This window comes from Actinomyces naeslundii, assembly GCF_001956585.1.
GTDB classification, from domain to species: domain Bacteria; phylum Actinomycetota; class Actinomycetes; order Actinomycetales; family Actinomycetaceae; genus Actinomyces; species Actinomyces naeslundii.
In genome coordinates, this window is the sequence record NZ_MSRR01000005.1 from 1 (window position 1) to 46,373 (window position 46,373).

Annotated in this window: 36 protein-coding genes; 22 read left to right on the forward strand and 14 right to left on the reverse strand. The window is 68.0% G+C overall.

The annotated features are described in order from the left end of the window. The first annotated feature begins 262 nt into the window (after positions 1-262). The 7 genes from BKH33_RS02840 to BKH33_RS02870 all read left to right on the forward strand — a co-directional run bounded on the left by BKH33_RS02840 (position 263) and on the right by BKH33_RS02870 (position 9,744). On the forward strand, positions 263-2,338 hold the full coding sequence (locus tag BKH33_RS02840) for a rhamnan synthesis F family protein (protein ID WP_076142516.1): 2,076 nt from the start codon (positions 263-265) through the stop codon (positions 2,336-2,338). A gap of 68 nt (positions 2,339-2,406) precedes the next feature. Beyond that, a complete protein-coding gene (locus BKH33_RS02845) occupies positions 2,407-3,249 on the forward strand; it encodes an NAD-dependent epimerase/dehydratase family protein (RefSeq protein ID WP_003781652.1) in 843 nt (280 codons plus the stop codon). Positions 3,250-3,330: 81 nt separating this feature from the next. Then, positions 3,331-5,214: a rhamnan synthesis F family protein gene (locus BKH33_RS02850; RefSeq protein ID WP_003781657.1), complete on the forward strand. Its 1,884-nt coding sequence runs from the start codon at positions 3,331-3,333 to the stop codon at positions 5,212-5,214. Between the two features lie 18 nt (positions 5,215-5,232). Next, complete coding sequence (locus tag BKH33_RS02855) at positions 5,233-6,327, forward strand: acyltransferase family protein (protein ID WP_003781640.1); 1,095 nt, start codon at positions 5,233-5,235, stop codon at positions 6,325-6,327. A gap of 188 nt (positions 6,328-6,515) precedes the next feature. Beyond that, the gene (locus BKH33_RS02860; protein WP_003781659.1) at positions 6,516-7,610 is read left to right on the forward strand and encodes an NAD-dependent epimerase/dehydratase family protein; all 1,095 of its coding nucleotides are present in this window, start codon (positions 6,516-6,518) and stop codon (positions 7,608-7,610) included. Between the two features lie 4 nt (positions 7,611-7,614). Continuing rightward, positions 7,615-8,481: an ABC transporter permease gene (locus tag BKH33_RS02865; RefSeq protein ID WP_003781637.1), complete on the forward strand. Its 867-nt coding sequence runs from the start codon at positions 7,615-7,617 to the stop codon at positions 8,479-8,481. A gap of 9 nt (positions 8,482-8,490) precedes the next feature. Then, positions 8,491-9,744: an ABC transporter ATP-binding protein gene (locus BKH33_RS02870; protein ID WP_003781663.1), complete on the forward strand. Its 1,254-nt coding sequence runs from the start codon at positions 8,491-8,493 to the stop codon at positions 9,742-9,744. A 21-nt stretch (positions 9,745-9,765) separates the two neighbouring features. On the opposite strand, the gene BKH33_RS02875 is transcribed toward BKH33_RS02870, so the two are convergent. The 3 genes from BKH33_RS02875 to BKH33_RS02885 all read right to left on the reverse strand — a co-directional run bounded on the left by BKH33_RS02875 (position 9,766) and on the right by BKH33_RS02885 (position 13,125). After that, on the reverse strand, positions 9,766-10,815 hold the full coding sequence (locus BKH33_RS02875; protein WP_076072765.1) for a glycosyltransferase family 2 protein: 1,050 nt from the start codon (positions 10,813-10,815) through the stop codon (positions 9,766-9,768). A 139-nt stretch (positions 10,816-10,954) separates the two neighbouring features. Beyond that, complete coding sequence (locus BKH33_RS02880) at positions 10,955-12,016, reverse strand: glycosyltransferase family 2 protein (protein WP_003779774.1); 1,062 nt, start codon at positions 12,014-12,016, stop codon at positions 10,955-10,957. Next, entirely contained in the window at positions 12,013-13,125 is a 1,113-nt protein-coding gene (locus tag BKH33_RS02885; protein ID WP_043538538.1) for a glycosyltransferase family 4 protein, read from the reverse strand. Before BKH33_RS02885 ends, BKH33_RS02880 begins: the two co-directional genes overlap by 4 nt. A 167-nt stretch (positions 13,126-13,292) precedes the next feature. On the opposite strand from BKH33_RS02885, the gene BKH33_RS02890 reads away from it, so the two are divergent. From BKH33_RS02890 to BKH33_RS02900, 3 genes are all read left to right on the forward strand, one after another. After that, positions 13,293-14,414, forward strand: coding sequence for a glycosyltransferase family 4 protein (locus BKH33_RS02890; RefSeq protein WP_003779777.1), 1,122 nt, complete (start codon positions 13,293-13,295; stop codon positions 14,412-14,414). A 123-nt stretch (positions 14,415-14,537) separates the two neighbouring features. Continuing rightward, positions 14,538-15,467, forward strand: coding sequence for an SDR family oxidoreductase (locus BKH33_RS02895; RefSeq protein ID WP_003779820.1), 930 nt, complete (start codon positions 14,538-14,540; stop codon positions 15,465-15,467). 56 nt (positions 15,468-15,523) lie between these two features. Next, positions 15,524-17,260, forward strand: coding sequence for a DUF2142 domain-containing protein (locus BKH33_RS02900; protein ID WP_050998447.1), 1,737 nt, complete (start codon positions 15,524-15,526; stop codon positions 17,258-17,260). 141 nt (positions 17,261-17,401) lie between these two features. Here BKH33_RS02900 and rfbA read toward each other — a convergent pair whose 3' ends face one another. Further along, the gene (gene rfbA / locus BKH33_RS02905) at positions 17,402-18,274 is read right to left on the reverse strand and encodes a glucose-1-phosphate thymidylyltransferase RfbA (protein WP_003779792.1); all 873 of its coding nucleotides are present in this window, start codon (positions 18,272-18,274) and stop codon (positions 17,402-17,404) included. Between the two features lie 204 nt (positions 18,275-18,478). Between rfbA and BKH33_RS02910 the strand changes: the two genes are divergently transcribed. Both BKH33_RS02910 and manA read left to right on the forward strand, forming a co-directional pair. Continuing rightward, the gene (locus BKH33_RS02910) at positions 18,479-19,060 is read left to right on the forward strand and encodes a dTDP-4-dehydrorhamnose 3,5-epimerase family protein (protein ID WP_043538540.1); all 582 of its coding nucleotides are present in this window, start codon (positions 18,479-18,481) and stop codon (positions 19,058-19,060) included. 32 nt (positions 19,061-19,092) lie between these two features. Next, a complete protein-coding gene (gene manA, locus BKH33_RS02915) occupies positions 19,093-20,283 on the forward strand; it encodes a mannose-6-phosphate isomerase, class I (RefSeq protein ID WP_003779753.1) in 1,191 nt (396 codons plus the stop codon). A 67-nt stretch (positions 20,284-20,350) separates the two neighbouring features. Here the strand turns inward: manA and BKH33_RS02920 are convergent, their stop codons facing one another. After that, entirely contained in the window at positions 20,351-21,148 is a 798-nt protein-coding gene (locus tag BKH33_RS02920; RefSeq protein WP_003779793.1) for a TIGR03089 family protein, read from the reverse strand. Positions 21,149-21,477: 329 nt separating this feature from the next. Here BKH33_RS02920 and BKH33_RS02925 point away from each other — a divergent pair, with 329 nt between their 5' ends. The 3 genes from BKH33_RS02925 to BKH33_RS02935 are packed head-to-tail and all read left to right on the forward strand — an operon-like array spanning position 21,478 to position 27,823. Then, positions 21,478-21,798, forward strand: a complete 321-nt coding sequence (locus tag BKH33_RS02925; protein WP_003779817.1) for a WhiB family transcriptional regulator — start codon at positions 21,478-21,480, stop codon at positions 21,796-21,798. After that, positions 21,795-25,766 (forward strand): glycosyltransferase family 2 protein, encoded by a 3,972-nt coding sequence (locus BKH33_RS02930; RefSeq protein ID WP_003779764.1) that lies wholly within the window; start codon positions 21,795-21,797, stop codon positions 25,764-25,766. Before BKH33_RS02925 ends, BKH33_RS02930 begins: the two co-directional genes overlap by 4 nt. Beyond that, complete coding sequence (locus BKH33_RS02935; RefSeq protein WP_003779800.1) at positions 25,763-27,823, forward strand: DUF5719 family protein; 2,061 nt, start codon at positions 25,763-25,765, stop codon at positions 27,821-27,823. The genes BKH33_RS02930 and BKH33_RS02935 overlap by 4 nt, the downstream gene beginning before the upstream one ends. Positions 27,824-27,927: 104 nt before the next feature. On the opposite strand, the gene BKH33_RS02940 is transcribed toward BKH33_RS02935, so the two are convergent. Beyond that, positions 27,928-28,230, reverse strand: a complete 303-nt coding sequence (locus BKH33_RS02940) for a metallopeptidase family protein (protein ID WP_003779798.1) — start codon at positions 28,228-28,230, stop codon at positions 27,928-27,930. Between the two features lie 234 nt (positions 28,231-28,464). On the opposite strand from BKH33_RS02940, the gene BKH33_RS02945 reads away from it, so the two are divergent. Together BKH33_RS02945 and BKH33_RS02950 are read left to right on the forward strand one after the other, a co-directional pair. Continuing rightward, complete coding sequence (locus BKH33_RS02945; RefSeq protein WP_043538537.1) at positions 28,465-28,899, forward strand: DUF3499 domain-containing protein; 435 nt, start codon at positions 28,465-28,467, stop codon at positions 28,897-28,899. Next, a complete protein-coding gene (locus BKH33_RS02950) occupies positions 28,896-29,126 on the forward strand; it encodes a Trm112 family protein (protein WP_003779771.1) in 231 nt (76 codons plus the stop codon). Before BKH33_RS02945 ends, BKH33_RS02950 begins: the two co-directional genes overlap by 4 nt. 62 nt (positions 29,127-29,188) lie before the next feature. On the opposite strand, the gene BKH33_RS02955 is transcribed toward BKH33_RS02950, so the two are convergent. Then, positions 29,189-30,076: an RDD family protein gene (locus tag BKH33_RS02955; RefSeq protein WP_003779805.1), complete on the reverse strand. Its 888-nt coding sequence runs from the start codon at positions 30,074-30,076 to the stop codon at positions 29,189-29,191. A 14-nt stretch (positions 30,077-30,090) separates the two neighbouring features. Here BKH33_RS02955 and BKH33_RS02960 point away from each other — a divergent pair, with 14 nt between their 5' ends. Next, positions 30,091-31,086: a stage II sporulation protein M gene (locus tag BKH33_RS02960; protein ID WP_003779767.1), complete on the forward strand. Its 996-nt coding sequence runs from the start codon at positions 30,091-30,093 to the stop codon at positions 31,084-31,086. A gap of 29 nt (positions 31,087-31,115) precedes the next feature. Here the strand turns inward: BKH33_RS02960 and BKH33_RS02965 are convergent, their stop codons facing one another. The 5 genes from BKH33_RS02965 to BKH33_RS02985 all read right to left on the reverse strand — a co-directional run bounded on the left by BKH33_RS02965 (position 31,116) and on the right by BKH33_RS02985 (position 36,858). After that, positions 31,116-32,408, reverse strand: coding sequence for a DUF58 domain-containing protein (locus tag BKH33_RS02965; protein WP_076070852.1), 1,293 nt, complete (start codon positions 32,406-32,408; stop codon positions 31,116-31,118). 65 nt (positions 32,409-32,473) lie between these two features. Continuing rightward, on the reverse strand, positions 32,474-33,568 hold the full coding sequence (locus BKH33_RS02970) for an AAA family ATPase (protein WP_003779783.1): 1,095 nt from the start codon (positions 33,566-33,568) through the stop codon (positions 32,474-32,476). Then, the gene (locus tag BKH33_RS02975) at positions 33,565-34,785 is read right to left on the reverse strand and encodes a DUF4350 domain-containing protein (RefSeq protein WP_003779786.1); all 1,221 of its coding nucleotides are present in this window, start codon (positions 34,783-34,785) and stop codon (positions 33,565-33,567) included. Before BKH33_RS02975 ends, BKH33_RS02970 begins: the two co-directional genes overlap by 4 nt. Further along, the gene (locus tag BKH33_RS02980; protein ID WP_003779821.1) at positions 34,782-35,471 is read right to left on the reverse strand and encodes a DUF4129 domain-containing protein; all 690 of its coding nucleotides are present in this window, start codon (positions 35,469-35,471) and stop codon (positions 34,782-34,784) included. Before BKH33_RS02980 ends, BKH33_RS02975 begins: the two co-directional genes overlap by 4 nt. Before the next feature lie 7 nt (positions 35,472-35,478). Then, a complete protein-coding gene (locus tag BKH33_RS02985; RefSeq protein WP_003779780.1) occupies positions 35,479-36,858 on the reverse strand; it encodes a DUF7847 domain-containing protein in 1,380 nt (459 codons plus the stop codon). 268 nt (positions 36,859-37,126) lie between these two features. On the opposite strand from BKH33_RS02985, the gene mtrA reads away from it, so the two are divergent. From mtrA to BKH33_RS03000, 3 genes are read left to right on the forward strand one after another with little or no spacing between them, the layout of a single operon-like run. Continuing rightward, positions 37,127-37,807, forward strand: a complete 681-nt coding sequence (gene mtrA, locus BKH33_RS02990; RefSeq protein WP_003779758.1) for an MtrAB system response regulator MtrA — start codon at positions 37,127-37,129, stop codon at positions 37,805-37,807. A gap of 34 nt (positions 37,808-37,841) precedes the next feature. Continuing rightward, on the forward strand, positions 37,842-39,725 hold the full coding sequence (mtrB, locus tag BKH33_RS02995; RefSeq protein WP_003779776.1) for an MtrAB system histidine kinase MtrB: 1,884 nt from the start codon (positions 37,842-37,844) through the stop codon (positions 39,723-39,725). A 20-nt stretch (positions 39,726-39,745) separates the two neighbouring features. Continuing rightward, complete coding sequence (locus BKH33_RS03000) at positions 39,746-41,485, forward strand: LpqB family beta-propeller domain-containing protein (protein WP_232621506.1); 1,740 nt, start codon at positions 39,746-39,748, stop codon at positions 41,483-41,485. A gap of 84 nt (positions 41,486-41,569) precedes the next feature. Here the strand turns inward: BKH33_RS03000 and hpf are convergent, their stop codons facing one another. After that, the gene (gene hpf / locus BKH33_RS03005) at positions 41,570-42,217 is read right to left on the reverse strand and encodes a ribosome hibernation-promoting factor, HPF/YfiA family (protein WP_043538536.1); all 648 of its coding nucleotides are present in this window, start codon (positions 42,215-42,217) and stop codon (positions 41,570-41,572) included. A 213-nt stretch (positions 42,218-42,430) separates the two neighbouring features. After that, positions 42,431-43,432, reverse strand: a complete 1,002-nt coding sequence (locus BKH33_RS03010; protein WP_003779823.1) for a ComF family protein — start codon at positions 43,430-43,432, stop codon at positions 42,431-42,433. Between the two features lie 283 nt (positions 43,433-43,715). Between BKH33_RS03010 and secA the strand changes: the two genes are divergently transcribed. Then, positions 43,716-46,373, forward strand: a 2,658-nt coding sequence (gene secA / locus BKH33_RS03015; RefSeq protein ID WP_076142521.1) for a preprotein translocase subunit SecA, incomplete at its 3' end; no start/stop codon positions are given.

A 46,373-nucleotide genomic window follows, 5' to 3' on the forward strand; every position in this document is an offset into this window, starting at 1 on the left:
CCTGACGGCCTGGACCGCTGCCGGCGGGGAACGCTCCAAGATCGGGCTGCCCGTCGGTTATGAGGTCCGCCAAGCTGATGGAACCGTGACCCAGGCCTTCGAGAAGGGACAGATATCCGTATCGCCCACGGGTACGGCGACGATCCGCTGATATCGGATCGAGGTGTGTGGCGAGGCGGTCAGGGGTGCATGAGACACTGGCCGCCTCGCCGTTTCTTCATCAACCGCCTTCGTCGACCAGCCTGCCGGGAAGGGCCGCCACATGAACCGAGGAATCGTCTACTTCCACTTCGATTCTCATCATCAGGTCCGTGACTACGTCGTCCATGCCCTGGCCTCCTTGCGCCCCCATGCGGAGCACATCCTGGTGGTCTCCAACTCTCCCGTCGATGATGCCGGCCGGGCTCGGCTGGAGGCCTCCTGCGACGAGATCCTTGAGCGCCCCAACGCGGGGCTCGACGTCGGCGCCTACCGGGCCGGGCTGGAGCACCTCGGCTGGGACCGGCTCGCCGACTTCGACGAGCTCATCCTGACCAACCACACCTACTACGCGCCGCTACGCCCCTGGGAGGAGGTCCTCACCCGGACCGGAAGCCGGCGCGACATCTCGTTCTGGGGCATGACCGAGCACGGCGTCATGCGCCCCCACCCCTTCCTCGCCAAGCGTGAGCTGCCCCGTCACATCCAGTCCCACTGGATCGCGGTGCGCCGCCGGCTCCTGGCGGACCCGGCCTTCCGGGAGTACTGGGAGCAGATGCCGCCGGTCTCCTCCTACCGCGACTCCATCCAGTGGCACGAGTCGCGCTTCACCGACCACTTCACCGGAATCGGCCACACCTACGAGGTCGCCTTCCCCGTGGACCGCTACCACTCGGACAACCCGGCCATCGAGGAGGCCCCGGCGCTGCTGGCCGATGGCTGCCCCCTGCTCAAGCGCCGGGCGTTCTTCCATGACCCCCTTCACCAGGACCGGCAGGCCGTCGTCGGCGGGGACCTGCTGGAGGCCGCTGCGCAGGCGGGCTACAGCGAGGACCTCATTCTGTCCGACGTCGTCCATACCGCGGCCGCCCGTGACCTCATCGTCAACGCAGGGCTCACCGAGGTCGTGACCGAGTCCGCCCCCGGTACGAGCTCGCCCGCGCAGCAGCCCTCGGGCTGCGTCGTCGTGCACGTCCCGGCAGCGGGGGAGGGGATCGAACGCGCCGAGGCGGATGGTCTTGCTCAGCGTCTGGCGTGCCTGCCGGCGCACTGGCGGGTGGTGGTCACCTCTCCCGAACCGCTGGATGCCGACGACCTGGAGCGCGTCACCGGTCGCCGTCCAGCGGATGAGGACGGGGCGGCGGGGGACACGGCTGTCGCCTTCCGCGCGGTGCGTGACCTCGATCCGCGCGGAACCATCGCCTTCCTCACCGAGTGCGACGACCTGTGGGATCCCGGGCGTCCCGTCGGCTCCAGTGGCGAAGGCATCGGCGATGACAGCGATGACAGCGATGACAGTGATGGCGGCGGTGACGGCGATGACGGTGTGGACCTCGTCCTGAGGATCACGGCGGGGCCCCTGAACGGTCCCGAGCAGGGGGCCGACGACGTCGCCCGCCGCCAGGTCCTCGACTGCCTGCTGGACTCGCCGGGACACGTGGCCGGTCTCATCGACCTCTTCGAGTCTCACCCCAGCCTCGGGGTGGCCATGCCCGCCGCCTGCCACATCGGCCAGCCGCACGGCGGGCCCCAGTGGGACGGCCTGGCCGGCGCGGCCGAGGCCCTGTCCCGGCGGCTCGGTCTGACGGCGGCCCTGGACCCGACCGCCCCGGCGATGCCGGTCGGTGCCATGTTCCTGGCTCGCCCCGAGGCGCTGCGCACGCTGAGCGAGGGCGCCAAGGAGCTGGTGCGGCTGACCGAGCAGGCAGCCGCCGACCCCGAGGAGTCGGTGCGGCGTCTGCGGCGTGCCCGCGCCGCCGAGGTGCTCGAGCTGCTGACCGTCTACGCGGCCATGTCCAGTGGCTTCCACCCCCGCGAGGTGCTCACACCCACCTGGGCGGGCCGGCTCTACGGCTCACTGGCCTACAAGCAGCGAGCCCTCACCGCGGACCTGCCGGCCTACGCCGACGAGCAGGTCAGGTTCCTGCAGGCCCGGTTCGGGCCCCGGGCCGGCCTGGGGCCGCGGGTGCGCTCCTACGTCGATGTCCATCACCCCGAGATGGCGGGCGCCCTCAAACCCGCATACCGTTACGTCACAGGTGGAACGAAGGGCATCACCGATGGCGTCAAGGGAGCGGCTAGATCCCTCGGCGGGCGCCTGCGCCCCCGGCGATCCGCCCGGCCCGCCTCCGACGCGTGAGAGCGCCCCCGTTCTTCCACGCCCCCTCCGCCTCATCGCGAGACCCCCACCTGTTAGGATCCCGGTCTATGGCACAGACAGTTCTCGTCACTGGAGCCGGCGGCTACATCGGCCGCCACGTCGTCACCGCACTGCTGGAGCGGGGCCTGACTGTCAAGGCCCTCGACCTGCGGCTCGACGACGTCGACGAGCGGGCTGAGAAGGTCCACCTGGAGCTCTTCTCCGGGGACACGGACATCTACGATCAGATGGGGCGCCCCGACGTCGTCCTGCACATGGCCTGGCGCGACGGTTTCAAGCACGCCTCCCACGCCCACCTGGACGACCTGGCCAAGCACTTCCACCTGATCGAGAACCTCTACGCCGGTGGCCTGCCCCAGCTCGCCGTCATGGGCACCATGCATGAGGTCGGCTACTGGGAGGGCGCCATTGATGAGAACTCGCCCTGCAGTCCCGCCTCGCTGTACGGCATCGCCAAGAACGCCCTGCGAGAGGCCACCTTCCTGTCCGCCCAGGCCCATGGCGCCATCGCTCAGTGGATCCGCGCCTACTACATCGTCGGAGACGACAAGTTCGGCAACTCGATCTTCTCCAAGCTCCTGACCGCCGCCGAGGAGGGGCGCACCACTTTCCCCTTCACCACCGGCAAGAACCGTTACGACTTCATCTCCGTGGACGGCCTGGGCGAGCAGATCGCCGCAATCGTGGACCAGACCGAGGTTGATGGCATCATCAACGCCTGCACCGGCGAGCCCATGACCCTGGCCGAGCGCGTCGAGGCCTACATCCGGGACAACGACCTGGGCATCACCCTGGAGTACGGGGCATTTCCGGATCGGCCCTACGACTCGCCCGGCGTATGGGGCGATCCGACGAAGATCCGCCGTATCCTCGCTTCGAGCGCCAGCTGACGCGTTCGGGTAAACCAGTATCATCCAGCTCTTTCATCTGCCGCAGTGAGCGGCTCGGAACCACTGTCTAGAAGGGACACCATGGCAAAGCTTGGCGAGGACCCGAAGCGACTCGGGATCTTCTTCTTCTTCGACGCCCAGGGCGTCGTGGACTCCTATGTGGAGACTCTGCTCGCCGATATGGTGAAGAACCTCTCCGAGCTGACCGTCGTCGTCAACGGCGAGCTGACCGCCAAGAGCTACGCCAAGCTGAGCGCCTTCACGGACAACATCATCCTGCGGGAGAACAAGGGACTGGACGTCTGGGCCTACAAGACGGCCATGGAGAGTCACGGCTGGGAGAGGCTCTCCGAGTTCGATGAGGTCGTGCTGTTCAACGCCACCATCATGGGACCGGTGTACCCCTTCAAGGAGATGTTCACCGAGATGGCCCGTCGGAACATCGACTTCTGGGGCATCACCTGGTTCCACGAGGTCCCCTTCGACCCCTTCGGCTATGCCGAAGAGGGTTATCTTCCCCGCCACCTCCAGTCCCACTTCCACGCCTACCGCCGCTCCCTGGTCACCTCCAAGGCCTTTCAGGACTACTGGGACGAGATGCCCGAGATCAACGGCTACGAGCAGTCGGTGGGCATGCACGAGGTTCCCTTCACCCAGCGCTTCGAGAGCCTCGGTTTCACCTCCGACGTCTACGTCAACACCGAGGACATGGAGGGCTTCAACTTCAGCCCCATTCTCTTCGCCCCGGTCGAGGTCATCCGGGACAAGCGCTGCCCGATCTTCAAGCGTCGCTCCTTCTTCCGCCCCTACGACGACGTCCTGCGCCAGTCCGTGGGCCAGCCCAGCGCCGAGCTCTACGCCTACCTGCGCGACCACACGGACTTCGATGTGAACCTCATCTGGGACAACGCCCTGCGCTCCATGAACATGGCGGACCTGGTGAAGAACCTCCAGCTCACCTACGTCCTGCCCACGCAGACTGTCACCCGCGAGCCCAAGCAGCAGAAGGTCGCCCTCATCGCGCACCTGTACTACATGGATCTGGTCGAGCCGACGCTGGAGTACATCCGTAACATGCCCGAGGGCATCGACATCTTCCTGAGCACCTCGAGCCCGGAGAAGGTGGAGCAGGTCAAGGTCGCCTGCCAGGGGCTTCCCTACAACATCGAGGTGCGCCTCGTGGAGAACCGGGGACGCGACGTCGGCCCCTTCCTCGTGGGGTGGAAGGACGTCGTCCAGAACTACGACGTCGTGTGCTACACCCATGACAAGAAGGTCACCCAGCTCTCCCCGTACTCGGTGGGCGACGGCTTCGCCTACAAGTGCTTCGAGAACCTGCTGCCGACGCGCGACTTCGTCAAGAACGTCATTGCCACCTTCGACGCCGAGCCGCGCCTGGGCTTCCTGACTCCCACACCGCCGAACCACGCCGACTACTTCCCGGTCTACACCTTGGGGTGGGGCCCGAACTTCGACCGTACCGAGGCGCTCCTGCACGAGCTGGGGATCAATGTCCCCCTCGACCCGGACAAGGAGCCCGTCGCACCGCTGGGCTCCATGTTCTGGTTCCGTCCCAAGGCCCTCAAGCCGCTGTTCGACCACGACTGGCAGTGGGAGGAGTTCCCGCCCGAGCCCTGCGACATCGACGGCACCATCATGCATGCCATCGAGCGCGCTCACGGCTACGTGGCCCAGGGAGCCGGTTACTACTGCGGCTGGCTCTTCTCCGACTCCTTCGCCCGCATTGAGCTGACGAACCTGTCCTTCTACGTGCGTGACCTCACCTCCGCCATCGCTGACCGCTGGGGCAGGGCCACGGAGACGCAGATGGTGCAGATGATCCAGGCCCCGCCGACGACTCGGCAATGGCTCAAGGGGCGGCTGAATCGGTGGGTTCCGTCGGCCTTCCAACCGGCTCTCAAGGGGCCGGCCAGGCGCGTCTACCATAAGCTGCGAGGAGCCTAGTATCCGGGTGGTGCTGCGATGCCGGACATGACAACGAAACCGGCACAACATGCAAGGACAAGGACCAGGATCTTCTACCTGGACCTCATCAGAGCCGTGGCCGCTCTGCTTATCGTCCTCACCCACTTCAATGCCCACCTCCGCGAGCACGGCGGCGGGTACATCCTGACCTTCGAGCCCTTCGGCATCTACGTGGGGGCCCTGGGCGTCTCCCTGTTCCTCATCATCTCCGGGGCGGCTCTGACCTTCACCTACCGACGGCCGATCGACCTCAAACGCTTCTACTGGAAGCGCTTCCGCAGCATCTACCCGATGTTCTGGACCGCCTGGGTCCTGGGAACGCTCGCCTTCTTCCTCGCCACTAACGGCAGACTGCCCAACGCAGCCCCAGCGAAGTCCTTCATCCTCACGGTGCTGGGTATTGATGGGCTCGCCCAGGCCTTCTACTTCCACACGATGTATCTGCTGGGCGAGTGGTTCCTCGGTTTCATCCTCCTGTACTACCTCGTCTTCCCGGTGCTGCTGTGGGCCATTGACCGCTTCCCGGTCGTCACCGGAGTCGTGCTCCTCGTGGTCTACGTCGCCACCATCGTCATCATGTCGCGCTACTTCCCGGGCTACCCCTCCGCCGCGGTGCTGACCACGCGACTTCCCGAGCTGGCCTTCGGCAGCTACGTCGTGCTGTACATCCGCCGGACCCACTGGGCCACGGTGCTTCCGGCGGCAGCGGTTCTGGCCGCCTCAGCCATGTTCCCCGGGAGGATCCCCGAGGACGTGGGCACCACGATCGTGGGGATCTCGGTCTTCCTCATCCTTGTGATGGCCGGTCGCTACGTGGCGATCCAACCGGTGCGGGCACTTGTCAGCCTCATCGCCACCTACTCCTACCCGATCTTCCTCGTCCACCACGTGGTGATCGAACAGGTCCTTAAGAAGATCGACGTCGCCGGCTTCTCCCGCCTTCAGTGCTACATGCTGCTGGCCGCCGAGTGCGTCATCATCTTCGCCTTGTCGGTGGCGCTGGTGAAGGTCACCGATGCCGTCATCAACTTCTTCACCAAGGCGTTCAAAGGCATGAGCTGGCGGCCCGAGGTCTCCGAGGCTGAACGCTGACCCGCACCGGAGACGTGCCCAGGCGGTCGGCCACGGCTCGCGGTAGTGGCCTACGACCCCTGGGCGTGTCGAAGGCAACGGCATCTGCTGGCACTATTGGCTCCGGCAGCGCTGAGAATAGTGGTGGGGTCGTGGTGTGCCCCGTCAGCGCTCCATCGGCCCGACTCGACAACCCAAGGGAGACTCTCGTGACCCGTACCTGCCTTGTGACAGGTGGTGCCGGATTCATCGGCTGCGCGATCTCGCGTGACCTGGCGGACGCCTTCGACCGCGTCGTGGCCCTGGACAACATGCACCCGCAGATCCACCCGTCCCAAGCGCGCCCCGCTGAGCTCGATGAGCGCGTGGAGCTGCACCGCCTGGACGTGTCCGTCGCCGAGGACTGGGACCTCCTCCTGGCTGAGGTCACCCCGGACGTCATTGTTCACCTGGCGGCGGAGACCGGGACCGGCCAGTCCCTCACCGAGGCCTCCCGCCACGCGAGCGTCAACGTCGTCGGCACCACCCAGATGCTCGACGCCCTCGTACGCCACGAGATCCGCCCCGACAAGATCGTCCTGGTCTCCTCTCGGGCCGTCTACGGCGAGGGGCAGTGGATTGACGCCGAGGGACGGACCGCCTACCCCGGCCAGCGCACCCACGCGATGCTCGAGGCCGGGCAGTGGGACTTCACCGGCCTGACCCCCTCGGTCCAGTCCTCCACCGCCGTCAAGGCGTCCCCGGCCAATGTCTATGCCGCCACCAAGTTCTGTCAGGAGAACCTCGTGACCTCCTGGTGCGGATCCTTCGGTGTCACCCCGGTGCTCTTCCGCCTTCAGAACGTCTACGGACCCGGTCAGTCCCTCATCAACCCCTATACCGGCATCGTCTCGCTCTTCGCCCGCCTGGCCAGGTCCGGTCAGTCCATCCCGGTCTACGAAGACGGTCGGATCGTGCGGGACTTCGTCTTCATCGACGACGTCGCCTCCGCCATCGTGGCCGGGGTCCTGCGCTCGCCTGCAGCGGTCCTGCCCTACGACATCGGCCTGGGGGAGCGGACCACCATTATGCAGATCGCTCAGGCCATCGCCGAGCACTACGGGGCACCTGCCCCGCACGTGACCGGCCAGTTCCGCGACGGTGACGTGCGTGCCGCCTGGGCGGACATCGCGCGTGCCCGTCAGGTGCTGGACTGGGAACCGCGAGTCGGCGTCACCGAGGGCATCAACCGGCTGTGCGACTGGATCGATGCTCAGACAGAGACTTCTTCCAGCTCGTCCACCGCCACTGCGACGGAGGTGTGAATCCATGCGGCTCTCTCAGCTGCTTCGCTCGGAAGAGGCCCGCCAGACGCTGGACCTGACCCTGCGTCTGACCCAGCGCTCGGTCTCCTCCGAGTTCAAGGGAACGACGCTGGGCCGCCTGTGGTCCTTCATCAACCCCCTGGCCACGATCGCCATCTTCGCCCTCATCTTCGGCGTCGTCTTCCGCGGAGGCGTGGAGCCGGGCCGTAACTCCGGGATCGATTCCTTCGCGCTGTGGATCGGTATCGGGGTGCTCAGCTGGACCTTCTTCTCCAGCGGCATCATGACCTCCATGAACGCCCTCGTATCCAACTCGGGACTGCTCACGAAGGTCTACTTCCCCCGCCAGGTCCTCATCTACTCCGCGGTGCTGTCCCTGGCCGTGGACTTCGCCTTCGAGCTGCTGGTCCTCGTCATCATCGCCATGATCATGGGGGGCCCCGGGGTCCTCCTCATGATTCCGGTGCTGGTCGTCGTTACCCTGTTGGCGGGCATGTTCGCCGTCGGGCTGGGGCTCATCCTGTCCATCGGCACCGTCTACTTCCGGGACCTGGGCCATCTGTGGCAGATCTTCAACCAGATCTGGATGTACGCCTCCGGCGTCGTCTTCCCCTTGACCATGCTCAACAGTGTTCAGAACCGTCTGTTCGACGCCGGCTGGCAGATCAACGGAGCTCCGATCCCCATCGCGACGATCGCCCGGCTCAACCCCGCCGAGACCTACCTCGAGGCCTTCCGATCCTGCCTGTACGACTTCGCCCTGCCGTCACTGCCCGTCTCCCTGGCCTGCCTGGGGTGGGCGGTCGTCATGCTCACGCTGGGGCTGACCTTCTTCCGCCGGCACTCGGCGAGCATCGTTGAGGAGCTCTGACACCTGAAGATGACTGCATCACAAGGAACCTCCGCATCGCCCGCCGTGCGCATCGAGGACGTCTCCAAGCGCTTCAGGATCTACCACCACCGCAACCAGTCCCTCAAGGGCGCCATCCTGCAGCGCAGCCGCGGCGTCTACGAGGACTTCTGGGCGCTGAAGGACATCACCTTCGACATCCCCGAGGGCAAGACCTTCGGGCTCATGGGGCACAACGGATCGGGCAAGTCCACCCTGCTCAAGTGCATCGCCAAGATCCTGGCCCCCAACTCCGGCTCCATCACCGCCCGCGGGCGCATGGCCGCCATGCTGGAGGTCGGCTCGGGCTTCCACCCCGAGCTCTCCGGACGGGAGAACATCTTCCTCAACGGCGCCATCCTGGGGATGAGCCGCAAGGAGATCGAGGCCAAGTTCGATGACATCGTCGACTTCTCCGGGGTCGGTGAGTTCATCGACCAGCCGGTGAAGAACTACTCCTCGGGCATGTACGTGCGTCTGGGCTTCTCCGTGTCCATCCACGTCGAGCCGGAGATCCTTCTGGTCGACGAGGTCCTGGCCGTGGGTGACATGGAGTTCCAGGAGCGCTGCATGGACAAGTTCGCCGAGTTCCGCGAGGACGGCCGCACCGTCGTCGTCGTCTCCCACGGCCTTGCCCAGATGCGCACCTTCTGCGACGAGGTCGCCTGGCTCGACCACGGCCGGCTCAAGGAGGTCGGAGCGGCGCCCGAGGTCATTGACAAGTACTCCGATATCACCCACGGAGCCAAGAAGGTCAAGGACGGACAAGGCACCCGCTTCGGCAGCGGGGAGGCCCAGATCACGCGGATCGAGCTGCTCGACCGTACGGGCAGGCCGGTGGGCTCCATGCGCACCGGGGACGAGGCCACCATCCGTCTGCACTACCGCTGCGAGGAGACGATCGAGAAGCCCGTCTTCGGCTGCTCCATCGACACCCGTGAGGGTACTTTCGCCTGGGGTCTGCACGGCCTCGACGACGGCTTCCAGCCCGAGACGATCGAGCCGGGAGAGGGGACCGTGGACGTCTCCATCCCCGCGATGATGCTGCGTCCGGGCGCCTACCTCATCTCCGGATCCATCCAGCCCTGGCAGCTCTCCAGTGTCATCGACGCCTACCAGAAGGCGACGTCCTTCGACATCGTCCCCGGACCGCGCATGGAGTCCGGGGGCCTGGTGGCCCTGGGCGCTCACTACGAACGGATCTCCCCGCCGCGCCCCATGGTCACGGTCGCCAAGAAGGACTGAGAGCACTGGCGGGGCTGTCGCTCAGCGCCGCCGGATCCTCTTGACGTGCTGTGCCACGGTGCGGAAGAAGGGCTTGACCGTGGCCTCCAGGTGGCCGATCTTCGCCTTGGTGTCGTGGAGCTGGAGCAGGACCTGCCGGATCGAGATGTGCAGGTCGTACATGGCCTCATGAAGCTTCGCGATCTGGGCGTCCTGCTGCTTCAGCTTCTGCTCGAGCCGGTGGTAGTACTCCGCAGAGACCAGCATGAGGCCCAGACCGCCCGGCTCGGTCGGGCCGTCCTTCGGGGAGGGTCCTGTGTCGCTCTCCAGGGACAGGCGCGTGTAGCGGTCCCGAATGGCAAGGTTGTCGATGCGGTGACGGACGTCGTCGACGACGACGGAGTTGCCCATCGTCTCGTCGGTGGAGTCACGGTGGTGCCAGTACGCCAGCGGTTCGCCGGTGATGAAGCCCACCGGTGAGGTCGCCAGCAGGCGGAGGTTGAAGTCCCAGTCGGCCTGGGTCAGCAGGTTGCCGTCCCAGTGACCGATGCGGTCGGCCACCTCGCGGCGGATGAGCTGGGAGATCGGCGGGACGTAGTTGGCCACCATCGTGTCGATGAGGGTCCAGCTCTCCTTGCCCGGTGCCAGCGCCTCTCGCTTGAGCTCGGTCAGGGCCTCTTCGGTGACGGTCTCGAAAATCAGGTCACAACTCGTCGCCACGGCACCGTGGCCGGGGTTCTCATCGAGGTGAGCCACGCATGCCGCCAGGAAACCGGGCTCCCAGGAGTCGTCGTCATCATGGATGGCGAAGAACTCGCAGGAGGATACGGCCAGGCCGTCCTCCAGAGCGGCCTCGCGGCCATGGGAGGTCTCGTTGGTGACCACCTGGGTACGTTCCCGCAACCACTCGGGTGCGCTCGCCAGGGCCTGGTCCACCGCTTCGCTCTCGCCGGCGTCATTGACGATGACGAGCTCGAGGTCCTGGAAGGTCTGCGCTCCAACCGACTGGACCGCTCTGGTGAGCATCAGGGGACGATTCCGAGTTCGGGTCACCACGGTGACTCGTGGGGCTCGTGCGGCTTGTTCAGCCATCTTCGGGGGTCCTCCTTGATCCGATGAGGGGCACGCGGCGTGCGTGGCGACTACTGCCGAGGGGATCGGGACGTTCCGACAACGTCCCAGTTATGTAACTGTAGCCGTTGGGTGCGGCCGGCGTAGCCGGTTGCCGCAATCAGCGGATTCTCGACGGGCGTCTCGCGTGCTCCCTCGTACGCCGACGCAGCTCGCGTGGCAGACGGGCGACCGCCTGGGCGAGTCCTGTCATCACCGGGCCGCGCCGCGGGCCTCGCAGTCCGCGCACCACCGTGCGGGCCAGCGCCTGTATCACGACCGGGACCGGGCTGTGGGCGGCGGCCACCAGGATCCGGTTGCGAGCGTTGACTCGGATGAACATCGCTGAGCTGGTGCCTGAGGAGGAGGCGTGCTCGTGGAGTACCACCGCCTCGCGCACGTAGACGACCGCCCACCCGCGCTCGCGCAGGCGCCAGGAGAGGTCCGTGTCCTCGTAGTACATGAACAGGTCCTCGCGGAAGCCGCCCAGGGCCTGCCACGCCTCGCGTCGGATGGCGCAGGCACCCCCGCACAGGCCGAAGACCTGACTGGGGGAGTGCTCCTGCCCGGCAGGCACCAGCCAGTCGCGGTCGTAGCCGTTGCCGGAGGCGTCCACGAGGTTGCCCGTGGAGTTGACCAGGACCTCGCCCTCGCCGCGGGCGGCGGCCTCGTCACTGACGCGCGTCCATCTGCCGGTACGCGGTGAGACGAGCGCGTCCTGGTCGGGGCCCGCCGGCTTCCAGCGGCCGGTCAGCAGGATCCGCGCCGTTGCCGCGGCCGGTGCCGAGATCGACGTCGACCCCGGCGTTGTCGGAGACGATTCCGGCTGATCGGGTGTCGGTGCAGCCGGTGGATCGCTCAGGGGAGCCAGGATCGCCTCGAGGAAGCCGGGCTCGGCCACCGCGTCGTTGTTGAGCAGGACCAGGACGTCCTCAACCATGTTCTGGGCCCCGAGGTTGACTCCGGCGCCGAAGCCCAGGTTCTCGCTCGACTCGACCACCGTCAGGCCCGCCCGGCTCAGGCGCTCGGCCGAGCCGTCACCGGATGCGTTGTCGACGATGACGAGCGTGTCGCCGCCCCTCAGCTGCTCGGTGACTGAGCGGGCCGCCCGGATCGTCAGATCGGCTCGGCGCCAGTTGACGATGACGACGCGTGCCGAGGGGCGCCTGACGGGCTGCGTCACACCGCACCCCCGATGAGGGCGTGGTAGACCTCCGTGTGCGCCGCGGCGCAGGCGTCCCAGGTGAAGGTCCGGGCGCGCTCGCGGCCGGCCTCGGCCAGCTCGTCGTGGGCCGGTCCGATGGCCTCGGCGAGCCGGCCGGCGATCTCCCGCGGTGAGGCGGGGTCGGCCAGTAGGCCGGCCTCCCCGCACACTTCGGCCATGCAGGTCCCGGCGCTGGTGACGACGGGGGCCCCGTAAGCCATGGCCTCCAGGACCGGCAGACCGAATCCCTCCCAGATGGAGGGGAAGCAGAAGGCGCGGGCGCCGCAGTAGGCGGCTGCCAGCTCGTCGTCATCGAGCCTGCCGGTGACGTGGACCCGATCACCCAGGCGGGCCAGGAGATTGCGCTCGACGGCGTCGTCGCCCCACCCGGCCGGACCGACGAGGACCAGGTCGAGGCCGTCGGCGTCGTCGTGCTCCTCGATGAGAAGGGCGAAGGCCCGCAGCAGTCCCAGCAGGTTCTTGCGGGGCTCGCGCGTGCCCGTCCACAGGACGTAGTCGCGCGTGAGGCCCCGGGCGGTGCGGAAGCTCTTGATCTGCTCCTCGGTGACTGGGCGGGTGCGTACCCCGTGCGGGATGACGTAGAGGCGGGCGGCGTCGATTCCCGCCGCGATGCAGTCATCGGCGGTCGCCTGGGAGGGGACGATGATGGCACTCGCCTCGGCGATGACACGCTCCAGGGAACGGCTGAAGTAGGCGTTGCCGCGCGGGGTGAAGTGCTCGGGTGTGCGCAGGAAGGCCAGGTCGTGCACGGTGACGGCCAGGGGCAGTGAGGTGGGGGGCAGGGCCCAGGTGGTGGCGTGGATGAGCTGGGCGCCGGGCAGGATGGACTCGGCCCGCGGCAGTCCCAGGCGGTTCCAGGACTCGTACAGGGCGGCGCGCGGCAGGTGGGACGAGCGCATCGGCATGGGCGGCAGGCCCATCTCCCGGGGCGATGGTGCCGCCTGGTGGCGGGCGGTGATTCCGGCCACGGGTACCTGCCGGGCGCGCAGGGCCCGGGACAGCTCGACGATGTAGGTCCCCGAACCTCCTGGGACGGGCTGCCACAGCTGCTCAACCACCATGCTCACCCGTGGGCCGCGGGGACGAACAGGGCGGCGGGAGCCGTTGACATCGGACGTAGCGGTGCGGGAGTCGGAGGAGGGGGAGGGGACCGGGGAGTGCGCCGGGCGGGAATGATCTGCGCTCATGGGCTCAGAGTACGGGGTGGCCGCGCGCGGCGCGGTAGCCTGCCGTCATGAAGGTTCTTCTTGATGCGACGGCGATCCCGGCTGATCTCGGAGGTGTGGGGCGCTATGTCGACGACCTCGTGCCCGAGCTCATCGCCTCCGGCGTCAACCTGGCCATGGCCGTCCAGCAGCGGGATGTGGCGCACTTCTCCGCCAAGGCGCCTCGTGCCCACCTCTTCCCGGTCTCGCAGTCCATGGAGTCGCGTGGTGCCCGGATGGCCTGGGAGCAGACGGGGCTTCCTGCCCTCATTCACCGGATCCGCCCCGATGTCCTGCACTCACCTCACTACACCTTCCCGGCCCTGCACCAGGTGCCCGTGGTCGTCACCCTTCACGACGCCACGTTCTTCTCCCACCCCCAGGCACACTCGCCCTTCAAGCAGAAGTTCTTCACCAGCGCCATCCGCCGGGCTGTGCGTAGGGCCGACGCGCTCGTCGTGCCCTCCTTGGCCACCCGTGACGAGACCATCGCGTACGTCGGCGGCAGCCCCGAGCGATTCCACGTCGCCTACCACGGCGTGGACACCTCCGTGTTCCATCCGGTCGACGACGCCGAACGGGCTCGTGTGGCCGCCTCCCTCGGCCTGGAGGGCAAGCGCTACATCGGTTTCCTGGGGACCCTCGAGCCCCGTAAGAACGTTCCCAACCTGGTGCGCGCCTGGAGGTCGGTCTTCCATGACTCCGACGACGCTCCGGCCCTGGTCCTGGCCGGAGGACCCGGCTGGGACGCGGACATTGAGCCCGCCCTGGCCGAGGTCCCCCCGAACCTGAACGTCCTGAGGCCCGGTTACCTGCCCCTGGAGGACCTACCCGGATTCCTGTCCGGCTGTGAGATCCTGGCCTACCCTTCCATCGGCGAGGGCTTCGGCCTGCCGGTGCTCGAAGCCATGGCCTGTGGGGCCGCCGTTCTCACCACCCGCGAGCTGAGCCTGCCGGAGGTCGGGGGAGAAGCCGTGGCCTACTGCGGCTCCGATGCCCAGGCCATTGCCCGGGCCCTTGTGCTCCTGGACGCCGATCCTGGGCGACGTCGGGCCCTGGGGGCCGCCGCCCTCAAGCGGGCTGCCGAGTTCACCTGGAAGGCCTCCGCTCAGGCGCATGTCAAGGCCTATCAAGCCGCCATGGCGCGCTGACGCCTCACGCCCTCCGATCGACGGTCTCTTTCACTGCAGCGTGCTCGTGTAGGCTTCACTGGTAGGTCACTCCTATGTGGGACTCCGGCGAGACGACGCCTGGCGGGAAGGAAAAGACGGCCAGTGAACGAGACCATGCCTCTGCAGACTGAGGGGACCTCCCTCCCACGTGCCGGGCGCGAAGAAGGGCAGACGCGCGGCCGTGTTCTCGTCACCGGCGCCAACGGACAGCTGGGGCGTGCGCTCATGGCGCTCCTGCCGCAGGCGGGGTTCCAGCCCACCGGCGTCGACCTGCCGGAGGTGGACATCTCTGACACGGTCGCCATGACCGCCTGGGACTGGTCCGGCTACGACGTCATCATCAATGCCGCCGCCTGGACCAATGTGGACGGGGCGGAGACCCCTGAGGGCCGCCGTCTGTCCTGGCGAGCCAATACGGTGGGGCCGGTCAATCTGGCTCGGGCGGCCACTCAGCACGGCCTGACCCTGGTGCACATCTCCACCGAGTACACCTTCGACGGCGCCACACCGGTTCACACCGAGGAGGAGACCCCCTCGCCGCTGGGGGTCTATGGCCAGTCCAAGGCCGCCGGGGACGCCGCCGTCAGTGTCTGCCCCCGCCATTACCTGGTGCGCACCTCCTGGGTGGTGGGCGATGGGAAGAACTTCGTCAAGACGATGCTCTCCCTGGCCGAGCGCGGCATCGCGCCGAGTGTCGTGTCCGATCAGACCGGCCGCCTCACCTTCGCCTCCGACCTGGCTGCGGGTATCATCCACCTCATTTCCTCGGGCGCCGATTACGGCACCTACAACCTCTCCGGTGAGGGCCCGATCGTCTCCTGGGCCGATATCGCCAAGCGGGTCTACGAGCGTGCCGGCCACAGCCCCGACGAGGTCACGCCCGTCACCACCGAGGAGTACTACGCCGATCAGGAGGGGATCGCCCCGCGGCCGCTGAGCTCTGCCCTGGATCTTTCCAAGATCGAGGCCACAGGTTTCACCCCAGCCGATTCCACACAGCGCCTGGACGCTTATCTTCGGGATTTGATGTAAGTAATTTCCGATTGGATTATCTCCCCGTAATCCCTCATTCCCTATCGGAGATCAGTATGAGAAGTGAGCTCGCGAAATATTTACGACTGCCGACTTCTGGGAACTCTGCGACCGGGGTGGCATCGCCGCGGCGACCGGCGCTGATCGGTGGGCTTCTCGTTTTTCTCATGTTGCTCACCGGGCTTGGGTGGGCGGTATCCTCGCCGGTGCAGGGTTCTCCCGACGAGGACTATCACCTGGGTAGCATTTGGTGTCCGCGTCCAGCGGACGGGTCATGCAAGATGGATACGGTCAATGGTAAGCCGGTGGTCCGTGTCCCCATCGCAGTGGCCAGCGATATAGTGGATTGTTATACCTTCAAATCGAGTATTTCTGCGGGATGCGTGCCTGGTTATCAGGACTCCGAGATAGGGTGGTCGGCGCGTTTTGACAAAGGTGCCTACCCGATTGGTTATTACCACTTTCATCACCTCTTTGTCGGTAAGGATGTGCAGACCTCGGTGCTGGTCATGCGCGGGGTCAATGTGCTCATCGCTGTCGCTCTCCTGGGGACAGTCGGCTTCTGTGCTCCCCCAAGACTGAAGCGGCCCCTGATCGGGGCGGTCGCAGCCTCGTGGATCCCCATGGGGGTCTATTTCATCTCCTCCGTCAATCCCAGTTCGTGGGCCATCTCGGGGCTGTTGGTGTACGCCTCGGCACTGTATCTGGCAACCCAGCAGGAAGGGCGTTCCCGGGGCGTGCTGATACTCTGTGCCGTGATCGGTGCCGTCATGTGCCTGACATCTCGGTATGATGCGGCCTTCTTCCTTCTTATTATTGGCCTCGCCCTGCTCTTCGGTGTGCGATGGACTCGTAGGAGATGGCCGGAGCTGTGTGTTCTTGTCGGGGCGGCTATCGTCGGATCCGTCGTCTTCACGTCATCGTCCCAGACATCTAAAGTCGCCTACTTCTCCCGTGTTGCGAATTTGATGGATTCGGCCATCGGGAAGTCCTTGCTGGTTCTTCTTGTTGTTGGCCTTGCCCTGATTTTCGCTGTGCGACGGGCTCGGCGATGGTGGCGAGAACTGTGTGTTGCTGCCGGAGTCGTTGTCTTCGGATTCTTCACCTTCATGTCGTCGTTGCAGGTGTCCAGAGTCTCTATCTTCTCCCGACTTCAGGAGCCGGCTCATTCTGCTGATGAACAGTCTTTTGTCGAGAAGTTGATTATTGGGATAGAGACTGCGCCGAAGTATCTTGGTGGGTTCTGGGGGCATGCGTGGAGTCCAGGTTGGTATGATGTCCCTTTACAGATCCGCAGCCCCCATATGTTAGCCATTATGGCTGCCGGAGCCTTTGTGGCAGTGTCTCTTCGCCGTGGCGGGTGGCGCAAGTGGGTCGCTCTGGCAGTCCTCATGGCGACGATGATCGGGCTTCCGGCGGTGTTCTACGCGAACGGTGCCATGAACCCCATCGAGGAGTACCAGGCCCGGTATATTTTCCCGATGCTGGCGCCCACCTTCTTTCTCATGCTGGCCATCAATCAGGATGACAAGGAATGGTTCACGGTCCCGCAGGCCGTCTGGGTCTTCATCTGCGAGGCTGTCTGCCAGGCGATCAGCCTGCATACGCTGCTCATGCGATATGTTCACGGGAACAGGGAGCCCTGGGAGCTCAATCTCAACAAGGGGATCGAGTGGTGGTGGAGCGCACCTGTGCCACCGATGACGGTCTGGTTCCTCACGACATGCGTTGCCACCGCGGCATTGGGGATCGCCGCGGTGATGCTGACGCGTACAGCCGATAGGCAGGAGTAGCCGGCTCGCCGTCGTCCTCGTCAGGAACGAGATCGCGTTGTCGGGTCGGCGCTGAACGCCGCGGGCGGGAAGCACCAGACTGGTGCCGCCCGCCCGCAGTACTGGCTCAAGGGGCCGGCGCCGGATGCTCCGGCGGACGGCTCAGGCCTGCTGGTGCTCCAGCAGGCCCAGGAGGTAGGCGCCGTAGCCGGACTTCACCAGGGGCTCGGCGCGCCGGCGCAGGCCCTCGTCGTCGATGAAGCCCATACGCCAGGCGACCTCCTCGGGGGCGCCGATATTGAGGCCCTGACGGTGCTGGACGGTGCGGATGAAGCTGGTGGCGTCGGCCAGCGAGTCGAAGGTACCGGTGTCGAGCCAGGCGGTACCGCGGGGGAGGACTTCGACGGTGAGCCGGCCGGCCTCCAGGTAGGTGCGGTTGACGTCGGTGATCTCGTACTCACCGCGGGCGGAGGGCTTGAGGCTCCTTGCGATCTCGACGACGTCGTTGTCATAGAAGTACAGGCCGGGCACGGCGTACGTGGAGCGGGGGCGGGCGGGCTTCTCCTCGATGGAGATGGCCTTGAAGTCCTCGTCGAACTCGACGACGCCGTAGGCCGTGGGGTCGGCAACCTGGTAGGCGTAGACGACGCCGCCGTCGGGGTTGGTGTGACGGCGCAGCTGCGTGCCCATGCCGGGGCCGTAGAAGATGTTGTCTCCCAGGACCAGGGCGGCGCTCTCGGAGCCGATGAAGTCGGCACCCAGGACGAAGGCCTGGGCCAGGCCGTTGGGCTCCTGCTGGACGGTGTAGGACAGGTTGACTCCGAGCTGGGAGCCGTCGCCCAGGAGGCGGTGGAAGGAGGGGGCGTCATGGGGGGTGGTGATGATGAGGACGTCCTGGATCCCGGCGAGCATGAGGGTGCTCAGCGGGTAGTAGATCATCGGCTTGTCATAGACGGGCACCAGCTGCTTGGAGGTCCCCAGGGTGATCGGGTTGAGTCGTGTGCCGGAGCCTCCGGCCAGAATGATTCCTCGCATACCCCAAGCATGACCCATCCGGGCCCTCGAGTGGCGCCAGGATCGGGCGAATCCGGGGTGCATGTTCGTGGTGCGCGGCACGTTCGGCTCGTACGGTCGCGTCCCTGAGGTACTGGTGCGGTGGCGCCGTTAGACTCCGTCAACAGGGCGGCGCCGAGGTGGTGACGCCGATATCGGGACTGACACGTGCGGAAGGGACTGTTCATGGGGCAGATCGAGCTGGGCAAGCCGCTCGCCATCGAGAAGACGCCGATTCCGGGATTCCTGCGGATCGATCTGACTGTTCACGGGGACAACCGCGGCTGGTTCAAGGAGAACTGGCAGAGGGAGAAGATGCTGGCCCTGGGGCTGCCCGACTTCGGGCCGGTTCAGAACAACATCTCCTTCAACAATGAGGTCGGGGTGACCCGGGGTATCCACGCCGAGCCCTGGGACAAGTTCGTCTCGGTGGCCACCGGCCGGGTCTTCGGAGCCTGGGTGGACCTGCGCGAGGGGTCCTCCTTCGGGTCCGTCTACACCTGCGAGATCGACCCGTCGGTGGCGGTGTTCGTGCCTCGGGGCGTGGGCAACGCCTATCAGACGCTGGAACCCAATACTGCCTACACCTACCTGGTCAACGACCACTGGTCTGCCGACGCCCAGTACACCTTCCTCAACCTGGCCGACGAGACGGCGAATGTGCCCTGGCCGATCGCGCTGACCGAGGCGATCCTCTCCGACAAGGACAAGGCGCACCCCCGCCTGGCCGATGTCACCCCTTTCCCGTCGCCTGAGGTCGACGCCTAGGACGTGTCTGAGAGTCGGTACGGTGAGGCGCTATGAGACGACTTGAGCCCGCCCGCCAGCAGTACGCCTGGGGGTCGACCTCCGCCATTCCCGAGCTTCTGGGCGTGGCCGACGACGGCGTCCCGTGGGCCGAGGCCTGGTACGGCTCCCACCCGGCTGGGCCGGCTCGGGTCACCGGGGGCGATGCCCTCTCCGAGCTCATCGACGCCGAGCCGGAGCGTCTGCTGGGCGAGGACATCATCTGGCGCTTCGGGCGCCGCCTGCCCTTCCTGCTCAAGCTCATCGCCCCCGAACGGCCCCTGTCCCTTCAGGTCCACCCCAGCCAGGCGCAGGCGGCCGAGGGCTACGCCCTGGAGGAAGAGGCGGGCATCGCCCTGGACCACCCCGCTCGCAACTACAAGGACACCAATCACAAGCCGGAGATGGTTCTGGCCCTCACCCGGTTCCAGGCGGTCGCCGGTTTCCGGGCCCCGCGCCGTGCCGTCGAGGTCCTCGCCGGGCTGGACAGCGTCCTGGCCCGCCGAATGCGTCGTACCCTGCGCCTCAACCCGACCCGCTACGGTATTCGGCAGGTCTTCTCCGACGTCGTCTCCGCGGCCACCCGCCCGAGTCCCGAGGAGATCGACGAGCTCGTCGCTGAGATCTCGGTCCGCTTCGAGGCCGGCATGTCCCCCTCGCTGCGGGTGGACTCCAATGTCCTGAAGATGGCGGGTACCTTCGCCGGGGACCCCGGCATCGCCGCCGCGCTCCTGCTCAACCCCGTCACCCTTCAGCCCGGTGAGGCGCTGTTCGTGCCGGCTGGCAGCGTCCACGCCTACATCTCCGGGCTGGGGGTGGAGGTCATGGCCTCCTCCGACAACGTGCTGCGCGCCGGGCTGACGCCTAAGCACATCGACGTCCCCGAGATGCTGGCCTGTGTCGACTACGTGGCCGCGCCGCCGGTGCGCCCGGCACCTGAGTACCTCTCTCGCGCCACCCGCGCCTACTACGCGCCGGTGGACGATTTCGAGCTCATGGTGACCACCGTGGTGGCCGCTGACGGCCGCCTACCGGTCCCCGGGCGGGGGCCGCGCATCCTTCTGGCCGTCGAGGGTGCCATGACCCTGGTGACCCAGGCGGACTCACAGACCCTGGCCCAGGGGGAAGCCGTTTTCATCGGTGCCGATGAGCGCAGCCTCTCCGTTGAGGGGGAGGGGACTCTCATCCAGGCCGACGTTCCCTGACGGCAGGGCTCGGAGCCCGGCCTCCTGTGCCCGAGGCGGTTGGACACCGATCCTCTGATCGCGATCGTCAGTCGGTCCGGGCCTCAGCGGTGCTGTCAGTAATGCCCTCCTGCCGGATGGCGGCCGCGGCGACGTCGTCGCCCGCCTCAGGGGTGAGGACGACTGCTGTGCGCCCGGCGCTCCAGGCTGACAGCACCTTCTGTAGTGCCTGAGTAGTCCGGGTGCAGCGGACCAGGGCGGCGCGTGAACCGGCCTGGCCCTCAGTAGCGGTGGCAGCGGCCTCGACCCGGGCGGCCAGCTCGCAACGTGTCAGGGTGGTGGGCTCTGCGCCGTTCAGTACCCCGCCCCGCGTCCCGGAGGTGGTGAGGTCAGTGCCGAGGTCCGTGAGGCAGGGCAGGTCGGCGGGGGCGCTGACCGGCGTGAATCGGTCGGGGTAGGACATGAGGTCCGCAGCGCCGTCGAGCACGAGGGCGGGCAGGGCGCCCGGCCAGCGCAGCGCCAGGGAGGCAGCCGGGATGAGCACCTGAACCTCTGCTGTGTCGCACAGGTTCTCAGGAGTGAAGGCCACACTCAGCTCGGGGCTGAGACCGGCGTTATCGATCTCCTCGGTACTTCCCAGGAGAACAGTGCGTCCCGCCGACCACGCCCCGCAGGCCCACGCCACTGTCCGCCAGTGCGGTGGGAGTCCTACATGAACTCCGTCACCCCGAGTGGACTCCGCTGTGATCAATCCCGCTATTTTGGCCAACCACATGGACAGAACATGTCCGGTCAACTCGACTCGCTCATCGGCTCCATAACAATTCAGCCACGGTCTGTCGGCATCATGAGGGCTGGGAAACAGCGCTAGCAGGGGGTCATGCATGGCTCCAGATTGAAGCAGATCTACTGACGTTCAGGAAACTTCCTGGTAGTGTCCAGCCGGTCGGGTCAATGTGGAATCGCGTGTCAGAGGCCCTGAAATTTCCTGGAAAATCATGCCCCTCCCCGCTGTCAGGCAGGCCGCGGGCACCTCCCAGGAGATTTGTAGGAAGTCAACATATGGTGGCAACCAGATGGGGATATTCCTTGAGATATCAAGGAATGATGTCTACGGTAACGAGAGGGTGAACTTTCCCTCGCCGGCTTGACTGGCCTTGTCTCACACGCATGTAATTCTTACTGACAAGAAGCTCGGATCGAAGGGAGGCCGACATGTGGAACATCCTCGGCGACGGCCCGCTCAAGCAGCCGGAGGAGCCTGACGCAGAAGTCCTGTCGCTCCTCTTCGGCGGTGGTGACGACGTCGATGAAGGTCCTCTGGCGTGGCAGGAGCGCGCGCTGTGCGCTCAGACGGACCCGGAGGCGTTCTTCCCCGAGAAGGGTGGTTCCACACGCGAGGCCAAGCGAGTCTGCGCGACCTGCGAGGTTCGCGAGGAGTGCCTCGAGTACGCCCTCGCCAACGACGAGCGCTTCGGTATCTGGGGCGGCATGTCGGAGCGCGAACGGCGCAAGCTCAAGCGTCGCGCAGTATGACCCGCACCGGCTCCACGCAGGGAGCCAGTCGGGTAGGAGCCCTGGCCGTCGTCGTGTCGGCCGGGGCGAGCCCGTTTCTGGCGCAGACGCTGACCGCCGTCGCCTCGCAGACCTGCGCGCCCGACGTTGTTCTTGTCGTCGATGTCGCCTCGCGTGTCAACGGGCTGGGGGACGGGACCCCGATCGAGGAGCTGGTCGAGAGCTCCGGGCTGGGCAAGGCCACCGCGGTGCGTGTCGTACGGGTCAAGGAGGCCAAGAGCTTCGGGGACGCGGTGTCGCGGGGACTGGCTGCCTACGCAGAACTCGTCGCCACCGGTAACCGGAGGCGACGAGGTTCGGGTGACGCCGATGGCTTGGACGTTGACGGTGCCTCAAGTGGTTCACGCACCTCTGTTCGCGATCTTCTGCTGACCGGTTCCGGTCCCATCACCGGCCCCACCGGTGCGCTCTCGCCGATCACGTCCTACGAGCAGCAGCTCGTGGCTCCCGTAGAGGAGTCGGAGGAGACGGCGGAGCACCAGGTGTGGTTCTGGCTCCTCCACGACGACTCCGCCCCCGAGCAGGACTGCCTCGAGCAGCTCCTCACCGCTGCGACCAACGCCCGCTCAGTAGGGATCGTCGGTCCCAAGCAGGTGGGCTGGGACAATCCGGAGCTGCTTCTGGAGGTCGGCCTGCGCACCACGGCCTCGGCCCGCCGCGCCAACGACATCGTTCCCGGCGAGGTCGATCAGGGGCAGCACGATGACCGCAGTGATGTCCTGGCCGTGGGGACGGCCGGCACCCTCATTGACCGTGCAGTGTGGGAGGAGATCGGAGGCATCGCCCCCTGGCTCGGCCCCTTCGGGGACGGTCTGGAGCTCTCCCGCGCTGCGCGCCTGGCCGGATACCGGGTCATCGTTGAGCCCGGTGCCGTCATCCGCCACCGGCGGGCCTCCTACCAGGGCCTACGCCGGCCTGCTCACGTATCCCACTCGTCGCGTCCCGAGGCTCGCAGTGACGCCGAGGCCATCGAGGTCCGACTCCCCGAGCCCGACCCGGAGCGGTCCTTCCGCGCCCGGCGCAGCGCCCAGCTGACCAACTGGGCGGCCTTCTCGACTCGTCCCATCTGGCTACTGCTGACCTGGTTCGTCATTCTCGGCGCAATGCGCACCGTGTGGCGGCTCGCCTCCAAGGCGCCGGCGCTCGCCCGTGACGAGCTCGGTGCGGCTCTGGCGGTAGCCGGCCGCGGCCGTCGGATCAAGGCGGCCAGACGGCGGCTCGCCCGGCACACCAAGGTTCCCGCCTCCGCGCTGGGGCGCCTCTATGTCACCCCTGCCGAGATCAGGGGCATACGCCGCGACCGCACCCGTCAGGAGCGCGAGCGCCGAGCCCGTGCCGCCGCCCCCAGTGAGCTCGAGCTGCGCGAGCTCGCCGCCCTGGCCCGCAGTCGACGTCGGACCCTGGGCGCTGTCATGGTGCTGGTTCTGGCGCTGAGCGGCTACGGCCTGTCTCGGTTGCTGCTCACCCGCTCGGTCAGCGGAGGGGCGCTGCCCCTGTTCAGCGGTGGCTGGCGACAGATGTGGGACGCCGCCTGGAGCACCTGGATCGCCACCGGCGACGGCTACCCGGGTGGGGTCACCCCGTTGCTGGGCATCCTGGCCCTGCCGACGGCGCTGGGACGCTTCGTCGGGCTGGGGGACGGTTCCCTCGTCAGTGCTCTGGTGCTCCTGGCCGTGCCGCTCGCTGCCCTGGGGGCCTGGTTCGCCTCCGGCACGATGACCCGGAAGGTGGTTCTGCGAGCCTGGGCCGCACTGGTGTGGGCTCTGGCTCCCAGCCTGCTGCTCGCCCTGGGGCAGGGGCGCCTCGGCGCGCTGCTGGTTCACCTCGTCCTTCCCTGGGCGCTGCTGGCCCTGGCACGTGCCGTGGGCGCCGACCGGAGGGATCTCGTCCTGTCCGGGCTCGTGGGCGCTCACCTGCTCACTGACCAGGAGCGGGCCGAGCTCGATCGTTTCTCCCACGAGAAGGTCACTGACCTTGCCCACCTCGACGAGGAGGAGCAGGCTGCAGTGAGCGCCGAGGACGGGGCCGACGAAGACTCCGCCCAGGAGGAGACCGAGTCCGACCGCGACCGGGGCGGAGAGGAGGCCGGTGCAGCGGAGTCGGTAACGGTCGGCGAGTCTCGTGAGCCCCACGATGCCGCCGATGCGGCCGCTGCCGAGGGTGACCCGCCTGAGTCCGAGAAGTACGGCTACGGCTCGGCCACGGCGGCCGCTGTCGCCGGTCTGCTGCTGAGCGTCGTCGTCGCGGCCGCCCCCGCCGCAGCGGCGGTGCTGGCGGTCATCCTTCTTCTGCTGTCCGTGACGACACGACGCGGGTTCAAGCTCGTCCTCACCCTGGTTCCCATGGTGGTCACCGCCGCCCCGGCCTGGTGGGGCGCCTGGCGCCTGGGGCAGAGGGCCGGTTGGGTCGAGGGGGCTCGGTTGCTGTTGACCGATATCGGTCTGCCCGTCCGGGTGCCGACGCCGAGCAGCCTCGACCTGCTGGCCGGCTCACCAGTGGCCATGGGTGCCATCGCCGGCTCCGGGGCCTGGAGCATCCTGGTCCGGGGACTGCTGCTGCTCGTCCCGGTCCTCGGCATCGTCGGCCTGTTCATCTCCCGGCGCGTCCGGGTGGCCCGAACCGGCATCCTCCTGGCCCTGGGCGGTCTGGCTCTGGCAGGGATCTCGGTGCGCATGCCCACTGGGCTGGGCGGTGACGTCACCGGCTCGGGCCTGGCCCCCGTCAACGGCTGGGGCGGTGTCGGGGTCTCTCTGGCGCTGAGCGGGTTCCTCACCGCGGCCCTTCCCGCCGGCGAGGCCATCTGGAGCACGATCGGACGGCGTGCTGCGGGCGGTAGCAGGACCAGTCGCCAGCACCGCAAGGACGCCGAGACTGCTGCTGCCTCCTCCGCGCTGTCCGTGCTGTCCACAGTGTCCGGTGATGGAGTGTCCGGTGATGGCCTGCGTCGGCTGAGGACGGGCTTCGTGGTCGCTGCCTGCCTCGTCCTGCTGGCTCCGGTGACGGTCGGTGCCGTCTGGTCCTACCAGGCCCATCGCGGCAGCAATCCCCAGGTCCTGGCGCTGCGCCCCACTACCCAGCAGGTCCCCCTCATCGCCGAGCAGTTCCAGGGCTCGGCCACGGCCGGCCGGGTCCTCAAGCTCACCTCCACCTCTGAGGGGCTTCAGGCCACGGTCTGGCGCGGACCCGGAACTCAGATCAGCGATGCCCTGCCGGGTGCGGTCAACGCCCAGGCGCGCAGCCGCGCCTCAGGTGCACTGACCGATCCTCGTCTGAGACCCACCAGGACCGGTCAGACGGGGCGCAGTACAGCCTCCGGTGAGGGTCTCGTCCTGGAGGACAAGGCCGACGCCGAGCTCGCCCAGATCGTCACCCGCGCCACGGCCGGGCAGGACACGGAGGTCGCCGACGCCCTGGCGGCACACGGGATCGCCGTCGTCCTGCTGACCGACAAGGAGGGTGACGCCGTCACCGCCGAGGCCCGAGTGGGCCTGGCCTCCACACCCGGACTGGAGCAGCTCGCCCAGACCGCCGCGGGCAACTCCTGGCGCGTCACCTCATCGGCGTACCCCGACTCGGCCCGCCTGAGTCTCATCGACGAGGGCGGAGAGGCGACCCCGGTCGCGTCCACCGGCGCCGGATCCGGCACCCGCACCCGGATCCCCGCCGGCTCCGGCACCCGCACGCTGGTCATGGTGGAGCGGGCCGACGCAGGCTGGAGGGCCACTCTTGACGGTCGACGCCTCCAGGCCACCACGGTCCCCGACAGCAGCTGGAAGCAGGGCTTCGCCGTCGGATCCGAGGGCGGGGAATTGGTCATCACCCACACCCGCCGGTCCACCGCCGCCGCGACCTACACGATCTGGATCGTCTGGGCCCTGACCCTGGTGGCGGCACTGCCCCTGCGACGCGGAAAGGAAATGGCCTCATGACTCAGCCTCACGATGACGATTCCCGCCGTCGGCAGGACGAGGACGCGCAGGACCAGCACGGGGACCAGCAGGGCGGCCGGCGGAAGGGGCGGCACAGCCATCAGGAACCGTCCGAGTCGCAGTCCCTCGAGCACGGGAGGCTCCCGGAGACGGACCAGGCCGATGACAAGGTCGCCACGGACGAGGTCGGCGAGGAGCCCCGTGCCGGATCCGGCGTCGGGCCCGTCGGGGACAGCCCGGACAGTGCCACCAGCCAGGATCAGGGCCACGACCAGCAGTCTGAATCAGGTGGTGATGCTCCCGAGCAGGACTCCGTCGAGGTCGAGGCGGACCATGACGAATCGGCCGGTTCGGACGGCGCCAACGTTGCCGAAGCCCCTGACTCCGCTGACTCCGCCGGTTCCGCTGACGTCCCTGAAGCTACTGATGCCGGGGACTCTGCGGAGGTCGACGACTCCGACGCCGAGGCCGCGAGCCGATCGGAGACCGGCGCCTCCTCCAGGAGGCGCCGTACCAGGGCCGGGCGGCGCCCTCGCACCGTGGGGCAGTCGATCGTCCGCGGCGTTGGCATCCTGACCTCGGTCGCACTCGCCGGCGCCGTCGGGGGAGTCACCTGGTGGGGCTACACCGCACCGCGTACACCGACCCCGCAGCTGGAGGCTCTCCGACTGACCGAACCGGGAGCCGCCACCACCTACGTGTGCCCTCACGCCCCCACCAATACGCTGCGGGGCACCGACGTCGGCGCCGTGGAGTCCACCACCGCCATCATTCCCGTTGACGGGACCGAGTCGATCCAGTCGGCCACCTACGCCGGCAAGCCGATCCCCGTTGACGCCGCCACCTCCGTGAACGCGGCCGAGGGAGGCATCCTCAGCCTCGCACCTGCTGGTGGTCGGGTGGCCAACGCCGTCGGCTCGGTCGCCACCGTGACGAAGAGCGGTGACCTGCGGGGACTCACCACCGCCCCCTGCGCCCAGCCGGGTGCCATGTCCTGGATCGTGGGCGGCTCCATCGCGGCGGGCTCGTCGGCCGAGCTGCGCCTGACCAACCCCGGCGCCACCCCGGCGACGGTGAAAGTGAACCTCTACGGATCCATCGGCCGCCTGAGTCTGCCCAGTAACGGTGAGGTCACTGTCCCGGCAGGCGGTTCCTCCTCGCTGGTCCTGGAGACGAAGGGCAGCCAGGACCCACGCATCGCTGTGTCCATCGAGGCCGACGGGGGTTCCGTGGTCCCCACCCTCGTCACCGAGTCCCTCGATGGTGAGACCCCCGCCGGCACCGACGTCATCACCCCGGGAGCCGCCCCGGCCACCGACCTCGTGGTGCCCGGCGTGGAGATCGTTGAGCCGGCCACACAGGGCGAGGTTCCCGACGCCAAGACCGGCGCGGACTCCTCCGACACCCCGGCAGTGCGCATCGTCAACCCGGGACAGGCTCCGGCGACGGTGTCGGTGACCATGCTCGGCAAGGATGGTGCCCACCCCCTGGCCGGTGCGCAGTCGGTGACCATTGATGCGGGTTCCGTCTTCGACATCCAGCTGGCCGGCGTGGCCGCGGGTACCTACGGTGTGCAAGTCACCTCGAGTACACCGGTGGGAGCGGCGGTTCGCATGGTGCGCAGCGGCGGTGAGTACCCCGCGCGCTCCAAGGCCCTCGTCCATGATCAGGCCTGGGCACAGGCCGCCCTTCCCGGAGCCGCGGACTCCGGCCTGCTGGCGGTGCCACGCGCGGCCTCCCTGACCTCCTCGGTGACCGTGGCCAACAGCGGTCCCGCCACGTCTCTGACGCTGTCCTCCCTTGATGGCTCCTGGAGTCAGGACGTCACTGTCGCCAAGGGCAGCGCCGTCGTCGTCGAGGTACCGGCCAAGGTCGCCGCGGTCCGCCTGAGCGCTGCCGGCAGCTCCTCAGGGCAGCCGCGCACACCCAGCGGACTGGCCGCCGCCACCATCGTCACGGCGCAGGCCGGGGGACAGCTGGCTGGGACGCTCATCTCGACGGTTCCTGCTCAGCCCGACGCCGCCGCTCAGGCCCAGCGCCGCATCCTCCTGGGCTGACGCCACGCCCCCTTCTCGCCCCGCCGGGCACTCCTCGCGCAGCCCAAGGGAAGAACGGTAGGGCTCCGCGAAACCCGCCCGGCTCGGAGAAGTGCGCCGTCGGCTCACAGACTCGAGCCCGGGTCGATCTCCTCGGGGTGGCGTCCCAGCATGAGGGCGACCTGCTCGACGACGACGCGGCGCACCAGATCGGCCAGATCCGCCTCATCCGTGGCTCGAGAGGCCACCGGGCGCCGGTAGATGACGACCCGCGCCGGCAACCCCGCACGCGGTTCCGCCGTGAAGCCGCGCCCCAGCACCACCGAGCGCTCCCAGGGTGCAGGGTCGGAGGGCGGCACCTCCTCCACCGCGAACTGGATCTGGTCCACCGACGGCCAGTGCCTGGCCAGGTCCTGGGCCGCTTCCACGACGAGCTCATCGAAGCGTTCGGCTCGCGTACGCCAGGCCGGAAGGTTCGGCGGCAGAAGCGGACCGCGCAGCCCCCGGCCGTGACGATCACGACGCCTGCCCGGGCGCCGCGCCGGCGTTGCGGCGGATCGCGGCGGAATCGGCCCGGGTGATAAGGGAAACAGCTCAGTCACGTCAGCCAGCCTAGGCGCCTCCTGGATGACCGCCGGGCAACGGCACGGTAACCTGCGGGCGTGAGAAGAGTCCGACACTGCCGCAAGCCCGGCTGCGAGCGCCCAGCCGTGGCCACCCTGACTTCCGTCTACGCGGACTCCACCATTGTGCTGGGGCCACTGGCCACCGAGGCCCAGCCAGAGGCCTATGACCTGTGCGAGAAGCACGTCTCCTCCTTCACGGCGCCCCGTGGCTGGCAGATCATCCGCCTGGCCACCGAGTTCGAGCCCGCGCCCCCCAGCGAGGATGACCTCCTGGCCCTGGCCGACGCCGTTCGCGAGGCCTCCCGCGCCCCGCGACCGGTTGCCTCACCGGCCGAGCACCGTCCTCGGCCAGGCGGGATCATGCCGGCCTCCCTGACCGCCCCGCTGCCGCCCCCGCCGGAGGTCGCTGAGGACGAGATCCTACGGCGCGGCCACCTGCGGGTCCTGCGCGGACAGAAGGATGACGTATGAGCCATGACGCCAGCGTTCCCGGCCCCGACGAGCACGGGCCGGTGCTCTCCTCCGTGCTGCGCTCCAGCCTGCGTTGCCCGTTGAGTGGGCAGGAGCTCGCTGACGGCGTCGACGACACCGGTCACCCGGTACTCATCTCCCCAGCCGTGGGCCTGGCCTACCCGGTGCGCGACGGCGTCCCGATCCTCCTGGTCCACGAGGCCCTGCGCGCTCCCGCGCACTTCTGACCCCCGGTACCGAACCGGCAGCCCGTTCAGGTCCTACCCCGCGAGGTCCAGGACGGAGCTGCTCAGCTGCGTCGGGCTTCTCGACCGACGCCGTAGGGCGGACGCGCCATGTCTCGGAGCACATCCTCCTCCAGGCGGCGGTCACGGCTCTCCAGCACCAGCTCGCGGTTACGCCGCTCGGTGAGCACCGCGGCGAGGAACCGCTCAGGGTGCGTGCCCGCAGGAGGCGGGGGAGAGACGTAGCCCTGGACCTGGGATGCCAGCTCCATCCCCAGACGGTGGCGGGAGGCGGGCGTCAGGACTGAGGCCCGCTGCAGGAAGGTCCGGGCCGTCAGACTCAGCTCCCCCGGTAGAGCGCGCAGGTCCGTTCCCCCCGCCCACTGCGTCAGCTCGGGGGGCATGAGCAGGGGCGGCGTAGCGGACGAGCGATTCCGGTCACGAACCACGTAGGTGCCGGCCAGCATGTCTCCGAACCGCTTGCCCCGTTTGGTGACGATACTGGCGCACAGCGCCGGTACGGCCCAGGTCGCCCAGATCTCGACGATGGCGAGCAGCGCGCGCACCAGGCAGTGGCGAAACCTCACGGTGCCGCCGTCGTCGCGCACCACTCGGGTCCCGGTCACCATACGGCCCAGGCTCCGACCTCTACTGAGCAACTCAACGAGCAGGGGGATGACGACCATCCAGGCCAGCACGATCAGGGAGACGAGGACTCTGTACAGAGCGAGGTGCTCGGCCAGCGCCGACTCGGGGCCGGTGCCCAGGATCAGGGCCATCAACGCGAGGACGGACAGCAGACCGCCCAGCGAGTAGGTGGTGTAGTCGATGATCCCCGACATTATGCGGTTGACGGCTGTTGCCGGGATGACCTCCAGGGCGACGGCCTCACCGGTGACCATGAGCTCGCGCTCGATCATTCGCTCGGAGGATGTGGACGACTCGGTCACCATGACAGACTCCTTGCGTGGATCTTGATGCCTTCGTTGCAGCGCACCGTGATCAGTGGGAACGCCTCGACGTCCTTGTGTCGCGTCGTCACCTCAGCGGCGCTGAGACCGACGAGCTCGTGGCTCTCTACCGCACCTGCGCCCGTCACCTGTCGCGGGTGCGCTCGGCGGCGCCGGATCCGCAGATGATCGCCGAGCTGTCCTCCCGAGTGGCGACGGCCCGCGGCCGTCTGACCGGGACCCGTGAGGTTCGGACTCATGCGGTGCGTCGGTTCGTGCTTGAGTCCGTGCCGGCGGCTCTCTACCGGATCCGTTGGTGGACTTGCGGGGTCATGGTTGCTGAGATCGCTCTGGCGCTCGTGGTGGGGGTGTGGACCCTGCACAGCCCGGAGGCCATGGCCGCACTGGGGAGTCCCGAGAAGCTGGACGAGTACGCTCATGAGGCCTTCGAGTCCTACTACTCCACTTACTCCGCCCCTGACTTCGCCGCCCAGGTATGGACCAACAACGCCCGGATTGCGGCGATCTGCGTAGCCAGTGGAATCACGGGGATTCTGCCGCTCTACATGCTCTATGCCAACGCCGTCGCCGTCGGGCGGGCCGGGGCGATCATGGCCGACCACGACATGCTCGGGGTGTTCTTCTCGCTCATCTCGCCTCATGGGCTGCTGGAGCTGACCTGCATCTTCATCGCTGGTGCTGCCGGCCTCAAGCTGTTCTGGACCATGCTGGTCCCCGGGCCTCGCAGCCGCTCGGCGGCGCTGGCAACGGAGGGCCGCGCCCTCATCACGGTCGCTGTCGCCCTGACCGCCGCCCTGGCCGTCGCCGGTTTCATCGAGGCCTTCGTGACCCCGGCTCCCATTCCCTGGCCGGTCAAGATCACCATCGGAGCCGGTGCCTTGGCACTGTTGTGGGCCTACACCCTGATCCTGGGACGCTCCGCCGTCCAGGCAGGAGCTACGGGAGACCTCGAGGAGGATGAGGCCGGTTACGTCCAGCCAGAGGTCGGCTGACCGGTGCGCCGCGGGAGAGTGTCCCAGCATCACAGCCGCCCCGCTGCCTTGAGGTCCAGGTAGCAGTCGGCCAGAGCCGGGGCGATTCCCTGGTCCGGGGCCTCAACGACCTCGACTCCGCCGCGGCGCAGGCGGCGGCGCACGGCGTCGAGCTCCACGAGGTCCTTCTCCGCGGATGCGGCCACGTACACGGAGTCGGCGTCATCGCGCGCGGCCCGCAGATCCTCCAGCTCCGGGTCCAGGGCTGAGGCGAGAACGACCGTGTGGTCATGGGCCAGTGACGTCAGTGTTCGGAGCATCGGCGCATCTCCTCCGCTGCCGTCCAGAGCGGAGATGACGACCACCAGGGCACGCTGCGAGAGGGACGTGCGCACCCGGGAGGCCAGGAGGGGCCAGTCGAGCTCGGTCAGGCGCGGCTCCACATCCGTCAGGTGCTCAGCCAGTGCCGTCATGAGCACCGGTCCGCTACTGCCCCGCACCTGGGCGCGCATCGCGTCGTCCATGGCCAGGACATCGACCCGGTCTCCAGCGCGTGAGGCCAGGGCGGCCAGCAGCAGGGTCGCCTCGATCTGGGCGTCGAGACGGGGGGCGTCGCCCAGTCGAGCCGCAGACAACCGTCCCGAGTCGATGACGATGAGGACGCGCCGGTCACGCTCGGGACGCCAGGTACGCACCAGGACCTCGCCCCGGCGCGCGGTGGAACGCCAGTCGATGGATCGTACGTCATCGCCGACGACGTACTCGCGCAGGGAGTCGAACTCGGTTCCCTCGCCGCGCACCATGACCGCGCTGCGCCCGTCCATCTCCCGCAGCCGGGCCAGACGCGAGGGCAGATGACGGCGAGAGCGGAAGGCCGGCAGGACCCGGACGGTGGCTGGAACGTCGAGGGAGGCCTGCCGCCCCGCGATGCCCAGAGGGCCCATCACCCTGACGGTCAGCGGACCCGCGTTGCGCTCTCCCCGGCGTTGAGGCGTCAGCACTGTGGAATGACGGCGCCGCTGAGCCGGCGGGATGGTCATGCTCCCGCGCTCGTGGGCCGCTCCAGCGCTCGGGGGCCAGGCATCACGCAACAGGAGCCGGACTGTGCGCCGGCCGGTGTTGGCCAGCGTCAGTGTCGAGGTGATCGACTCACCCAGCCGCACTCCGTGGCCCACTGCCCGCGAGGCCCTCAGCAGGCGGGGTGAGGGCGCGTAGACGACGTCGATCACGACGAGGACCAGGACCACGCCGGCCCAGGCCAGCACGGCTGCCGGGCGCGGTGCGATGAAGGCCAGGATGATCCCCGGGAGCAGCGCCCACACGGCGCGCATCGTCAGGAACATGCCACTCCTGTCGTGAGTCGGTCAGATGATCGGTTACGTGTTCTGTGGTGTCGCAGGCCGGGACCTCAGCGCGGTACCGGCACGCTCCTGAGCACGGACTCGATGACGGACTGAGCGGTGATGCCCTCCATCTCGGCCTCTGCGCGCAGCTGGATGCGGTGGCGCAGCGTCGGCAGGGCCAAGGCCTTGATGTCGTCGGGGGTCACGAAGGACCTCCCGGCCAGCCATGCCCAGGCCCGTGATGCGGCCAGGAGCGCGGTGGCGCCACGGGGCGAGACCCCCAGTGACACCGAAGGCATGGAGCGGGTGGCACGTACGAGGTCGACCGCGTAGGCCAGAACCTCCGGGGTGACTCCGACGGTGCTCACCTGGGTGCGTGCCAGGGCCAGGTCCTGGGCTCCGGCCACCGCCTGTAGTCCCGCCGAGAGCAGATTTCGTGGATCGAAGCCCGAAGCGTGCCGGGAGAGAACCTCGATCTCTTGAGCCCGCTCGGGCAGGGGCAGTACCAGCTTGAGCAGGAAGCGGTCCAGCTGGGCCTCCGGCAGCGGGTAGGTCCCCTCGTACTCCACCGGGTTCTGGGTGGCGATCACCATGAAGGGATCGGGCAGCGCGCGGGGCTCACCGTCAACCGAGACCTGGCGCTCCTCCATGGCCTCCAGCAGGGCCGACTGCGTCTTGGGAGGGGTACGGTTGATCTCGTCGGCCAGGAGCAGGTTGGTGAAGACCGGTCCGGCGCGGAAGGAGAACTGCGCGCTGCGGGAGTCGTAGATGAGAGAGCCGGTGACGTCACCTGGCATGAGGTCGGGTGTGAACTGGATGCGCTTGGTCTCCACGTCCAGGGCGGTGGCCAGCGATCGCACCAGCAGGGTCTTGGCGACTCCGGGGACCCCCTCGAGCAGGACGTGCCCACCGGCGAGCAGGGCGATGACCAGTCCGGTGACTGCGGCCTCCTGACCGACGACGGCCTTGCTCACCTCGCTGCGCACGGCCACCAGTCGCCGGCGCGGGTCGTTGCCCGCGTCCGTCTGGGCGGTCGGCTGGGCAATGCCACTGGTACCCGGGGTGCTCGGTGCCTGCTGGGCGGATGGCGGGTGGGGATCACCATTGCCCGGGCCGACGGCGCTCGGGTCGTGGATGGGATCGGTGCTGTCCGTGCTCATGCGGAGTGAACCTCGCTCTCGAGTTGGTCAAGCTGAACGGCCAGGGTGGCCAGGGCCCGGTCACTGCTCGGCGGCGGACCGTAGAGAAGGGCGTCCACCGTGGCCGGGACAATGCCGGAGGCCTGGGCGACAGCGGCTATCACGTCGCCGCGCGAGGCCCCGGGGGGCAGACCCAGGGCTGCCCCTAGACGCAGTGCGGTTCCCGAGCGCAGGGCCTCGGCCGCCCGGGGGCGGTCCGAGCCCTGGCGGTACAGGCTCCCGCGCGCAACGGTGGTCTCGGTGGAGCGCACGACGACGGGCAGGTCCTCACTCATGATGCGGCCGAAGCGACGGCCCTGGACGATGGCCAGGGCGCCGGCCATGACGACGAGCTGGAGGACGAGGACCGGTAGCCAGACGGGCGTGGTCTGGGAGTTCCACACGGTGGGGGTCTCAAGGTGCTGTCCGTCCAGCCACAGGACACGGTCGTGGTGGCCCAGCGCGCGCACGGCCAGGGCCGCATGGCCCTCCTGAGTCAGGTGCGCGTTGGTGACTGGCGCGGCGTCGGGCAGAACGCGCAGCGTGGCGCCGCTGGTCAGAGTGTCGCTGGCATAGGCGTAACGGTCCTCGCCCACGGGGAAGCAACCGATGGCGTCGGTGTCGCCCTCGAGCGACACCGAGGCGTGCGCTCCGGCCAGGCTCCGGGCGGCTTGGGTATCGGCGTCGGCACACTGTGCGGTCAGGCTCGTGGACCCAGGAGATGCGGAGCCCTTGGCAGTCATGTCCGTCAGCCCCGTCAGTGCGTCGCTGCCGCCTTTGGCGCCAACGACGACGACGTCCCCGCCCGCACGGGCCAGGGCCTGCTTGTCCTCCTGGCTGAGATGGTCGGCGTTGACCACGGCAATGGTGGCTCCGCTCCGACTCGCATCCAGCGCCTCGGAGACGTTGCCCGCCTGGCTCACGGAGATGCCCTCCTGGCGCAGCAGCTCGGCAGCGGCCATCGTCCCTGAGCCCTTGGGATTGTCGATCGCCAGCGGAGTGTCGGAGGTGACGGGCGTGGTCCACAGGGCGATAAGGGTGGGGATGAGCATGAGGGCCAGGGCGATGGCGACCGGGCGCCACCGGCGCCACCTTTGTGACCAGCGCGGATTCGTCACCTGGTCACCGGTGGTATCCGTCTGAGAGGGGCCCTGTGGAGAGTGCGCTGTCGGCGCAGACGTGTTCGTGGATGTGCTCATGCTGGTGCCCCCGGGGCCATGGCCGAGGTCGTGACGAGGGGCTGGTGATGCTTGGAGGGCAGCGTCGTCCTGGCAACCTGGTCGGCCAGTGCTCGCATCTGCTCGTCCTGGGACTGGGTTGAGACCACGTGACCATAGAGAACGGCGTCGAACAGGTGCGCCGCATCGTACAGAGGGGGCACGACCTGGTGATCGCCGAGGGCGTGATGCGTCAGGGTTGCGGCCTCCAGGGCTGTCATACCTGGGTACTCGTCGATGATCCCGCGTTCATCGAGGGAGCGGATGATGGCGCGGAAGCGCTCGACGACGGCGGTGGCGAAGTCGGCTTGTGCGGCCGCCTCATCCGCCGCCCGGGTCAGGGTAACGGCGTCGCGGTCGTCGGTGAGCACCGACAGCGACGGCTTCACGACCCGACGCGCTGAGGAGATCCTGGTCAGCAGGAGGATCAGCAGTGCGATGCCGACGGCGATGACGATGACGACGATGACCGTCGATACCCAGGAGGGGACCCCGGGGACCATGCTACCGGTGTCGATATGATCGAAGATCCATCTCCAGATCCGGTCCCACAGGTCGGGCTTCTCGTGGTAGATCTGACGGGAGAGCTCTTTCTTCGCGGCTCGCCGAGCCTCATCGGCGTCGGGGGTCGCGGGGGCCTTGAGACTGATCGTACTGAGGCTGACCACAGGCGGCTCACACTCCGGCGGCGCGCCGCAGCTCCACGTCCAGGCCCTCGGAGCGCATCCGCAGGTCGGTGTAGATGAGGGCGTTGACAGCGGAGTCGAAGGGAAGCGTGGCGGCGGTGACGATGTTGCCGAGCAGAACCGACATGCCCAGGGCGAGGATCTGGGCACTCGGTGCCGCAGCGGTGAGCACCCCGGCCAGCATGCTTATCGGAGTTGTCACTATCGCGCTGGCGAAGCTCATGATGAGGAAGGAGAGGATCTGAATCCCCACGACCCTCCAGAAGTAGCCGCGGGTCAGGGCCCACGAGCGAGAGATCCCCTCGAAGACACCGACGTTCTCCAGAATGAGTGCCGCCGGGGCCAGGCTCAGCTTGCAGTACAGGGCGAACATCCCCAGGCCGACAAGCGCCACGAGAACGAGGAGCCCCAGGATCGTCAGAAGGATGGTTCCTACAGCGTCGTCGGGAGAGGCGCTATCGACGAGGTCGGGGATGCGGAGACCGAGGAAGAGGGCGAGAAAGACCCCGATGGCTGCCGCCAAGACGGCAATGAAGATGAGCTGGATGATGACTGCCTGGCCGATGAGTGCCCACACGCGCGGCTTGGTCCGTTGCCACACGTCGCTCAGGGATGCCTTGCGACCCAGGATGGTGCGTGAGACGGTCACGATGAGCAGACCGGTGAGAATCGAGGAGGCGAACATCGTCAAGATGCTGTTGACACCGGACTGGGCGTAGAGGCCGAACAAGGACGACCACTGCTTCTCCAGGTCGGTCGTGTCGGGTTGGCTGGTGGAGGAGGAGAAGGGCGAGGAAGCGCCAAGCCGGTCGAAGAAGTAGGTGGTACCCAAGGCAGAGATGATGCCGAGGATCGTCATCACTACCAGCGAGGGGATGAACATCGCCTTGGGATTGGCGCGCAGGGACTCGAAGGAGCCTCCGAGGATCTCCCCGATGGACAGCGGCCGCAGCGGGATGATTGACGGCTTGGGCGCCAGGACCGACGCGTAGCCCCCGTATCCCGGGGCTCCGTAGGCGCCTGGGCCTGCTGGGCCACCGGGAGGAGGATAGCCGGTACCGGCAGGACCCTGGCCGCCGTACGCCCCGTAACCCGGCTGACCGCCAGGGGTGTTGGGAGGGTAGCCGGGAGGTGGACCGGGCTGACCGACCGGAGGCGTCTGGTAGTTGCCGTAGCCGGGGTACGGGGATCCCTGTGGCGAGCCCTGTGACGGGTAGGGGAAGGGAGAGGTGCCTGTGAACGCTCCTGCGTCGGGGGCCTGCCATCCGTCCTGGTCGCCTCCAACGAAACCGTTTCCTGAGGCGGCAGGAGCCTCGCGGCTCGGGTCTCCGCCCGGATTGAGGCCGTCGGGGTGGGGGTCGGTGCTCATGCTCCCATGCTGTCACGCCTTCCCGTTGCTGCGCTCTCCCCCTGGAGGAGGAAATCTCGGCGCAGGGCCGTCGGCGGCCTTGTGAGGGCGCCCGGGCGGCGCCACGAAGGTCACGGTTTGGACGCAATATTCCTGGCTCGCGTGTGTGCTTGCGTTACTTTTTTCCCGGAACTGAAGGGAATCTCTTAAATCCCTGAAGAAATTGTGAACGTCGTCTCGGTGGCTCAGATGTCCCTTGGGACATGGGGCTCATGCCAAGATACGGGCTATGAGCACGCGCATTCTGGTCGTCGACGACGATGCATCCCTGGCCGAGATGATCGGCATCATGCTGGAGTCGGAGAGCTACACGCCCACCCTTTGTCATGACGGAGCCAAGGCCCTGGACGCCTTCCATGAGGTCAACCCCGACCTCGTCCTCCTCGACCTCATGCTGCCGGGGCTCGACGGCGTCGAGATCTGCAGGCTCATCCGTTCAGAGTCCGACGTGCCGATCATTATGCTGACCGCGCGGACCGACACCCAGGACGTCGTTGCCGGTCTGGAGGCCGGGGCTGACGACTACGTGACCAAGCCCTTCAAGTCCAAGGAGCTGCTGGCCCGCGTCTCGACCCGTTTGCGCCGTACCAACCCCGGGGCGGCCGAGCACGTGCGCGCCGGTGACCTCGACATCGACGTCGCCGGTCACCAGGTCAAGCGCGGCGACTCGGTCATCGCCCTGACTCCGCTGGAGTTCGAGCTGCTGGTCACTCTGGCTCGCTCGCCGTGGAAGGTCTTCACCCGCGAGGAGCTGCTCAGCCAGGTGTGGGGCTACCAGCACCCGGCCGATACCCGCCTGGTCAACGTTCACGTCCAGCGCCTGCGGGCCAAGATCGAGAAGGACCCCGAGCGTCCCTCGATCGTGGTGACGGTGCGCGGTGTCGGCTACAGGGTCGGCGAATCCGCGTGAGCGACGGCGCATCGGGCGCCCTACAATGAACCCGATGCGTAATTCAGTGGGCACGTCGATGGGACCATCGGTGGGCACTGCGGAGGAACGGCTCGTTCGGCGTCTGCCCTTGCCGGGGCTGCTGCGCCGCAGTCTTGAGGTGCGCATGGTGTGCACCGCCACCGTCATCGGCCTGCTTCTCATCGCGCTGCTGCTGACCTTCGTGACCGACAGGATCCGGTCGGAGGTATTCGCCGATCAGCGAGACGTCATACTCGCCGACGCCGCGCTGCGTGCCAGCGTTGCCCAGGCCGAGTTCGACTCGACCACCGCCGTGACCGTCGATGAGGTCTCCGCGACTGCGGAGCAGCAGGTCAACAACGCCAAGAACTCGATCTCCTCCTCGGGAGGGGTGGGTGTTCTCATGCTGCGCAATGAGCAGGAGACCTCGACGACGGTCGTCAACGACCTGGAGACCGATACCCGTCTGCGCTCCCTCATCACCGACGAGATGTCGCAGGCCCTCGACGAGGGCGGGGCGCGCTCGCAGTACTGGCAGTCGGTGGCCGTGCCCAATGATGAGGGAGGCACTGACCCGGGTCTCATCGTCGGCACCCGGGTGAGTCTGCCGCTGGCCGGCGAGTACGATCTCTACCTCGTCTACAGCCTGGCCGGGGAGCAGCGCATCGTCTCCCTGGCCTCGCGCAACATCACCATCGGCGGCCTGGGCTTTCTGGCCATCCTCATCGTCGTGGTGTGGGCCTTCACCCGCTGGGTGCTCAGTCCTGTGCGGCACACCGCCCGGGCCGCCGAGCGTCTGGCCTCCGGGTTGCTGGCCGAGCGGCTGAGCATCGAGGGGGAGGATGAGATCTCCACCCTGGCCAGATCCTTCAACCATATGGCGACCTCGTTGGAGGACCAGATCGAGCGGTTGGAGTCCCTGTCCAAGGTGCAGCGGCTCTTCGTCTCCGACGTCTCCCACGAGCTGCGCACCCCGCTGGCCTCCATCCGCCTGGCCACCGAACAGATTCAGGACGCGCGCGAGGAGATCTCCGACCCCTTCGCCCTGCGCAGTATCCAGGTCCTGTCCAGCTCGGTCGACCGCTTCGAGACCATGCTCACCGACCTGCTGGACATCTCCCGCATCGACTCGGGCAACGTCAAGCTGCGCCTGGAGGAGGTTGACCTCGCCCAGGTGGTCGACACCGTCGTCGAGACCACCCAGTTCCACTTCGACGCCACCGGCACCGAGCTGCGCCTCCATCTTCCCGAGGAACCCGCCATCGCCGAGGTCGACGTCACCCGGGTTGAGCGCATCATCCGTAACCTCGTGGTCAACGCGCTCGAGCACGGCGAGGGCAAGCCGCTGGATGTCACCGTCGCCGTGGACGACGACGCGGTCGCGGTGCGGGTGCGCGACCACGGGATCGGAATGAGCCCCGACGTCGTCGCCAAGGTCTTCGACCGCTTCTACCGCGCCGACCCCTCGCGCAAGCGCAGCCTGGGAGGCACCGGCCTGGGCCTGTCCATCGCCATGGAGGACGCCCGTCTGCACGGCGGCCGTCTATCGGCCTGGGGGTGGCCGGCTGACGGCGCCTCCTTCCTCCTGGTCCTGCCCCGCACCCAGGGCGCCGACGGCGGCCCCGGCCGGCTGGGCGGCCCCGGGCCCCTTGAGCTCGTTCCGCAGGATGCACCCGCAGTGGCCCGCGCCGGTATCCCGGTCGATGAGGAGTCCTCCTTCTCCCCGGTCGGCCCCCTGGGGCCCGCGCCCGCCACGCGCCGGGCGCGTCAGAGCGTCGTCCTGGGCGACATCCCTCTGGCCGGGGAGAGCCACGACGCCGTCACCGAGGACGTCGGTCGTGTCGTCGTCGTCCTGCCCGGTCAGGAGCCGGCCACCCGCACGCCCGAAGAGGCCGACGAGGAGGGACGACGTCGATGAAGCGGCCGAAGAGACTCAGCATGCTCACCGACGCTTGTGAGCGCATCGGGAGCAGCACCGGCTCCGTGACCTCGTTGCTGACGCGCCGCAGTGCGCTGGGACTGCTGAGCGCCGGTGCCGCGGGTGTGCTGGCGGGGTGCACGGCGCTGCCCACCTCCAGTGGCGTCACCCGCTCCGGGGTCGCCGCCTCCGGCACTAACGCCCTGATCGAGACCGCGCCAGGCCCCAGGGAGAGCGACTCGGCCGAGGATATCGTCAACGGCTTTCTGCGAGCGGCCATTGCCGGGTTCTCCGACGACTTCGCCACCGCCAAGCAGTTCCTCACTGAACGCACCGCCGCGCAGTGGAAGCCCCTGGAGACGGTGAGCGCCTACAACGGCTCGACTGAGCCTCAGGTCTCCGTCGCTGCGGACGGCTCCTTCACGGTGACCTCCGCTCAGGTGGGGGTGCTGGACTCCCTGGGGGTCTTCACCCCGGCGCAGGAGGGAACCAGCTACACCGGTGAGTTCTCCCTGGCGACCAACTCCACCGGGCAGTGGCGCATCGTTGGCCTGCCCCAGGGGATCCTGCTGCCCCTCTCCCGGCTCATGCAGAACTTCGCGGTCAGCTCCCTGGCCTTCCTGTCACGGGACCGGGCCAGGTTCGTCTCCGAGTTGAGGTGGTACCCGCGCAGCTCGCAGGCCGACTCGCTCATCTCCGGGCTGCTGGCCGGGCCCTCGTCCTGGTTGTCGGATGGGACCGCCAACCTCATCCCGCGCAATGCGGAGCGGGCCAGCCGGGGCGTCGTCGTCGAGGCGGGGACCGCGACCGTTCACCTGAGTGCGGACTCCGACCCCGCCTCGGAGGAGGCCCGCCGGCTCATGGTGGCCCAGATCGAGCAGAGCCTCGTCCAGATCAGTGGCATCGACCGGGTCCGGGTGCTCGCGGGCACCGTTGACCTCGGTGCGCCCGCCGAGCTGACGCCAATGGCCCCGGAGGTGGGCGGCATCGTGGGGATGTCGGAGGGTTCCGTCGTGCGCGGCACCGGGGCCAGGCGCATCACTCTGGCGACCGACCGGGTACTGGGGACCAGTGACGCCCGCAGCCCGAGTCTCGGAGCGGATGGGGCCGTCTACGTGCTGTCGGCCTCCAGCCTGCTGCGTCTGCCTCAGGGACAGGACTCCGCCTCCGTCATCCTCTCGGTGGGCGACCCCTCCGCAGGCGCTGGTGGACTGGGGGCTCCGTTGGGGGACCGGCACGGCTGGGTCTGGTTGCTGGCCGAGGGGCAGCTCACCGCTGTCAACGGCTCGGGACAGCGTGCCGCCCTGAAGTCGTCCTGGTTGCCGCAGAGCGCGATCGTGGCCTTCGACCTGTCCGTGGAGTCCGAGCGCATCGCTGTGCGTAGAGCCGATGGGCGGGTCGCCGTCGCTGCGATCATCAGGGACCAGGAAGGCCGCCCCTCGGGGCTGGGGCCCGCCCTGGAGATGCCTCGCGCCAGCGGCGGGGGAACGCGCGGGATCTCCTGGTGCGCCCCGAACGCTGTGTGCGTGCTGGCCGACGGCGGTAGTGAGGGGGGAGGAGTACCCGAGGTGCGTCTCATCCAGGTCGGCGGCGCCGTCAACACGCTCGTGGGAGTGCGTGGGGCGCGCTCGGTCATCTCCGACCGCTCCGAGGAGTCCCTCATCATCATCGACGAGGCGGGGCAGACCTGGCAGCGCCGCGGGACGATGTGGCGGGTACTCACCTCGGAGGTCACCGACCCCTCCTTCCCCCTGCCCTGAAGCGGCGGCCCAGAAGTAGTCCGGGTGCCCCCGATCCGCTGGGACCGTGGAGCACCCGGAGTCAGGACGGGGTCTGAAGGGGGACTAGAGCACCTGGGCGTCCAGGCGGATGACGCCGTAGGTCCACCCGTGACGGTGGTAGACGGCGCAGGGCTGCTTGCTGGCCTTCTCAATGAACAGGTAGAAGGGGTGGCCCACGAGCTCCATCTGGTAGAGAGCCTCGTCAACGGTCATCGGTTTGGCCTCGTGCAGCTTCTGGCGCACGATCACCGGGGAGTCGCCGAGCTGGGCCTCGACCGCGACACCCGGCTCCGTGGGGGCGGAGGGGGAGTCCTCGATCGGCGCGTCATCGGTGTCGTGAATGGCGGGCTCGTCCAGGACGGGCGCGGCCTGGAGATCCTCGCTGGGGGCGGCCACGGTGTAACGACGGTGGTCCTTCTTGCGGTCCCGAGCTCGGCGAAGGCGCTCGGTCAGCTTTCCCATGGCGATATCGAAGGCGGCGAAGCGGTCTGAGGAGGACGCCTCCGCCCGGATGACCGGACCCTTGGAGACAACGGTGATCTCAACTCTCTCGGCGGTGTCGGCCTGACGCGGGTTGCGCTCGTGGGTGACCTCCACCTCGACGCGCTGGACCCGAGGGTCGAACTGCTCAACCTTGACGGCCTTGTCCTCGACGTAGTCACGCAGGCGAGAGCTGATCTCGGCGTTGCGACCGACGACGGTGATATCCATGGTGGAACCTCTTTCTGGGCTCGTGGGCCGGCCCTGGTGGACCGTGTGCGACATACCCGCCACTTCTCACGGCGGGTTCGGGACTGGTGTCATCACCTCCTGTCACCTCGCGAGGGCCCTCTCGCACTGCGGCGAGGACTCGGTCGACTGTCCTTGTCGACGTCGGAGATCGCCTGTGCGTTATGCCACATAAGGTACACCATGAGGGGCTGTTCACGCCTCCCTTTCGCGTGTGCCGCGTCCCGAATGAGCCCCCTGATCGCCGCAGGCGGACAAGTCCGACGGTTCCGGATCAATAGCTGCCACTGAGACACCGGTGCTTCTCACCGTGGGCGTGGCAGTCACCGTCCTGACCGGGACCGTGACACGCGCGTGCGCTGGAGGCGGAGCGGCGCTCAGCGTCAGGGCGCCTTGAACCCGGCCGCCGGCCTCCTGCATCGCTCGGGCACAGGACCCCAAGGTGGCTCCAGTGGTGACCACGTCGTCGACCAGCAGCACCGGCAGCCCGGACACGGGGGCCAGCAGGTGCGGAGCAGCGGCGCGGTTACCCCGTCGCTGACGAGACGAGCGGCCCGCCTGATGCGCCCCTCCGCCCCGACGACGCAGCAGATCGGCGCTCAGCACGAGCGGCGCGGGCAAGGCTTCCCGGGATGGCATCGATGCCGGTGCGTCGCCGGTGGGTGGCTCGTCCCAGAGGGTTGATTGCTCCCGTTGAGCCCACTGCTCGGCGATCCCTGAGGCGACGGCGTCGGCCAGACGCGCCGCCACCAGGCGACCGCGCAGTCGGCGCGCGATCCCGGAGGGCGCCGGGACCACGAGCAGAGCCGGGGTGTGTGGGAACGACTCGGTCCAGATCTCCTTCGCGGGGCGCCCCTGCGCCCACTGGCGTCCTAGATGCCGACCGGCATGCGCCATCACCTCGGCGAGGTCCTCCCGCGAGCCGTTCTTCCACCCCAGGACCATGGTGCGCACCGGGCCGGTGTAGGTCGTCAGGGCCAGGATGTCGAGGTCGCCCGCGGCGTCGGCGTGCTCGACGTTGAAGGGCTCGCCCTCGAGCAGCTCGCGGCACCTCGGGCACAGCGCCGTCTCCCAGCACCCGCAGCCTGCGCAGCTGACCGGCAGTCCCAGAGACAGTCCCGTGGAGAATCCGGCGGACAACCCGCGTATCAGGCGGTGGGCGACGGAGGGCTGAGGGATGGTTGGGCGGTGCGTCATGCCCCTCACTGTGGGGCTCCCGCGGCTCGGTCGCTTTCGAGGGCGCTCGCGCTCCACAACGGGAGGGATCAAGCGGTCGTCGCCACGGTCTGTGGCTCCGTGCCCGTCCCGTGTCCTCGGTGGGAAGAATCTCGATGGTGGAAGGGCCGCTGTCCACCGGGGTCCACTAGAGTACGGAGGCAGGTAACCGGTGAGACCTGTGCCGATACCGACCAATCCGGGCCAGTTCGGCCTCAGTCTCATCGCCGCTCTTCGCAACAGACGTCCCAAGGGAGAATGCAGCGTGTCGATCGTGGACCGGATCCTTCGCATTGGTGAGGGCCGTACCCTGAAGAAGCTTGATGCCATCGCCGACCAGGTCGAGTCTCTTGCCGAGGAGTTCAGTGAGTTCTCCGACGCCGAGCTGCGCGACATGACCGATGAGCTCAAGGAGCGCTACCAGGACGGAGAGACGCTCGACAGTCTCCTGCCCGAGGCCTTCGCCACGGTCGTGGAGGCAGCCGACCGGGTGCTGGGCATGCGTCCCTACCACGTCCAGATCATGGGCGGTGCCGCCCTCCACCGCGGCAACATCGCCGAGATGAAGACCGGTGAGGGCAAGACCCTCGTGGCCACGATGCCCTCCTACCTGCGGGCCCTGACCGGCAAGGGCGTCCACGTCGTCACCGTCAACGACTACCTCGCCGAGTACCAGTCCGACCTCATGGGGCGCGTCCACCGTTTCCTGGGACTGACCACCGGCTGCATCCTCGTGGGCCAGACCCCCGCCGAGCGCCGCGAGCAGTACGCCTGCGACATCACCTACGGCACCAACAACGAGTTCGGCTTCGACTACCTGCGCGACAACATGGCCCAGCGCCCCGATGACCTGGTCCAGCGCGGGCACGCCTTCGTCATCGTCGACGAGGTCGACTCCATCCTCATCGACGAGGCCCGCACCCCGCTCATCATCTCTGGACCCGCCACCGGGGACGTCAACAAGTGGTACAAGGAGTTCGCCACGATCTCCGAGCGCCTGCGCGAGGGCAAGGACTACGAGGTCGACGAGAAGAAGCGCACCGTGGGCGTCCTGGCCTCCGGCATCGAGCGGGTCGAGGACTACCTCGGCGTCGACAACCTCTACGAGTCGGAGAACACCCCCCTGATCGGCTTCCTCAACAACGCCATCAAGGCCAAGGAGCTCTTCCATCGGGACAAGGACTACATCGTGCGCGACGGTGAGGTCCTCATCGTCGACGAGCACACCGGCCGCGTCCTGCCCGGCCGACGCTACAACGAGGGCATGCACCAGGCCATCGAGGCCAAGGAGCGCGTGGAGATCAAGGCCGAGAACCAGACCCTGGCCACCATCACCCTCCAGAACTACTTCCGTCTCTACCCCGAGGGCTCCCGCTCGGGCATGACCGGTACCGCCGAGACCGAGGCCGCCGAGTTCGCCGGCACCTACAAGATCGGCGTCGTCCCGATCCCCACCAACAAGCCCATGATCCGCGAGGACCAGTCAGACCTCGTCTACACCACCGTCGAGGCCAAGCTCGACGCCGTCGTCGACGACATCGCCGAGCGCCACGAGGTCGGCCAGCCGGTCCTGGTGGGGACGACCAGCGTGGAGAAGTCGGAGACCCTCTCTGAGCGGTTGCGTGAGCGGGGCATTCCCCACGAGGTCCTCAACGCCAAGCAGCACGCCCGGGAGGCCGCCGTCGTCGCCATGGCCGGACGCAAGGGCGCCGTCACCGTGGCCACCAACATGGCCGGGCGCGGAACCGACATCATGCTGGGCGGCAACGCCGAGCACATCGCGGTCTCCGCCCTCAAGGAGGCGGGCCTCGACCCCGAGGAGAACGCCGAGGAGTACGAGAAGGCCTGGCCCGAGGCCCTGTCCGCCGCCAAGGAGGCTTGCCGGGCCGAGCACGACGAGGTCGTCGAGCTCGGCGGTCTCTACGTGCTGGGCACCGAGCGCCACGAGTCGCGCCGCATCGACAACCAGCTGCGCGGACGCTCGGGCCGTCAGGGAGACCCGGGTGAGTCCCGCTTCTACCTGTCCATGGAGGACGACCTCATGCGCATGTTCGCCTCCGGGCTGGCCCAGCGCATCATGACCTCGGGCGCCTACCCCGACGACGTTCCGCTGGAGTCCAAGATGGTCACCCGCGGCATCGCCGGCGCCCAGCGCCAGGTGGAGTCTCGCAACTACGAGATCCGCAAGAACGTCCTCAAGTACGACGACGTCATGACCGAGCAGCGCGAGAAGGTCTACTCCGAGCGCCGTCGGGTCCTGGACGGGGAGGACCTCGAGCCGCAGATCGAGGCCTTCCGGGCCCAGGCCGTGAGCTCGATCGTCAACGCCGGGACGGCGGAGGGCCGCCCCGATGAGTGGGACCTCGACGCCCTGTGGGATGAGCTCGGTCGTCTCTACCCGGTGGGCCTCACCCAGGACGAGGTCGTTGAGGCTCTGGGCGGCAAGGACGCGCTCACCTCGGAGAGACTCATCGACGAGCTCAGTGAGGACGTCGCCGTGGCCTACGAGGACGCCGAGGCCCGCATCGAGGCCAACGCCCTGGCCCATGCCCAGCTCGGGGACGAGCCCATGCGCACGCTGGAGCGTCGCATCCTGCTCGCCGTGGTGGACAAGCGCTGGCGCGAGCACCTCTACGAGATGGACTACCTCAAGGAGGGCATCGGTCTGCGGGCCATGGCCCAGCGCGACCCCCTCGTGGAGTACGCCAACGAGGGTGCCCGCATGTTCCGGGCGATGATGGAGGGCATCCGCGAGGAGACCGTTGAGCAGATCTTCGCCAATGTCAACCGCTTCGACGCCGCTGCCCAGCGTGCCGCCGAGGACGGCACCGCTGAGGCCGCTCAGGCGGTGGCCAAGGCCAATGCCACCGCGGCAGCCGGCATCCGCTTGGGCGGTGCCGGCGGGGGCCGTGGCACGGTCCTG

Coding starts and splice junctions, on each gene's coding strand:
- BKH33_RS02840 (WP_076142516.1), top strand. CDS start 263: ATGAACCGAGGAATCGTCTACTTCCACTTCGATTCTCATCATCAGGTC.
- BKH33_RS02845 (WP_003781652.1), top strand. CDS start 2,407: ATGGCACAGACAGTTCTCGTCACTGGAGCCGGCGGCTACATCGGCCGC.
- BKH33_RS02850 (WP_003781657.1), top strand. CDS start 3,331: ATGGCAAAGCTTGGCGAGGACCCGAAGCGACTCGGGATCTTCTTCTTC.
- BKH33_RS02855 (WP_003781640.1), top strand. CDS start 5,233: ATGCCGGACATGACAACGAAACCGGCACAACATGCAAGGACAAGGACC.
- BKH33_RS02865 (WP_003781637.1), top strand. CDS start 7,615: ATGCGGCTCTCTCAGCTGCTTCGCTCGGAAGAGGCCCGCCAGACGCTG.
- BKH33_RS02870 (WP_003781663.1), top strand. CDS start 8,491: ATGACTGCATCACAAGGAACCTCCGCATCGCCCGCCGTGCGCATCGAG.
- BKH33_RS02875 (WP_076072765.1), bottom strand. CDS start 10,815: ATGGCTGAACAAGCCGCACGAGCCCCACGAGTCACCGTGGTGACCCGA.
- BKH33_RS02890 (WP_003779777.1), top strand. CDS start 13,293: ATGAAGGTTCTTCTTGATGCGACGGCGATCCCGGCTGATCTCGGAGGT.
- BKH33_RS02900 (WP_050998447.1), top strand. CDS start 15,524: ATGAGAAGTGAGCTCGCGAAATATTTACGACTGCCGACTTCTGGGAAC.
- rfbA (WP_003779792.1), bottom strand. CDS start 18,274: ATGCGAGGAATCATTCTGGCCGGAGGCTCCGGCACACGACTCAACCCG.
- BKH33_RS02910 (WP_043538540.1), top strand. CDS start 18,479: ATGGGGCAGATCGAGCTGGGCAAGCCGCTCGCCATCGAGAAGACGCCG.
- manA (WP_003779753.1), top strand. CDS start 19,093: ATGAGACGACTTGAGCCCGCCCGCCAGCAGTACGCCTGGGGGTCGACC.
- BKH33_RS02920 (WP_003779793.1), bottom strand. CDS start 21,148: ATGCATGACCCCCTGCTAGCGCTGTTTCCCAGCCCTCATGATGCCGAC.
- BKH33_RS02925 (WP_003779817.1), top strand. CDS start 21,478: ATGTGGAACATCCTCGGCGACGGCCCGCTCAAGCAGCCGGAGGAGCCT.
- BKH33_RS02930 (WP_003779764.1), top strand. CDS start 21,795: ATGACCCGCACCGGCTCCACGCAGGGAGCCAGTCGGGTAGGAGCCCTG.
- BKH33_RS02935 (WP_003779800.1), top strand. CDS start 25,763: ATGACTCAGCCTCACGATGACGATTCCCGCCGTCGGCAGGACGAGGAC.
- BKH33_RS02950 (WP_003779771.1), top strand. CDS start 28,896: ATGAGCCATGACGCCAGCGTTCCCGGCCCCGACGAGCACGGGCCGGTG.
- BKH33_RS02955 (WP_003779805.1), bottom strand. CDS start 30,076: ATGGTGACCGAGTCGTCCACATCCTCCGAGCGAATGATCGAGCGCGAG.
- BKH33_RS02965 (WP_076070852.1), bottom strand. CDS start 32,408: ATGTTCCTGACGATGCGCGCCGTGTGGGCGCTGCTCCCGGGGATCATC.
- BKH33_RS02970 (WP_003779783.1), bottom strand. CDS start 33,568: ATGAGCACGGACAGCACCGATCCCATCCACGACCCGAGCGCCGTCGGC.
- BKH33_RS02975 (WP_003779786.1), bottom strand. CDS start 34,785: ATGAGCACATCCACGAACACGTCTGCGCCGACAGCGCACTCTCCACAG.
- BKH33_RS02985 (WP_003779780.1), bottom strand. CDS start 36,858: ATGAGCACCGACCCCCACCCCGACGGCCTCAATCCGGGCGGAGACCCG.
- mtrA (WP_003779758.1), top strand. CDS start 37,127: ATGAGCACGCGCATTCTGGTCGTCGACGACGATGCATCCCTGGCCGAG.
- mtrB (WP_003779776.1), top strand. CDS start 37,842: ATGCGTAATTCAGTGGGCACGTCGATGGGACCATCGGTGGGCACTGCG.
- BKH33_RS03000 (WP_232621506.1), top strand. CDS start 39,746: ATGCTCACCGACGCTTGTGAGCGCATCGGGAGCAGCACCGGCTCCGTG.
- hpf (WP_043538536.1), bottom strand. CDS start 42,217: ATGGATATCACCGTCGTCGGTCGCAACGCCGAGATCAGCTCTCGCCTG.
- BKH33_RS03010 (WP_003779823.1), bottom strand. CDS start 43,432: ATGACGCACCGCCCAACCATCCCTCAGCCCTCCGTCGCCCACCGCCTG.